Annotated in this window: 52 protein-coding genes and 1 pseudogene; 23 read left to right on the forward strand and 30 right to left on the reverse strand. The window is 67.3% G+C overall.

All coding sequences use genetic code 11. The features are described 5' to 3' along the window. Nucleotides 1–429: hypothetical protein (locus N5C25_RS09680; protein ID WP_279936866.1), on the forward strand; the 429-nt coding region annotated here is incomplete at its 5' end. A gap of 155 nt (nucleotides 430–584) precedes the next feature. On the opposite strand, the gene ccsA is transcribed toward N5C25_RS09680, so the two are convergent. Further along, nucleotides 585–1,379: a cytochrome c biogenesis protein CcsA gene (gene ccsA / locus N5C25_RS09685; protein ID WP_019659268.1), complete on the reverse strand. Its 795-nt coding sequence runs from the start codon at nucleotides 1,377–1,379 to the stop codon at nucleotides 585–587. Nucleotides 1,380–1,501: 122 nt separating this feature from the next. On the opposite strand from ccsA, the gene ffh reads away from it, so the two are divergent. From ffh to N5C25_RS09740, 11 genes are all read left to right on the forward strand, one after another. After that, nucleotides 1,502–2,878, forward strand: coding sequence for a signal recognition particle protein (gene ffh, locus N5C25_RS09690; protein WP_010483267.1), 1,377 nt, complete (start codon nucleotides 1,502–1,504; stop codon nucleotides 2,876–2,878). A 148-nt stretch (nucleotides 2,879–3,026) separates the two neighbouring features. Continuing rightward, a complete protein-coding gene (locus tag N5C25_RS09695; RefSeq protein ID WP_206621924.1) occupies nucleotides 3,027–4,103 on the forward strand; it encodes a nitronate monooxygenase in 1,077 nt (358 codons plus the stop codon). Continuing rightward, nucleotides 4,100–4,882: an aminotransferase class IV family protein gene (locus N5C25_RS09700; protein WP_279936867.1), complete on the forward strand. Its 783-nt coding sequence runs from the start codon at nucleotides 4,100–4,102 to the stop codon at nucleotides 4,880–4,882. The genes N5C25_RS09695 and N5C25_RS09700 overlap by 4 nt, the downstream gene beginning before the upstream one ends. A gap of 128 nt (nucleotides 4,883–5,010) precedes the next feature. After that, entirely contained in the window at nucleotides 5,011–5,613 is a 603-nt protein-coding gene (locus tag N5C25_RS09705; RefSeq protein WP_279936868.1) for a suppressor of fused domain protein, read from the forward strand. Nucleotides 5,614–5,801: 188 nt separating this feature from the next. After that, the gene (rpsP, locus tag N5C25_RS09710; RefSeq protein WP_005415733.1) at nucleotides 5,802–6,062 is read left to right on the forward strand and encodes a 30S ribosomal protein S16; all 261 of its coding nucleotides are present in this window, start codon (nucleotides 5,802–5,804) and stop codon (nucleotides 6,060–6,062) included. A gap of 44 nt (nucleotides 6,063–6,106) precedes the next feature. Further along, nucleotides 6,107–6,619, forward strand: coding sequence for a ribosome maturation factor RimM (rimM, locus tag N5C25_RS09715; RefSeq protein ID WP_019659264.1), 513 nt, complete (start codon nucleotides 6,107–6,109; stop codon nucleotides 6,617–6,619). Nucleotides 6,620–6,627: 8 nt separating this feature from the next. Next, the gene (trmD, locus tag N5C25_RS09720) at nucleotides 6,628–7,386 is read left to right on the forward strand and encodes a tRNA (guanosine(37)-N1)-methyltransferase TrmD (RefSeq protein ID WP_019659263.1); all 759 of its coding nucleotides are present in this window, start codon (nucleotides 6,628–6,630) and stop codon (nucleotides 7,384–7,386) included. A gap of 154 nt (nucleotides 7,387–7,540) precedes the next feature. Continuing rightward, on the forward strand, nucleotides 7,541–7,942 hold the full coding sequence (gene rplS, locus N5C25_RS09725) for a 50S ribosomal protein L19 (protein ID WP_005408597.1): 402 nt from the start codon (nucleotides 7,541–7,543) through the stop codon (nucleotides 7,940–7,942). Nucleotides 7,943–8,024: 82 nt separating this feature from the next. Further along, on the forward strand, nucleotides 8,025–8,405 hold the full coding sequence (locus tag N5C25_RS09730) for a DUF6404 family protein (protein ID WP_279936869.1): 381 nt from the start codon (nucleotides 8,025–8,027) through the stop codon (nucleotides 8,403–8,405). Between the two features lie 78 nt (nucleotides 8,406–8,483). Next, nucleotides 8,484–8,918, forward strand: coding sequence for a DUF1801 domain-containing protein (locus N5C25_RS09735; protein WP_058983284.1), 435 nt, complete (start codon nucleotides 8,484–8,486; stop codon nucleotides 8,916–8,918). A gap of 38 nt (nucleotides 8,919–8,956) precedes the next feature. Next, complete coding sequence (locus N5C25_RS09740) at nucleotides 8,957–9,367, forward strand: DUF1801 domain-containing protein (protein WP_058983286.1); 411 nt, start codon at nucleotides 8,957–8,959, stop codon at nucleotides 9,365–9,367. 69 nt (nucleotides 9,368–9,436) lie between these two features. On the opposite strand, the gene N5C25_RS09745 is transcribed toward N5C25_RS09740, so the two are convergent. After that, nucleotides 9,437–10,897, reverse strand: a complete 1,461-nt coding sequence (locus N5C25_RS09745) for an MATE family efflux transporter (RefSeq protein ID WP_279936870.1) — start codon at nucleotides 10,895–10,897, stop codon at nucleotides 9,437–9,439. 62 nt (nucleotides 10,898–10,959) lie between these two features. Between N5C25_RS09745 and N5C25_RS09750 the strand changes: the two genes are divergently transcribed. Both N5C25_RS09750 and N5C25_RS09755 read left to right on the forward strand, forming a co-directional pair. Further along, complete coding sequence (locus tag N5C25_RS09750; RefSeq protein ID WP_279936871.1) at nucleotides 10,960–11,199, forward strand: hypothetical protein; 240 nt, start codon at nucleotides 10,960–10,962, stop codon at nucleotides 11,197–11,199. Between the two features lie 9 nt (nucleotides 11,200–11,208). Then, the gene (locus N5C25_RS09755) at nucleotides 11,209–11,616 is read left to right on the forward strand and encodes an RNA-binding S4 domain-containing protein (RefSeq protein WP_021202477.1); all 408 of its coding nucleotides are present in this window, start codon (nucleotides 11,209–11,211) and stop codon (nucleotides 11,614–11,616) included. Between the two features lie 35 nt (nucleotides 11,617–11,651). Here N5C25_RS09755 and N5C25_RS09760 read toward each other — a convergent pair whose 3' ends face one another. From N5C25_RS09760 to N5C25_RS09775, 4 genes are all read right to left on the reverse strand, one after another. Next, complete coding sequence (locus tag N5C25_RS09760; protein ID WP_279936872.1) at nucleotides 11,652–12,254, reverse strand: DUF937 domain-containing protein; 603 nt, start codon at nucleotides 12,252–12,254, stop codon at nucleotides 11,652–11,654. A gap of 107 nt (nucleotides 12,255–12,361) precedes the next feature. Then, nucleotides 12,362–13,873, reverse strand: a complete 1,512-nt coding sequence (locus N5C25_RS09765) for a catalase (protein ID WP_186008993.1) — start codon at nucleotides 13,871–13,873, stop codon at nucleotides 12,362–12,364. Between the two features lie 323 nt (nucleotides 13,874–14,196). After that, on the reverse strand, nucleotides 14,197–16,788 hold the full coding sequence (gene mutS, locus N5C25_RS09770) for a DNA mismatch repair protein MutS (protein WP_134730317.1): 2,592 nt from the start codon (nucleotides 16,786–16,788) through the stop codon (nucleotides 14,197–14,199). A 134-nt stretch (nucleotides 16,789–16,922) separates the two neighbouring features. Next, the gene (locus tag N5C25_RS09775) at nucleotides 16,923–17,315 is read right to left on the reverse strand and encodes a barstar family protein (protein WP_111099002.1); all 393 of its coding nucleotides are present in this window, start codon (nucleotides 17,313–17,315) and stop codon (nucleotides 16,923–16,925) included. Nucleotides 17,316–17,942: 627 nt separating this feature from the next. Between N5C25_RS09775 and N5C25_RS09780 the strand changes: the two genes are divergently transcribed. From N5C25_RS09780 to N5C25_RS09790, 3 genes are all read left to right on the forward strand, one after another. Then, nucleotides 17,943–20,165, forward strand: a complete 2,223-nt coding sequence (locus N5C25_RS09780) for a methyl-accepting chemotaxis protein (protein WP_345781918.1) — start codon at nucleotides 17,943–17,945, stop codon at nucleotides 20,163–20,165. A 166-nt stretch (nucleotides 20,166–20,331) separates the two neighbouring features. Continuing rightward, the gene (locus tag N5C25_RS09785) at nucleotides 20,332–20,700 is read left to right on the forward strand and encodes a glycine zipper 2TM domain-containing protein (protein ID WP_014646414.1); all 369 of its coding nucleotides are present in this window, start codon (nucleotides 20,332–20,334) and stop codon (nucleotides 20,698–20,700) included. 225 nt (nucleotides 20,701–20,925) lie between these two features. Continuing rightward, complete coding sequence (locus N5C25_RS09790) at nucleotides 20,926–22,218, forward strand: hypothetical protein (protein WP_279936874.1); 1,293 nt, start codon at nucleotides 20,926–20,928, stop codon at nucleotides 22,216–22,218. A 47-nt stretch (nucleotides 22,219–22,265) separates the two neighbouring features. Here the strand turns inward: N5C25_RS09790 and N5C25_RS09795 are convergent. The 5 genes and pseudogenes from N5C25_RS09795 to N5C25_RS09815 form a co-directional block, all read right to left on the reverse strand. Then, nucleotides 22,266–23,391, reverse strand: a pseudogene (locus tag N5C25_RS09795) (ABC transporter permease); the annotation flags it as partial. Beyond that, a complete protein-coding gene (locus N5C25_RS09800) occupies nucleotides 23,388–24,575 on the reverse strand; it encodes an ABC transporter permease (RefSeq protein ID WP_279936876.1) in 1,188 nt (395 codons plus the stop codon). The gene N5C25_RS09800 and the pseudogene N5C25_RS09795, both read right to left, overlap by 4 nt. Then, on the reverse strand, nucleotides 24,560–25,573 hold the full coding sequence (locus tag N5C25_RS09805) for an efflux RND transporter periplasmic adaptor subunit (RefSeq protein WP_005415763.1): 1,014 nt from the start codon (nucleotides 25,571–25,573) through the stop codon (nucleotides 24,560–24,562). The genes N5C25_RS09800 and N5C25_RS09805 overlap by 16 nt, the downstream gene beginning before the upstream one ends. Beyond that, nucleotides 25,566–26,972, reverse strand: coding sequence for a TolC family protein (locus N5C25_RS09810; RefSeq protein WP_180876044.1), 1,407 nt, complete (start codon nucleotides 26,970–26,972; stop codon nucleotides 25,566–25,568). Before N5C25_RS09810 ends, N5C25_RS09805 begins: the two co-directional genes overlap by 8 nt. Before the next feature lie 78 nt (nucleotides 26,973–27,050). Further along, nucleotides 27,051–27,944: a LysR family transcriptional regulator ArgP gene (locus tag N5C25_RS09815; protein ID WP_279936877.1), complete on the reverse strand. Its 894-nt coding sequence runs from the start codon at nucleotides 27,942–27,944 to the stop codon at nucleotides 27,051–27,053. 106 nt (nucleotides 27,945–28,050) lie between these two features. On the opposite strand from N5C25_RS09815, the gene N5C25_RS09820 reads away from it, so the two are divergent. After that, a complete protein-coding gene (locus N5C25_RS09820; RefSeq protein WP_279936878.1) occupies nucleotides 28,051–28,665 on the forward strand; it encodes a LysE/ArgO family amino acid transporter in 615 nt (204 codons plus the stop codon). Here the strand turns inward: N5C25_RS09820 and map are convergent. From map to N5C25_RS09895, 15 genes are all read right to left on the reverse strand, one after another. Continuing rightward, on the reverse strand, nucleotides 28,662–29,444 hold the full coding sequence (map, locus tag N5C25_RS09825; RefSeq protein WP_279936888.1) for a type I methionyl aminopeptidase: 783 nt from the start codon (nucleotides 29,442–29,444) through the stop codon (nucleotides 28,662–28,664). The two genes, N5C25_RS09820 and map, sit on opposite strands and share 4 nt — an antisense overlap. 10 nt (nucleotides 29,445–29,454) lie before the next feature. Beyond that, entirely contained in the window at nucleotides 29,455–29,667 is a 213-nt protein-coding gene (locus tag N5C25_RS09830; protein WP_106467454.1) for a ParD-like family protein, read from the reverse strand. A gap of 68 nt (nucleotides 29,668–29,735) precedes the next feature. Next, nucleotides 29,736–30,095 carry a VOC family protein gene (locus N5C25_RS09835; protein WP_279936879.1) on the reverse strand — a complete coding sequence of 120 codons (360 nt, stop codon included), beginning with the start codon at nucleotides 30,093–30,095 and terminating at the stop codon, nucleotides 29,736–29,738. Nucleotides 30,096–30,237: 142 nt separating this feature from the next. Beyond that, nucleotides 30,238–31,122 carry a hypothetical protein gene (locus N5C25_RS09840; RefSeq protein ID WP_279936880.1) on the reverse strand — a complete coding sequence of 295 codons (885 nt, stop codon included), beginning with the start codon at nucleotides 31,120–31,122 and terminating at the stop codon, nucleotides 30,238–30,240. A gap of 3 nt (nucleotides 31,123–31,125) precedes the next feature. After that, nucleotides 31,126–32,190, reverse strand: a complete 1,065-nt coding sequence (locus N5C25_RS09845) for a GNAT family N-acetyltransferase (RefSeq protein ID WP_279936881.1) — start codon at nucleotides 32,188–32,190, stop codon at nucleotides 31,126–31,128. A gap of 29 nt (nucleotides 32,191–32,219) precedes the next feature. Next, nucleotides 32,220–33,620, reverse strand: coding sequence for an aminotransferase class III-fold pyridoxal phosphate-dependent enzyme (locus tag N5C25_RS09850; protein WP_279936882.1), 1,401 nt, complete (start codon nucleotides 33,618–33,620; stop codon nucleotides 32,220–32,222). Nucleotides 33,621–33,684: 64 nt separating this feature from the next. Beyond that, complete coding sequence (locus tag N5C25_RS09855) at nucleotides 33,685–34,398, reverse strand: MtnX-like HAD-IB family phosphatase (protein ID WP_251102826.1); 714 nt, start codon at nucleotides 34,396–34,398, stop codon at nucleotides 33,685–33,687. Between the two features lie 168 nt (nucleotides 34,399–34,566). Continuing rightward, on the reverse strand, nucleotides 34,567–35,775 hold the full coding sequence (locus N5C25_RS09860) for a DegT/DnrJ/EryC1/StrS family aminotransferase (protein WP_279936883.1): 1,209 nt from the start codon (nucleotides 35,773–35,775) through the stop codon (nucleotides 34,567–34,569). A gap of 10 nt (nucleotides 35,776–35,785) precedes the next feature. Next, nucleotides 35,786–36,184, reverse strand: coding sequence for a DMT family transporter (locus N5C25_RS09865; RefSeq protein ID WP_053462503.1), 399 nt, complete (start codon nucleotides 36,182–36,184; stop codon nucleotides 35,786–35,788). After that, a complete protein-coding gene (locus N5C25_RS09870; protein ID WP_058983328.1) occupies nucleotides 36,181–36,540 on the reverse strand; it encodes an EamA family transporter in 360 nt (119 codons plus the stop codon). Before N5C25_RS09870 ends, N5C25_RS09865 begins: the two co-directional genes overlap by 4 nt. Nucleotide 36,541: 1 nt before the next feature. Continuing rightward, complete coding sequence (locus N5C25_RS09875) at nucleotides 36,542–37,378, reverse strand: alpha/beta fold hydrolase (protein WP_019659191.1); 837 nt, start codon at nucleotides 37,376–37,378, stop codon at nucleotides 36,542–36,544. A gap of 79 nt (nucleotides 37,379–37,457) precedes the next feature. Further along, the gene (locus N5C25_RS09880) at nucleotides 37,458–38,837 is read right to left on the reverse strand and encodes a sensor histidine kinase (RefSeq protein WP_279936884.1); all 1,380 of its coding nucleotides are present in this window, start codon (nucleotides 38,835–38,837) and stop codon (nucleotides 37,458–37,460) included. Then, nucleotides 38,834–39,517 carry a response regulator gene (locus tag N5C25_RS09885; RefSeq protein WP_019659189.1) on the reverse strand — a complete coding sequence of 228 codons (684 nt, stop codon included), beginning with the start codon at nucleotides 39,515–39,517 and terminating at the stop codon, nucleotides 38,834–38,836. Before N5C25_RS09885 ends, N5C25_RS09880 begins: the two co-directional genes overlap by 4 nt. 131 nt (nucleotides 39,518–39,648) lie before the next feature. Next, nucleotides 39,649–40,776, reverse strand: coding sequence for a metallophosphoesterase (locus N5C25_RS09890; protein WP_279936885.1), 1,128 nt, complete (start codon nucleotides 40,774–40,776; stop codon nucleotides 39,649–39,651). A gap of 73 nt (nucleotides 40,777–40,849) precedes the next feature. After that, entirely contained in the window at nucleotides 40,850–41,299 is a 450-nt protein-coding gene (locus N5C25_RS09895; RefSeq protein WP_005408672.1) for a helix-turn-helix domain-containing protein, read from the reverse strand. Nucleotides 41,300–41,314: 15 nt separating this feature from the next. On the opposite strand from N5C25_RS09895, the gene N5C25_RS09900 reads away from it, so the two are divergent. Beyond that, nucleotides 41,315–42,592, forward strand: coding sequence for an MFS transporter (locus N5C25_RS09900; protein ID WP_058983331.1), 1,278 nt, complete (start codon nucleotides 41,315–41,317; stop codon nucleotides 42,590–42,592). A gap of 95 nt (nucleotides 42,593–42,687) precedes the next feature. Here N5C25_RS09900 and N5C25_RS09905 read toward each other — a convergent pair whose 3' ends face one another. Continuing rightward, nucleotides 42,688–44,103 (reverse strand): GGDEF domain-containing protein, encoded by a 1,416-nt coding sequence (locus tag N5C25_RS09905; protein ID WP_251102819.1) that lies wholly within the window; start codon nucleotides 44,101–44,103, stop codon nucleotides 42,688–42,690. A 286-nt stretch (nucleotides 44,104–44,389) separates the two neighbouring features. Here N5C25_RS09905 and N5C25_RS09910 point away from each other — a divergent pair, with 286 nt between their 5' ends. Beyond that, nucleotides 44,390–46,639, forward strand: coding sequence for a TonB-dependent siderophore receptor (locus tag N5C25_RS09910; RefSeq protein WP_058983336.1), 2,250 nt, complete (start codon nucleotides 44,390–44,392; stop codon nucleotides 46,637–46,639). 138 nt (nucleotides 46,640–46,777) lie between these two features. Then, on the forward strand, nucleotides 46,778–47,758 hold the full coding sequence (locus tag N5C25_RS09915; RefSeq protein WP_251102817.1) for a cation diffusion facilitator family transporter: 981 nt from the start codon (nucleotides 46,778–46,780) through the stop codon (nucleotides 47,756–47,758). Between the two features lie 220 nt (nucleotides 47,759–47,978). Here N5C25_RS09915 and nfi read toward each other — a convergent pair whose 3' ends face one another. Further along, nucleotides 47,979–48,653, reverse strand: coding sequence for a deoxyribonuclease V (gene nfi, locus N5C25_RS09920; protein ID WP_058983340.1), 675 nt, complete (start codon nucleotides 48,651–48,653; stop codon nucleotides 47,979–47,981). A 93-nt stretch (nucleotides 48,654–48,746) separates the two neighbouring features. On the opposite strand from nfi, the gene gpmA reads away from it, so the two are divergent. Continuing rightward, on the forward strand, nucleotides 48,747–49,496 hold the full coding sequence (gpmA, locus tag N5C25_RS09925) for a 2,3-diphosphoglycerate-dependent phosphoglycerate mutase (protein WP_019659181.1): 750 nt from the start codon (nucleotides 48,747–48,749) through the stop codon (nucleotides 49,494–49,496). Between the two features lie 210 nt (nucleotides 49,497–49,706). After that, on the forward strand, nucleotides 49,707–51,800 hold the full coding sequence (locus tag N5C25_RS09930) for a M13 family metallopeptidase (protein ID WP_279936886.1): 2,094 nt from the start codon (nucleotides 49,707–49,709) through the stop codon (nucleotides 51,798–51,800). A 211-nt stretch (nucleotides 51,801–52,011) separates the two neighbouring features. On the opposite strand, the gene N5C25_RS09935 is transcribed toward N5C25_RS09930, so the two are convergent. Then, a complete protein-coding gene (locus N5C25_RS09935; protein ID WP_058983344.1) occupies nucleotides 52,012–52,629 on the reverse strand; it encodes an HD domain-containing phosphohydrolase in 618 nt (205 codons plus the stop codon). A 47-nt stretch (nucleotides 52,630–52,676) separates the two neighbouring features. Continuing rightward, nucleotides 52,677–56,135: transcription-repair coupling factor (gene mfd / locus N5C25_RS09940; protein WP_279936887.1), on the reverse strand; the 3,459-nt coding region annotated here is incomplete at its 5' end.

Raw genomic sequence — 56,135 nt, forward strand, 5'->3', positions numbered from 1 at the left:
CTGCTGGCCCCTACCGCACAGGCTGCACCCGCCTGTCAGGAGCCTGCGGCTGTCGCCCGCGCTTTCTACGAGGCGACGACCGGCAACGGTGACCTGCTGGAGCCGCCGGCCGCGCTGGTCAGCGTGGCCTTCGGCAAGGCGCTGCGTGATGAGCGCGCCTGCCAACAGCGCGAGGAGGGCATCTGCACGATCGATTCCGATCCGTGGCTGGATGCGCAGGACGGCGACATCGAAACGCCGGTGCGCTATAGCTGGGAAGAGGCGTCGGCCACCGCCGGCCAGGTTGAGATGCGCTACTCGGTGTGGAAGAAGGCTTACCTGACCCGCCTGCCGATGGTGCGCCAGGGGCAGGGGTGCTGGCAGGTTGATGACATCCTCACCAACAGCGGTCGTTCGGTCCGGAAAATCCTGGCGCAGCCGATTCCCTGACCGGCGGCAGCGTCCGCGCATTGCGTGCTGCCGGCCAGCGGCCGGCACTACCAGGGTGGGTGGGGGCGGCCGGTGGCCTGCAGTACCGGGGTGGGTGGGAACGGCCGGTGGCCTGCAGTACCGGGGTGGGTGCCGACCGTTGGTCGGCACACGGCCTATCGCGTATGCCCGAACACCAGCTCGATCACGAACTGGCTGCCGAAGAACGCCAGCAGCAGCAACAGCATCGCCGCCAGCGTCCAGTGCACCGCCTTCATGCCGCGCCAGCCGTAGCGGCGGCGGCCGATCAGCAGCACGCCGAACACGATCCACGACAGCACGCTCAGCACGGTCTTGTGCACCAGCTTCTGCGCCAGCAGGTCATCGACGAACAGTACGCCGGTGACCAGGGTCAGGGTCAGCAGCGCGAAGCCGACGGTGATCACCCGGAACAGCAGCGACTCCAGGTCAGCCAGCGGTGGCAGCGCGCGCAGCCATGGCCGGAACTCGCGGCGGCGCAGCGCGCGCTCCTGCAGCCACAGCATGATCGCCAGCAGGGCGGCGATGCTCAGCGTGGCATAGGCCAGCAGGGCCAGCCAGGCGTGGCTGGCCAGGCGCCAGCCCAGCACCTTGCTCGGCTCGTGGCCGTAGCCGTGGTAGGCCAGCAGCAGCACGGCAGCCAGTGGGAACACCACCACGCCCAGCGCCGACATCCGCCCGCGCGCGCCGACCAGCGAGGTCAGCCAGGCCATGCCCAGGCCGACCAGCGACAGCGCGGCGAAGAAGTGCATGTCCGGCCCGCCGGTGGTACGCATCGCCACCATCACGTGGTAACCGCCATGCAGCAGCATCGCCGGCAGGGCGGGCCACAGCCAGGTGGGCGAGCCGGTGGTTTCATCGCGGCCGAGCGCGCGCACCAGCAGGGCACTGGCAGCCAGGTAGAGCAGGACGGCGATGAGAACGATTGTCATCGTTGCAGTTTCGCATACCCCTGTGATGCTGGCGACGGCCCTGTGGTCGCAGTCCGGGGCGACGGCCGGACCCGTTATACTGTCTGCCTTATTGTCCCCCGCTTTCAGACAGGTTGCGCCGCATGTTCGAGTCCCTGACCCAGCGCCTTTCCGGCACCATCGAGCGCCTGCGTGGCCGTGGCCGCCTGACCGAGGAGAACATCCGCGAGGCGACCCGTGAAGTGCGCATCGCACTGCTCGAAGCCGACGTTGCGCTGCCGGTGGTGCAGGCGCTGATCGAGCGCATCAAGGTACGCGCAGTCGGCCAGGAAGTGCTGAAGTCGCTGACCCCGGGCCAGGCCCTGATCAAGGTCGTGCGCGACGAGCTGACCGCCGTGATGGGCGCCGAAGCCAGCGACCTGAACCTCAACGTTCCCGCTCCGGCCATCATCCTGATGGCAGGCCTGCAGGGTGCCGGCAAGACCACCACGGTTGGCAAGCTGGCCAAGCACCTGAAGGAAAAGCGCAAGAAGAAGGTGATGGTGGTGTCGGCCGACGTCTACCGCCCGGCCGCGATCGAGCAGCTCAAGACCCTGGCCGAGCAGGTGGGCGTGCTGTTCTTCCCGTCCAGCGCCGACCAGAAGCCGGAAGCCATCGTGCGCGCGGCCATCGACGATGCGCGCAAGTCGTTCGTGGACGTGCTGCTGGTCGATACCGCCGGCCGCCTGGCCATCGACGAAGCGATGATGGCCGAGATCAAGGCCCTGCACGCGGCGGTGAATCCGGCTGAAACGCTGTTCGTGGTCGACGCCATGACCGGCCAGGACGCGGCCAACACCGCCAAGGCCTTCGGCGATGCGCTGCCGCTGACCGGCGTGGTGCTGACCAAGACTGACGGTGATGCCCGCGGCGGCGCCGCGCTGAGCGTGCGCTACATCACCGGCAAGCCGATCAAGTTCGTCGGTGTGAGCGAGAAGCCGGAAGGCCTGGACGTGTTCCATCCCGACCGTATCGCCAGCCGCATCCTCGACATGGGCGACGTGCTGTCGCTGGTCGAGCAGGTCGAGCAGCAGGTCGACAAGGACAAGGCGGCCAAGCTGGCCGAGAAGGTCGCCAAGGGCAAGAAGTTCGACCTGAACGACATGCGCGACCAGCTGGAGCAGATGCAGAACATGGGTGGCATCGGTGGCCTGATGGACAAGCTGCCGGGCCTGGGCAACATCCCCGATCATCTGAAGCAGCAGGTCAGCCAGGGCAAGGAAGTGCCGCGCATGATCGCCATCATCAACTCGATGACCAAGAAGGAACGGCGCAACCCGAACCTGCTCAACGGCTCGCGTCGCGCGCGCATTGCCAAGGGCTCGGGCGTGACACCGGCCGACGTCAACAAGCTGATGAAGCAGTACATGCAGATGGAAAAGATGATGAGCAAGATGGCCGGCGGTGGCATGAAGGGCATGTTGCGCAGCATGAAGGGCATGATGGGCGCCATGGGTGGCCGCGGCATGCCGTTCCGTTGATGACGGCCCCGGTCGCAGTCTGATGTAGCGCTCGAGCCCACGCTCGGGCGGCGGCGCACAGTCGCCGCAGCAGGCCGTCAGGCAGCAGGCTCGACTCTTCCCCTGTCCTGCGCGCACCATGAGGGCCTGTCCAAAATGATGGGCCGTCATGCAGAGTTCCGCTGTAGCTTCCCGCGCCGAGGCGTTCTGCCGGCGCTTTGGCGTTTCCGTTCCAATCCTGCTGGCACCGATGGCCGGCGCCTGCCCGGTGCCGTTGTCGGCCGCGCTGGCCAACGCCGGCAGCATGGGCGCGATGGGCGCGGTGTTGTCCTCTTCGGCCGATATCGGTCGCTGGATGGACGAATTCCGCACCGCTTCGACCGGCCCGGCCCAGGTGAACCTGTGGGTGCCCGATCCCGCACCGACCCGTGATGTTGCCGCCGAAGCCGCCAGCCGCGCCTTCCTCGCGCAGTGGGGCCCGGACGTGCCCGCCAGTGCCGCCGACGCCACGCCCGCCGACTTCGAAGAACAGTTCGCCGCACTGCTGGCCGCGCGCCCGGCGGTCGCCTCGACCATCATGGGCGTGCTGTTGCCGCATCACGTGCAGCAGCTGAAGGACGCCGGCATCGCCTGGATCGCCTGTGCCACCACCTTGTCCGAAGCGCGCGCGGCACAGGACGCCGGTGCCGATGCGGTGGTGGCGCAGGGCGCGGAGGCCGGCGGCCATCGTGGCGCGTTCGATCCGGCGATGGCCGAGCGCCAGTTGGTCGGGTTGTTCGCACTGCTGCCGCGCCTGGCCGATCACCTGCAGATTCCGGTGATTGCCGCAGGCGGCATCGCCGACGGCCGTGGCATCGCTGCCGCACTCACGCTGGGGGCCAGCGCCGTGCAGATCGGCACCGCCTTCCTGCGCACGCCCGAAGCGGCGATCGCTTCGGCGTGGGCTGATGGGCTGGCCGCCAGCGAACCGGAAGACACTTGGCCGACCCGTGCCTTCAGCGGTCGCCTGGGTCGTGGCCTGGCGACACCCTATGTGCGCGCCGCTGCCGCAGAAGGAGCCCCCGCCCCGCGTCCATACCCGGTGCAGCGTGGGCTGACCGCGCCGATGCGCAAGCAGGCCGCGCAGGAAAACCGCCTGGCGGCGATGCAGGCCTGGGCCGGGCAGTCGGCGTGGATGGCGCCGGCGCAGCCGGCCGCCGACGTGCTGCGCGGCATGTGGGAGCAGGCGCAGGCATTGTTGCCATGATGGTGAGCTGCAACGGCCGGGCGGCGCAGGTGGAGGATCTGCTGCCGGCGCTGGTGAACTACGGCCACTTCACTTCGCTGCAAGTGCGCGACAGCGCAGCGCAGGGCTTGGACCTGCATCTGGCGCGGCTGTCGCAGGCCACGCGCGAACTGTTCGGCAGCAAACTGGATACGGCGCAGGTGCGGGGCTGGATGGCGCAGGCGCTGCGGCAGGCCGGCCTGGCCGATGCCTCGCTGCGGGTGACGGTGTACTCGCGCCGCTTCGATTTCCGCAATCCGCTGGCGGCGGTGCCGGTGGACGTGCTGGTGGCGGTTTCAGCGCCGGTGACGCTGGCCGCCTCCAAGCGTGTGCGCAGCGTGACCTGGCAGCGCGAGCTGCCGCAGCTCAAGCATGTGGGCACCTTCGGCCTGTTCGCCGAGCGGCGCGCGGCGATGGCGCAAGGATTCGACGACGTGCTGTTCGTGACCGCCGATGGCGAAGTGAGTGAAGGCAGTACCTGGAACCTGGCCGTGCACGATGGTGAACGGCTGCTCTGGCCGCAGGCGCCGGCGCTGCGCGGGACCGCCGAGGCGCTGCTGAAGCAGCATTGGCCGCGGGCGCAGGCCACGCAGCCATTGCGGCTGGCGGATATGGCTGGCGTGAAAGCCGCTTTTGCCTGCAACGCCAGTGGTCTGTGGGCGCTGGAGGCCATTGATGGGCATGTCCTGCCCGGCTCGCAGGCGCTGGCTGAACAGGGCAGGGCGGTGCTGGCGGCGGTGGCCTGGCAGCCGCTCTCCTGAACGAGGCGCGCGGGCTGCCGGTCGCCAAGCATGGCCGCACGCTACCTTGAAGCGTTGCAGCTGGTAGCGCCGGGCCATGCCTGTCGGATGCCGCCGCAGCGAACAACGCACCGGGGGTCCAATCCGATATGAGTACGGTCACCGAGCAGCATCGCGCGGTAGCGATGTACGCAATCAAGATCATGGGCGGTGAGGGGCGGCCCAAGGTCCAGGCCTTTCACGATGATCATCGCCTGCGTTCGGTCGATATCCTTACGACGTCCAACTCGCCTGAAGCAGGGCTGAAGTCCATCTCGTCCATCGGACTATCGGATTTTGCTTTACGTCATTCAGAGGGGCACGAGCTGGAAACCCGCGTCGAGCTGTGCGCGTGTGCGGAAGATGACACGCAGCACTGGGACAACGTGGTCGCCTCGACCGCCTTTGCAATCATGCGTGATCGTGCGGCGGTGTGGCCGGGTTGCGTGATTCCCGACATCCTGCAGGACTACTTCCCATCGACCCGGATGCCGCACGTCTATCTGGTGCTGCCCTTCTTCTGGAATGACGCAAGTTTTCCAGGGTTGGAGGTTCCGCCCGTGGCGATCAATTGGCTGCAGTGCATCGCCATCCACGAATCCGAGCGGCAACTTGTCGAGCGGATTGGCGGCGATGCATTTGACGACCTGCTGCAGCGGCATGAGGTAGATGTGCTGGACATGCATCGGGCGCCTGTCGCCGGAGCACGTTGACGTTATCGCCATGGGGACGTCGGCGGGGTAAGTCAGAAGTCGATCACATTGCTGAACAAAAGCCGCCGGGCATGGCCCGGCGCTACCGTGAGGGCGCGGCGTCATATGGGGTTGGCTAGGCCGGGCTCTGCCGCTATAATCGCCCGCTTACCTCGCCATCCTGGCGACTGGGCAATAGGAAAAACACCATGGTCAAGATCCGACTGACCCGCGGCGGCGCCAAGAAGCGTCCGTTCTACCACATCATCGTCACCGACGTGCGCAGCGCGCGCGACGGCCGCAACATCGAGCGCGTTGGCTTCTACAACCCGGTCGCCCAGGGCGCCGAGAAGCGCATCGAACTGGACCTGGCCCGTGTTGACCATTGGGTCAAGAACGGCGCCCAGCCGACCGACAAGGTCCGCAACCTGATCAAGGAAGCGACCAAGTCCCAGGCCGCTGCGGCCTGATCCTGACGGGCCACGCTTCGGCGTGGCCCTCTTGGTTGAAGCAGATGAAAGATATCGAGCGCCGCATCCTGCTGGGCAGGGTTGTCGGCGCTTTTGGTGTGCGCGGCGAGATCAAGCTCGAGTCCTGGACCGAGCCACGTTCCGCCATTTTCCGTTACCAGCCGTGGATCGTGCGCAGCCCGTCCGGCGTGGAAACCACGATAGAAGGTGTGCGTGGCCGTGACAGCGGCAAGCACCTGGTCGCCCGTTTCCCGGGCGTCGAGGACCGCGACGTGGTCGAAGCGATGCGCGGCACCGAAATCTACGTGGCCCGCAGTGCATTGCCGCCACCGAAGCCCGATGAGTACTACTGGGTGGACCTGGAAGGCCTGGACGTGACGACCACCGAGGGCGTCGCTCTGGGCCAAGTCTCGCACCTGTTCAGCACCGGCGCCAATGATGTGGTGGTGGTCCGTGGTGACCGCGAGCGGATGATCCCGTTCGTGCTGCCGGACTTCGTCAAATCGGTCGATTTCGAGGCCAATCTGGTCGTGGTCGACTGGGATCCCGAGTTCTGAGCAGACGCATGCGTTTCGACGTCATCACCCTGTTCCCCGAGTTCCTCGCCCAGTCCGCTGGATTGGGCGTGGTCGGGCGCGCGCGGGAGAAGGGGCTGTTCAGCCTGCATGGCTGGAACCCCCGTGATTACGCCGAAGGCAACTATCGCCGGGTGGACGACCGTCCGTTCGGCGGTGGCCCGGGCATGGTGATGCTGATCGAGCCGCTGCAGGCCTGCCTGCAGGCGATCCGCGATGCCGATCCAACCCCGGCGCGGGTGATCTACCTCAGCCCGCAGGGCGCGCGGTTGACCCAGGCCAAGGTGCGGGAGCTGGCGGCGCTGCCGCGCATGGTCCTGCTCTGTGGCCGCTACGAGGGCATCGACGAGCGTTTCCTGGAGGCGAATGTCGACGAGGAAATCTCCCTCGGCGACTACGTGCTGTCCGGGGGCGAGCTGGGCGCGGCGGTGATCATCGACGCCGTGGCCCGCCTGCAGGAGGGGGCCCTCAACGATGCGGAGTCGGCGGCGCAGGACAGCTTCGAGGGCGACCTCGGCCTACTCGACTGCCCGCATTACAGCCAGCCGGCCCAGCACCCGCTGGGAGACGTGCCGGAGGTGCTGCGCTCGGGCAACCACGCGGCCATCGCCGCCTGGCGCCGCCAGCAGTCGCTGCTCCGGACTGCCCAGCGACGCCCGGACCTGCTGGATGAACAGGCGCTGGGCAAGGCCGACCGCAAACTGCTGGACCAGGCCCGCCAGGCGCAGAAACCCAAGGCCAGCCCCTAGCGCAGGGCTGGCTTTATCGGCTATCATGGCCAATTCCCGCCAGCCCCGGTTGGCGCGCGCAGTACCCAAAACAAACGTGCAGCACAGTCCGGTGACTGCATGAGCCCACGTTGTCGATACGACACGCCCACCCGAACAAGAATCGGTGTAACCCATGAGCAAGCTGAACAAGTCCATCGTCGCGGAATTCGAATCCGCCCAGATCACCCGTGAACTGCCGAAGTTCAGCCAGGGCGACACCGTTGTCGTCAACGTGAAGGTGAAGGAAGGCAGCCGCGAGCGCGTGCAGGCCTACGAAGGCGTCGTCATCGCCACCAAGAACGCCGGCCTGAACTCCTCGTTCACCGTGCGCAAGATCTCGCACGGCTACGGCGTCGAGCGCGTTTTCCAGACCCACAGCGCCATCATCGACTCGGTCGAAGTGAAGCGTCGTGGTAAGGTCCGCGCCGGCAAGCTGTACTACCTGCGTGGCCTGGAAGGCAAGGCTGCCCGCATCAAGGAAGACCTGGCTGCCGCTGCTGCCGCCAAGGCTGCCCGTCTGGCCGAAAAGGCCTGATAAACAACTTCGGTTGTTGCCGCGACGGCCACCTTCGGGTGGCCGTTTGCGTTTCCGGCATTGCATCGGCCACGATCGGGTGATGAATGACGTCAATCCGCACTATCCCGTCGTGATCCAATCGGCGCTGCGCTTTCTTGATGACAAGGGGCTGGCACGCGCGCAGTCGGCGCCGCTGTTGCATCGGCTGCTGTGGCGCGCAGGCATCGCACTGCCGCCGCCGATCCTGGCTGGTTTCGGTACCAATGCGCTGGTGCAGGGCCTGCTGTTCGGGCTGTTCTGGACCGCGCTGATGTGGCTGATGCTCTGGCAGGGCAGCGAGCGCCCGCTGGTGCTGTTGCTGGTGGCAGGCCTGTCGGCCGGAGCGCTGTTCGGCCTTGTGATGGCGGCGCTGATGCGCTCGCTGCGCCGCCTCCGCCAGCTGCCGGAGTGGCGCCGGTTCCGCGCGCGGCAGGCGGACTGAGCCGATGGCGCACTGCGCCGTGACGCCCGGCACAGGCCGCGCTAGGCTGCAGCGTCATTCCGATGGTCGTACCGTGCGATGCCTGCCAAGCGAACCGCACCCACCGCTGTGCCCACGCTGCTCACCGGTGGCAACCCGCAGATCGCCAAGGGCGAGGGCGATGCTCCGGTGCAGGCGTACATCGCCGCAATGCCGGATTGGAAACATCCGATCGGCGCACGGCTGGATGCCCTGATCGAACGGGCCGTACCCGGGGTGCACAAGGCGGTGAAGTGGAACTCGCCGATGTATGCGGTGGCTGCGGGCGCAGGCTGGTTTCTCAGCTTCCATTGCTTCACGCGCTACATCAAGGTGGCCTTTTTCCGCGGCGCTGCCTTGACGCCGGTGCCACCGGAGCCCTCCAGGAGCGCCGACACGCGCTACCTGCACATCCACGAATCCGGCCTGTTGGATGAAGCGCAGTTCCTGGACTGGGTGCGCCAGGCCGCTGCGCTGCCCGGCGAGCGCATGTAAGCCCGGCATTCCGTTTCCCTTCCCGACGAGAGTCCCTGATGGCCACGCATGCTCCCAACCCTGACGATGCCGGAACCCCGGCGGCCGAACTGATCGATGCACGCATCGCCGCGCTGGGGGACTGGCGCGGCGAAACGCTGGCACGCGTGCGTGCGTTGATCCATGAAGCGCTGCCGGACGTACAGGAAACCTGGAAGTGGCGCGGCACGCCGGTGTGGGAGCACAACGGCATTCTGTGCACCGGCGAGACCTACAAGCAGGCAGTGAAGCTGACCTTCGCCAACGGTGCGGCGCTGGCGGACCCGAAGGGCCTGTTCAACGCCAGCCTGGAGGGCAACACGCGGCGTGCGATCGACATCCATGAAGGTGCGATGCCCGATTCCGCGGCGTTGAAGGCACTGCTGCGCGCGGCGGCGGCGTTCAATGCGGCGAAGAAGAAGAAGCGGTAGAGCCGGCCGCTGGCCGGCTGTTGCACGATGCTTCCGGAGAGGTTTGAAGGTGCCGGCCAGCGGCCGGCACTACCGCAACGGCGCGGCATCCGGGTCGGCCACCGGCGACGGCGGACAGGCCGGAATCTCCGACGGCGTGGCCAGCGCTTCGGCGTGTGACGGCTTGCCCAGCATCCTTGCCTTGCGCCAGCCGCCCCAGCGGTAATACGTCAGCGACAGCAGCATCGAGACCAGCGAGCTGACCGGGAAGCTCCACCAGATCGCATCGGCGCCCCAGTACGGCTGCAGCAGCTCGGCGAACGGCACGCGCACGCCCCACAGCGAGCCGGCCAGGATCAGCAGCGGCGGAATCACCGCGCCGGTGGAGCGCACCACGCCGAAGATCACGAAGCTGACGCCGAAGAACAGGAACGAGCCGATCACCACATGGTTGAGGTGACGGGCGATGTCCAGCGCCTGGCTGGCCGGCGGCAGGAACAGGGCCAGCAGCTGGCGATCGAACAGCACCAGCGGCAGGATCAGCGCACCGGTCAACAGGAAATTGAACAGCACGCCCTGGCGTGCAGTGCCGCGCACGCGGTCCCAGCGCTGCGCACCGACGTTCTGTGCGGCCATCGAAGAGCACGCCGCACCGATCGCCATCGCCGGCATCTGCAGGTAGTTCCACAGTTGCAGGGAAGCGCCGTAGCCGGCGGCGGTGTCGGTGCCGTACTGGTTGACCATGGTCATCAGCAGGATCACCGACAGCGAGATCAGCACCATCTGCAGGCCCATCGGCACGCCCTTGACCACCAGCGCCTTGAGGATGGCCATGTCGAGCTTGAACAGGCGCATGTCGGCGCGGCCGAGCCACAGGGTGTGGCGCTTGTGCCGCATGTACAGCAGCAGGCCGGCCAGCGACAGCGTCTGCGCGACCAGCGTGGCCCAGGCCGAGCCGGCGATGCCCAGCGCGGGGAGCGGCCCCATGCCGAAGATCAGCACCGGGTTCAGCACGATGTCCAGCACCACCGACACCAGCAGGAAACGGAACGGCGTGCGCGAATCACCGGCACCGCGCAGCGCAGCGGTGAGGAAGGCGAACGCGTACAGCGTCGGCATCGCCAGGAAGATGATCTGCAGGTAGGCCTCGGCCAGCGGCAGCGAGGCGGCGGGCGTGCCCATCGCCGCCAGCAGCGGGTGGGCCATGAACCAGCCGGCGATGGCGATGATCACCGACAGGCCGATGAAGAACGTGGCGCTGGTGCCGACCACGCGGCGTGCCTGCGCGATGTCGCGCGCGCCGATCGCCTGGCCGATCAGGATGGTCGAGGCCATGCCGAAGCCGAACACCGAGCCGATCAGGAAAAACATGATGTTGTTGGCGTTCGCGGTGGCCGTCAGCGCCGCCTCGCCGAGGAAGCGCCCGACCCAGACCGCGTTCACCGAACCGTTCAGCGACTGCGCGATGTTGCCCGCCAGGATCGGCAGCGAAAACAACAGGAGATTGCGCCCGATCGGGCCGGAGGTCAGGTCAAGCGGCGCTTTGGCCATGGAGTGGTGATCGAATCCCGGGAGGCGCACACTAGCACCAAGCCGGTTTGCGGGATGTGGCAATGCATCAACGACTGCAGGTGAAGCGGAGGCTGGCGCTGGCCTTGATCGGCGCCACGCTGGCCGCATGTTCGACAGGTGACCGGCTGGGCGATACCCAGGTGCGGCCGACCGACCGCCCCGAGTGCCTGGTCGGCAGCCAGCGCCAGGATCTGTCTGCCGGCGTACCCACGTTGATCGGCGGCAGCGGCTGCCGCAGCGACCCCGACAACCCGCGTCCCCTCAACAAGCGAACGGAGTAGTCCCTGCCGATGACCGAGCTTTCCCCGCTGTCGCCCAGTGTCCGCCTGGACATCTGGCTGTGGGCGGCCCGTTTCTTCAAGACCCGCAGCCTGGCCAAGCAGGCGATCGAAACCGGCAAGGTCAGCGTGGCCGGGCAGCGCCCGAAATCCTCACGCGCGGTGCGCGTCGGCGAGCACTTGCAGGTCAACCGTGGTGAGGAGCATTTCGAGATTCAGGTGCTGGGCCTGAGCGACCAGCGCGGGCCGGCGCCGGCGGCGCAGCAGCTGTATGCCGAGAGCGAGGCCTCCAAGGCGCGCCGTGCCGAACAGCGTGCGCTGCGCATCGCCGCACGCGATGGTTTCCAGCCGCCGGAGCACAAGCCGGACAAGCGCGCACGCCGGTTGATCCGCGCGCTGGGTGATATCGACGCGTTGTAGGCGTGCGCCGGGTCATTGCCCGGCGCACACAAGCCTCAGCGTTTGCCGCCCAGCAGGCTGCCGCCGATCTTCAGCAGGTCGCCGACACCGAGCTGGCCGTCACCGTCCTGGTCCAGCACGCTGCCGAGCAGGCCGCCGGCGATGCCACCCTGCTGCTGCACCTGCTGTTTTTCCTGGCCGAGGGCCTGGCTGAGCGCGCCTGCATCGGCTTGTCCGCCGCTGAGGCGCTGGGCGAGGAACGCCATCACGATCGGTGCCAGGATCTGCAGCAGCTGGCTGGTGCGGCCGCTGTCGAGCTGGGTGGCCTGGGCCAGGCCGGTTTCCACCTTCTGCTGGCTGCCGCCGAAGATGTGGCCGAGGATGCCGGCGCCGTCGCTGGCGGCACCACCGCCACCGCCGCCCAGCACCGAACCGAGCACACTGCCCAGGTCCAGCCCACTGTGGTTGTTCTGCAGTGCGCCGAGCAGCGCCTGCGCGCCCTGCGGCTGCGAGGCGTTGTTGCCCAGCGCGCCCATCAGCACCGGCAGTGCGGCACTGATCGCACCGGAGGCCTGGGTGTCGCTGATGCCGAGCTGCTGCGACACCTGCTGCAGCGGGGCGCCCTGCAGTTTGGCGAGAAGTTCATCGGTCAGGCTCATCTGCGGAATCCTTGATTGGGGTTGGGCGTGCAGAAGGTACGACGCGGACCGTTAAAACGGCGACGCCGCCCACACGGAGGCGGCGTGCCGTACACGGGGCAGGGCGATCAGAGCTCGATGTCTTCGGCGCCCGGGGTGGCAGTGGGGAAGTCCGCTTCCGGCTGCGCCGGCTTGAACGGATCCGACGGCTGGCTGGCCAGCGCCTTCAGCGCCGCAGCGACGCCGGCACCGTAGGCCGGGTCGGCCTTGCTGCAGTTGTCGATGTGGCGCTGCTTGATGAAGTCCGGCGCATCGCCCAGGGCGCGGGCGGTGTTGGCGAACAAGCGGTCCTTCTGTGCCTGGTTGTAGCTGCGGAACAGCGCACCGGGCTGGCTGAAGTAGTCGGCGTCGTCCTCACGGAAGTTCCAGAAGTCGGCGTCGCCCCGGATCTTCATCGGCGGCTCGCGGTACTGCGGCTGTTCCTGCCACTGGCCGTAGCTGTTCGGTTCATAGTGCGGCAGGCCCCCGTAGTTGCCGTCTACGCGCATCGCACCATCGCGGTGGTTGCTGTGCACCGGGCAGCGTGCGGCGTTGACCGGAATCTGGTGATGGTTCACGCCCAGGCGATAACGCTGCGCATCGGAATAGGCGAACAGGCGTGCCTGCAGCATCTTGTCCGGCGACGGGCCGATGCCCGGCACCAGGTTGCTGGGTGCGAACGCCGACTGCTCCACGTCCTGGTACCAGTTGACCGGGTTGCGGTTCAGTTCGAACTGGCCGACTTCGATCAGCGGGTAATCGCTCTTCGGCCATACCTTGGTCAGGTCGAACGGATGGATGCGGTAGGTTTCCGCCTCCAGCTCCGGCATGACCTGGATGAACAGCTTCCACTTCGGGAAGTCGCCCTTCTCGATCGCGGCGAACAGGTCGCGGCCGTGGCTTTCGCGGTCATGGCCGACCAGGATCTGCGCCTGTGCGTCGGTCAGCGATTCGATGCCCTGCTGGCTGACGAAGTGGAACTTGACCCAGAAGCGTTCGCTGTCGGCGTTGGTGAAGCTGTAGGTATGCGAGCCGAAACCGTGCATGTGGCGGAAGCTGCGCGGGATGCCGCGGTCGCTCATCACCACGGTCACCTGCAGCAGGGCCTCGGGCAGCAGCGTCCAGAAATCCCAGTTGTTGCGCGCGCTGCGCAGGTTGGTATGCGGGTCGCGCTTCACGGCCTTGTTGAGGTCGGCGAACTTGCGCGGGTCGCGCAGGAAGAACACCGGCGTGTTGTTGCCGACCAGGTCCCAGTTGCCTTCCTCGGTGTAGAACTTCAGTGCGAAGCCGCGGATGTCACGCTCGGCGTCGGCGGCACCACGCTCGCCGGCCACCGTGGTGAAGCGCGCGAACATCTCGGTCTGCTTGCCCACCTTCTCGAACAGCTTGGCGCGCGTGTACCGGGTGATGTCGTGGGTGACGGTGAAGGTACCGAACGCGCCCGAGCCCTTGGCGTGCATGCGGCGCTCGGGAATGATCTCGCGGTTGAGGTTGGCCAGCTTTTCCAGCAGCCACACGTCTTCCATCAGCAGCGGGCCGCGCGGGCCAGCGGTCCTGCTGTTCTGGTTGTCCACCACCGGTGCGCCGAAGGCCGTGGTCATCGGCGTGACCGGATCGTCGCCGTGCTTCTGCTTCGGCGTGGTGCTCAGTTCACGCTGCTGCTGGGCGCCTTCTGCCGGCGACGGAGCGGTGTGATACGGGCACTTGGGACTGGTGTTATCGGACTGGCTCATGGCTGGCTCCTGCGGGTGAAGACGGGGGTGGAACATCTTCACTCGACTTTAGCTAGGGCCAGATGAAATGAATAATCGAATGATCCGTTCAGGCCGATAGTTTCTGTCAATTGAAACGTGAAGTAGGATTTGCAGAGCCTTTCGGACGGCCGCCCGCGCCGTGGCGGGAGCCGGGGCCGGGCGCGGCAGTCCTAGAGCAGCGCCTTCAGGCGGTACAACGCTTCCAGTGCCTGCTTCGGGGTCAGCTCATCGGGGTCGATGGCCGCCAGCGCTTCCTGTGCCTTGTTCGATGGCGCGGCGAACAGCCCGAACTGCTGCGGGGCATCCAGCGCCTGCGGCGCCAGTTCGGCGGCATGGCTCTCCCCGCCGCGCTGCTCCAGTTCGGCCAGGCGACGCCGTGCCTGGGCCACGGTGGCGCGCGGCAGGCCGGCCAGTGCCGCCACCTGCAGGCCGAAACTGCGGTTGGCCGGGCCATCCTTGACCGCGTGCATGAACACCAGCGCCTCGCCGTGCTCGACCGCATCCAGGTGCACGTTGGCGATGCCGCTGCGGCCGCCTTCGTACTGTTCGTCGGCCAGCGCGGTCAGCTCGAAATAGTGGGTGGCGAACAGCGTGTAGCAGCGGTTCTGATAGGCCAGGTGACGGGCCACCGCATCGGCCAGCGCCAGGCCGTCGTAGGTGGACGTGCCGCGGCCGATCTCGTCCATCAGCACCAGCGAATGGGCGGTGGCGTGATGCAGGATGTAGCTGGTCTCGGCCATCTCGACCATGAAGGTCGACTGTCCGCGGGCGAGGTCGTCACCGGCGCCGATGCGGGTCAGGATGCGGTCGATCGGGCCGATCACCGCACGGCTGGCCGGCACGAAGCTGCCGATGTGGGCCAGCAGCACGATCAGCGCGTTCTGCCGCATGTAGGTCGATTTACCGCCCATGTTCGGGCCGGTGATGACCAGCATGCGACGGTCCGGATGCAGGTCCAGGTCGTTCGGTTCGAACGGCTGCTCGCGCACCGCTTCGACCACCGGGTGGCGGCCACGCTCGATCTTCAGGCACGGTGCCGTTTCCAGTTCCGGCCGCGACCAGTCCAGTGCCTGCGCGCGCTCGGCGAAGGCGGCCAGCACGTCCAGTTCGCTCAGCGCAGCGGCACACTGCTTCAACGGTTCCAGCTGTTCGCCGAGGGTATCCAGCAGCTGCTCGTACAGGTACTTCTCGCGAGACAGCGAACGGTCGCGCGCGGACAGCACCTTGTCTTCGAACGCCTTCAGCTCTTCGGTGATGTAGCGCTCGGCATTGGTCAGTGTCTGGCGGCGGGTGTAGTGCACCGGCGCGCGGTCGGACTGGCCCTTGCTGATCTCGATGTAGTAGCCGTGCACGCGGTTGTAGCCCACCTTCAGGGTGGGAATGCCGCTGCTTTCGCGTTCGCGCTGTTCCAGGTCCACCAGGAACTGGTCGGCGTGGGTGGACAGGCGGCGCAGCTCGTCCAGCTCCTCATCGAAGCCGTCAGCCAGCACGCCGCCGTCGCTCAGTTTCAGCGGCGGCATTTCGGCGATGGCACTGGCCAGCAGCTGCGCGCACGCATCGTGTTCACCAAGTGCGGCATGCAGGGCCTGCAGGCGCGGTGAGTCCAGCGGTGCCAGCACCTCGCGCACGGCCGGCAGCAGCCCCAGGCCGTCGCGCAGCGTGGAGAAGTCGCGCGGGCGCGCCGAGCGCAGCGCAACGCGGGTGAGGATGCGTTCCAGGTCGCCCAGGCGGCGGAACTGCTCGCGGATGTCGGCGTCCGCGCCGCGATCGATCAGGGTTTCCACCGCATGGTGGCGCTGCACCAGCACCTCGCGCAGGCGCAGCGGACGATGCAGCCAGCGGCGCAGCAGGCGCCCGCCCATCGGCGTGACCGTACTGTCGAGCACGCCCAGCAGGGTGTTGCGGGTATCCCCGTCCACGCGCGTATCCAGCTCCAGGTGGCGGCGGGTGGCGGCGTTCATCGCGATCGCCTCGCCGGCGGTTTCCATCGCGATCGAGGTCAGGTGCGGCAGGCGCTGCTTCTGGGTCTCCTCGACATAGCCGAGCAGAGCGCCCGCGGCTGCGGTCGCGCGCGGCTTGTCATCGATGCCGAAGCCGCTCAGGTCGTGCAGCTTGAAAAACGCCAGCAGCTGGCGGCGGCCGCTGTCGGCGTCGAACAGCCACGGTGCGCGGCGGCGCACCCCGGTGCGCTGGCGCAGGAACTCCGGCCAGTTCTCCTCGTCCGGCACCAGCAGCTCGGCCGGTTCCAGGCGGGCCAGTTCGGCTTCCAGAGCGTCGTCGGTTTCCACTTCATTGACCAGGAAGCGCCCGCCGGCCAGGTCGGCCCAGGCCAGGCCGTAGCCCTGCTTGCTGCGCGAGAGCGCCATCAGCAGGGTATCGCGGCGCTCATCCAGCAACGCCTCGTCGGTGACCGTGCCGGGCGTGACGATACGCACCACCTTGCGTTCCACCAGGCCCTTGGCCAGCGCGGGATCGCCGATCTGCTCGCAGATCGCCACCGACTCGCCCAGCGCCACCAGCCGTGCCAGGTAGCCTTCGTACGCGTGCACCGGCACGCCGGCCATCGGGATCGGTGCGCCACCGGAACTGCCACGCTGGGTCAGGGTGATGTCGAGCAGGCGCGCGGCCTTGCGCGCGTCGTCGTAGAACAGCTCGTAGAAATCGCCCATGCGGAAGAACAGCAGCAGGTCCGGATACTCGGACTTGGCTGCGAAGAACTGCTTCATCAACGGGGTATGTTCGGCGGACTTGTCTTTGGACATGGGACTCGTGAATCAGGGCGTCCGGTCGCGCCGGAGGGCGGCGGCAGCGGAGCCGGTACAGGGCCGTCCATGGTAACTGCTGGGGCGCAGGGCTGCCGCCACTGGTGGCAGGCCGGTGCGGCACGAAAAAGGGTTCAGGCCGGGACCAGGGTGATCTGCCGATGGCTGTCGAAGATCTGCATGACGATCTCGAAGTAGGTCGGGCCCTCGCCCTGTCGCACCGCCTGCAGCCGGCGGGCGATCGCCCGCGCGTTGAAGCTGCCTGGTGCGTCCAGCTTGGCCTGCAGCCACTGGCAGGTCGCCTCCACGCCCAGCGCCGCACGGCTGTGGGCGATATCGCGCCAGATCAGCGTGGCCTGCGCGTGGCCAGCCAGTGCGCCATAGCCGCCATGCAGCAGGTCGTCCAGTGCGTCCAGGCTCGGCCCGAGCTGCCATGCCTCGCCGGCCATGAACACGCGGTTGATCTCCGTGTAAAGGCTGGCGATGTCATCAATGGCGGCGCCTTCAATCTGCAGCACGAGGGTCATGCGCCGACTGTAGCGTGGTCCGCGCTGTTGTTGATGGCCCAGCACGAGAGAGCTTTGCGCGGTCGCTCCGGGCTGAATGCCATATGGCATCGCGGTGCGCCTTTGCCACAGGTCACGACGGACGTCGAAGGATGCGTAGAGGGCCAGCGACGATGCGAATCATTGCACTGGCTACGTGGTGGCTTGCTCTGCAGTGGGCGGACGCCACGCCGCCATGCATCTTCTGCATCGGTCATGGATGCCAGGGACTACTCCGGAGAAACACCGATACTGAGCGCGAGTTCATGAGGCTCTCTCGAGAAAGTATCGAACGTTCTTTCCCAGGCCAGAGGCGGAAGGAAGCGTGGCACATGCCTCTGGTGGCTTCTTCGCAGCCCAAGTTAATGCTGGCTACTCGTTCTCCATGCGCCGTCACCGGCTCGCAAAATGAATAACCCGCATTCAGGTCGAATATTGGGTGGTCCGATGCACGTTTGCAATGCGCGGCTGCAGGAATTTGCCGGTGCGCGGTTTTCACAACAGCCCGCACATTTCAGGATATCTGGATCGATACAATAATATCGGCCCATAAAGTTTCCCCTGCCTGCGCCGCCATCGACCGTACGGCCATTGATCAAGGGAATTGAGATGCTCGCCTTACGCAACCTCCGAGTGGGATCCCGGCTGGGCGCCGGGTTTGGTTTGCTGCTGCTGTTCATCGTCGCCATCGTCGGCCTGGCGTTGTACGGAAATCACCTGAAGTCCACCCAGTTCGAGAAAGTGGTGGACGTCAACATGGTGAAAATGCGGTTGTTGAACGAGATGCTGGATACCAACAATGCGGCGCTGATGCAGCGCCGGCTGATGGTGATCAAGCGCGGTGAGGATTTCGACAGGGATTATCGGAAGGCGCAGGAGCTGTCGCAGGCTTACGACGCCATATGGGCCAAGTACATCAAGATTCCGCGTGATGCCACCGGCGATACGCTGGTCGCGCGGATCGACGCGGCACGCAGGGCCACCGACGCGTCCACCCAGCAACTGCATGAGCGCATGAAGGCCGGCGATTTCGACGGTGCAGCCAAGGAGCTGCTTGCCGAGCAGGGCCTGGCGACGGCCTGGAACGAGGCGATCTCCACCCTGCTGCGGCACCAGGAGGTGCTGACGGCGCGCAGCCGCGAGGACTACCGCGCGACCGAGGCGTGGACCGGCACCTTGTCGATCGTGTTCGGCGTGCTGAGCCTGATACTCGGCTCGCTGGCCGCATGGGCCATCACCCGCAGCCTGACCCGGCCGCTGGAGGGAGCCGTGAAGCTCGCCGATGGCATCGCCAACGGGCGGCTGGACAGCAGCATCGACGCCTCCGGCAACGATGAGGTGACGCAGCTGCTCAGGTCGATGCAGCGCATGCAGGCGCAATTGCAGTCTGTGATGGCGGCGCAGGGGGAACTGGCTCGCCAGCACGATGCGGGCAGCCTCAGCTATCGCATGGATGAGAGCGCCTTCCCCGGTGACTACGGGCGCATGGTGCACGAGACCAATGCGCTCGTCGGCTCGCATGTGCAGGTGCAGAACCGGTTGATCGAAGTAATGAAGCACTACGCCCGGGGCGATCTATCGGTAGACATGGATCCTCTGCCGGGCGAGAAGGCTGCGATCACCCAGGCGATGGACGAGACCAAGGCCAGCCTGTCAGCGATCAACGGTGAGATCCGCAGGCTGGCGACGGCAGCAGCGGCGGGGGACTTCAGCCTGCGCGGTGACGAGCAGCGCTTCGCTCACGATTTCCACGACATGGTGGCCGGGCTCAACCGGCTGATGCAGACCACCGACGAGAACCTGGTGCAGGTATCGAGCCTGTTGCAGTCCATCTCGCGCGGTGACCTGACCGTGCGCATGCAGGGGGACTTCCACGGGGTGTTCGCCCGGATGCGCGATGACTGCAACGCCACCGTCGACCAGCTCACGCAGATCGTCGGCCGCATCCAGGCCAGCGCGTCCAGCATCAACCTGGCGGCAGGCGAGATCGCCGCGGGCAACACCGACCTGTCGCGGCGCACCGAGCAGCAGGCGGCGAACCTGGAAGAGACTGCGGCGTCGATGGAGGAACTGACCTCCACCGTGAAGCAGAATGCCGAGCACGCACGCCAGGCCAATCAACTCGCGATCGGCGCGCACGGTGTCGCTTCGCAGGGCGGCGAGGTGGTCGGCCAGGTAGTCACCACGATGTCGGCGATCGAGGCCTCGTCGAAGAAGATCGCCGAGATCATCTCGGTCATTGATGGCATTGCGTTCCAGACCAACATCCTGGCGTTGAACGCGGCGGTGGAAGCCGCGCGAGCCGGTGAACAGGGCAGGGGCTTTGCGGTGGTGGCCAGTGAGGTGCGCACACTGGCACAGCGCTCGGCGGGTGCGGCCAAGGAAATCAAGGGCCTGATCGAGGATTCGGTTGGCAAGGTCGCCGACGGCTCGGCGCTGGTCCGCCAGGCTGGCACCACCATGTGCGAGGTGGTGGCCTCGGTGCAGCGGGTGACCGACATCATGGCCGAGATATCTGCCGCATCGCAGGAGCAGAGCTCGGGCATTGAACAGGTCAACCAGGCGGTGGTGCAGATGGACGAGACCACGCAGCAGAACGCGGCGCTGGTGGAAGAGGCCAGCGCCGCGGCTCGTTCCATGGAGGAGCAGGCCAATCTGCTGGCCGAAGCGGTTTCGGTGTTCCGCATCAGTGCGGCAACCACGGCCGCAGCCGTGCGCCCGGTCCTGGCCGCGGTCGCGGCGAAAGTGACTCCGGTACGCCGGCCGGGGGTACTGGTACCACGCATCGAGCCGACGCTGGCTGCGAACGCGGGCGGCTGGGAAGAGTTCTAGCAACAGCGCATGCCGGCAGGGAGACGGCGCCCATCACGATCGTTGACCGTGATGGGCGCGGATTTTTTCCCTGAACGCGCGATGGCCGGCGAGATTGGGGACACGCCCATTTCACTTCCGGTTGCCAACCGCTGGGGGACACTGGCCCCGTACCGGAATTCAGGAGATGGCCATGAAGACCTCGACCCGATTGCTTGTGCTGGGTACCCTGCTGGCGGCCTCGTCGGTGGCCGGCGCGCAGACTTACGGCCCGCGTGATGAGGGGCGCAGGTTCAACGACGGTAGCCGCGTGGTCTGCAAGAACGTGGAAGTGCAGCGCAACTCGCGCGATCCGAACCGCATTGCCGGTACGGCAACCGGCGCGGTAATCGGTGGCCTGCTGGGCAACCAGGTGGGCGGCGGCAACGGCAAGAAGCTCGCTACCGTGGCGGGCGCCGTGGCCGGTGGTGCGGCTGGTCGCCAGATCCAGGGCAACAGCCAGCAGAAGAACGGCGACCGCGTCGTCGAGCGCCGCTGCGAACGCGTCTATCGTTGATCGGTCGCTGCCACACCTGTTCGGCCCTTCCACATCGCAGTATTCGAACGCCGGCCCCGCGCCGGCGTTCGTCGTTCCGGACCCGTATCGCTGAATCTGGCGTCATGCCTATACTGCGCCGACTCAACGGATGAACGTCCAGTGAACGAATCGGCTCCAGCTCCCCAACCGGCACCGCTCGCCGGGCATGACCCGATAGCGGAAGCGACCGCCCATCCCCAACGGGTGCGTGATCGCACCGATGAACTCGAGCTGTTCATTTCGGGCCTGCTGGCGTTCGCGCTGCTGGCCGTGCCGGGCTATCTGTTCGACGCCTGGGCGCGCAGCAGCCTGCACACCGAAGGCATGTACTTCCAGATGCTCTGGTTCGGTTTCAGCATCAGTGTCGGCATGTGCTATGTGCTGGCAGTCGCCTTGATCATCCACCTCACGCTGCGCGGCTACTGGATCGGGCTGATCGGCCTCCGGTCGCATTTCCCCGATGGCATTGACTGGGCGCGCCTGCCAAGAATGGGGGCGGTCACGCGCGCTTTCCTGCAGGCCCGGGACGGAGGCCTCGATGGCAGCATCGAACGGGCCGACCGGCTGGCGACGATGCTGTTCTCGACCACCCTGCTTGCCGTACAGACATTGGCGGGCACGCTGGTGTTGGCCGTCCTGACGCTCGGTGTGTCGATGGTGATCGGCGCGCTGTCCGGTGGCGCCGATCATGTCGCCATGCTCGCCCTGTGCAGCGTGCTGGCCGCACTGTTGACGCTGGCTGTTACCCCCGGGATCCTGGAAAAGATCGTGGCGCGGCGGCAGGCGCGCGGGCAGCCCCATGAGCGACCGCAGCGACTCCTGCAGGCCATGCTGGCGGCCCTGCAACGGGTTCCGCTGTTGCGCCTGATGCAGACCATGCAGCTGACCATGCAGAGCAACCTGCGCTCGCGCTCGTTCATGGCGGCCTACCTGTTCGCGGTGCTGGTAGCGATGCTGCTGGCCGCCGTGCAGGTGATGGCGTCGTTGAAGTTCTCGCTGTTCAACCGGTACCAGATCGTCACGGAAGCGGCGGTTGAGCACGGCATGCTGAGTGCGCATTACGAATCGATGCGTTCGGCGCATGACCAGCTGCTGCCGTACCCGATGATCCCGTCGGACACGATCAGCGGTGGGCAGCTTCGCGTGTTCATTCCGCATCGCCCGCAACGCGACAATCCGCTGGCGCGCCAGCATTGCACCGCACTTCCGGACGCGCACAATGAAGCCTCCGGGCAACAGGCCGCCAACGCCGCAGTGGAGTGCCTTTCCCGGCTCTGGCAGGTCAAGCTGGACGGCACCCCGGTCGACCTGCATGGCTTCGTGCCCATGGAGCGGCGCGACCTGGATATGCGCGGCCTAGTGGGGTACCTGCCTACCCGCGGCCTCGCGCCCGGACGCCATGACCTGGAACTGGTGTGGAATGCCACAGGCGGCGAGCGCGGGGGCGGACGGCGTCGCGCGTTCCGCATCCCGTTCTGGTACGCCCCGGATCCCTGAGCGTCGGCTCGAAGCGGCCATGCCGCGGCCCTTGAACAGGTTGCCTGCGACTTAATCCCCTCCGTCCCCGTTTCGGGCCAGGAGGCGCCAGGCGGCGAGGCTGCCGTAAAGCAGCAGCAGAAGGGTGAGGGTGATCAGTTCGTGGCTGACGTCGGTCAGGCGGGCGTCCATCTGGTTCAGGCGCACCATCAGGTTGATGCCCGAGGTGGTGGGCAGCAGCTGTGCCAGCCAGACCAGCGGTTGCGGCGTCATCACCGCCGGCCACGACAGGTTGGCCAGGAAAAACAGCGGGATCGAGGTGGCGACGATGTACTGGAAGGCGCGCTCGCGGGTGCGGAAGAAGCTGCCGACCAACAGGCCGAAGGCCACGGTGACGGCGATGAACAAGGTGCCGCCCAGCAGCTGGCCTATCGGGTTGCCGCCGCGCGGGTAGTCCTGCGCCCAGGCAGTGAAACCGGCGTACCAGAACAGGCCGAACAGTCCGATCAGGCCGAAGCCCAACGCCATGCCGGCCAGCGTCGGCAGGTCGAAGCGCAGGCGCCGGCCCAGTGCGAGGCGGCGGCCGCCGAGCAGAACGCCGATGCCCATCAACAGCGTCTGGTGCACGATCAGCTCGGCCACCCCGGGCACGATCGCGCTGCCATAGCCTTCCTGGGTGTTGTACAGCGGACGCTGCACAAGCGTAACCGGCGGGGCCTGCGGTGCACCCATGAAGGCGGCCTGGCCGACCACGGCATCACGCCCGAACGCACCCAGCGCGTCAGCTACGCTGCCCAGCACCCAGCTGGCGCGGCCCAGGTAGGCGCCGTTGCCAAGCAGTACCAGCTTGGCTGGATGGCCGCGCAGGATGTCGCGCTCCAGATTGGCCGGGATCACGACGATCCCCTCGGCCTGGCCGGCTTCCAGCTGCCGGCGTGCGCTGTCGACGTCCGCCGGTTGCCCGACCACGCGCGCAACACGCAGTGCGTCGAGCTTGCGCAGCAGCTCGCGGCTGGTCGCGCTGTGGTCTTCGTCCACCACCAGCACCGGCAGGTTGCTGGCCACCTGGTGCCGGTAGGCGGCCGGATAGAAGAACGAGTACAGGATCACTGCGCCGACCATCACCACGATCGCGTAGCGGTCGCACAGGACCGCCATCAGGGTCTGCCGGAGGCTGCGCCAGAGTGCGCTCATGCGTCGCCCCCCGCCGGCTGTGCGGCTTCTGGGGTACGCGCAAAGGCGATCAGGCGCAGGCTGCCGATGCCACCGGCCACCACCGTCATCAATAGCAGCGTAGCCAGCGGCCATGCCGAAACCTGCAGCGGCGAGCCGATGAACTGCTGTTGGGTCTGCAGCTTGATGTAGGCGCTCAATGGCAGCAGCTGGTGCCAGACGCGGGTAAACAACGGCCCGTCCAGCACAGGGAAGGTGGCGCTGGAGAACGCCAGTGCGGTGCCGATGCTGAGGCCCACCGCGGACAACGCGGTGCCCATGTCGCGGGTGACGCCGACGAAGAACAGCGCGTAGGCGGCGGTGGCCAGGTAGAACAACGGCTGCGCGAGCAGCAGCAGAAGTACGCTGCCGGCCACGCCGTCGCCACGCAGCCATGCCAGGTAACCGATGCCGAGCGCGCCATACAGCGAGAACAGCAGGAGGTACGGCGCGACCTTGCCGGCAATCGCCGACCACGGCGTGCGGCCCAGCCAGGCGGGCAGGGTGCCATCGCGGACCTCGCGGCCGAGGCTGCCGGCCACCGCAAGTGCCAGTACCAGTGACAGCACCGCCGGGAAGATCAGCGGCAGCAGGAACAGCTCGTAGCTGCGTGCCGGGTTGTAGAGGATGTCCGACTGCACAGCGATCGGCGCCGCACGCAGCTTGCCCGGGCCGACCTGCAGGCCAATGCGCTCGCGCAGCAGGCGTGCATTCCATGCGGAAACCGCCTCGCCGACGTCGCGCGCCGCCGACTGGCCGGTGGTCATGTACGTGGCGTTGTAATAGGCGAACACCGTGCCCTGGCGGCCGCGCAGCGCTTGGCGGGTGACGTCGCGCGGCACCAGCACGATGGCGAATACATCCAGGCGGCGCAGCTGCGAACGTGCGTCTTCCATGTCCGCTGGCTGGCTGGCGACGCGTACGCCGGGACTGGCGTCGAGCATGCGCAGCAGCAGGCGGCTGTCACTGCTGTGGTCAAGGTCAACCACAGCAATCGGGATGTCGCGCATCACCGACGGCGTGAACATCCATGCCATCACTACCAGCATCAGTAGTGGCAGCAAGGTGACCAGCAGCAGGTCGGCACGGTTGCCGCGCAGCGACTGCAGCTCGCGTCGCCACGAAGCGGCGAAGCCGTTGCGGTCCGGGCTCAGTGCTGGGGCCATGCGAACAGCACGCTCATGCCGGGGCGGAAGCCCTCGATGCGGCGTACCGGGCGCACCCGCACCTCGAAGCTGCGGACGTCATAGCCGGAGGACTGGCGGGTGGTACGCCAGGTTGCATAGTCACCGGCCGGATTGATGAAGTAGACCTCGAATTCGCCGTCCAGGCCGAGCGCCGGCACGCTGCCCTGCAGCTTGCTGCCGACCTTCAGGCCCTGCATCTGCGATTCGCGCAGGTTCATGGCGACCCACATGCGGTCGATGTCGACCAGGGTGAACACCGGATAGCCGGCCGGCACCAGCTCGCCCGGGTCGGCCATGCGCTTGTTGATCTCGCCCGCCACCGGCGCACGTCCTTCCACTTCTGCTCGCGCGGCGTTGACCTCGGCCACCGCGCCCTGCGCCTGCTGTACCTGGCCCTGCGCGGCGCGCTTGTCCTGCTCGCGGGCGCCGGCCAATGCCATGTCGTACTGCGCGCGGGCGGCGCGGGCCAGTTCGCGCGAACTGGTGGCCTGGGCGTGCGCTTCATCGCGCTTCTGCCGGGTCATCACCCCTTCGTTGAACAGGTTCTGCACGCGCTGGTAGGTCGCTTCGGCCAGCGTCGCGCCGGCTTCGGCCCGCTTCCAGTTCGCTTCGGCGGCACGGATGTCTTCGCTGCGCGCGCCTTCATCGGCCTTGTCGGCCACCGCCTGCGCAGCGGCCAATGCGCCGTGCGCCTGCTGTTCCTTGGCGGCCACTTCGGGACTGTCGAGCAGGAACAGCACCTGCCCGGGCTGCACGCGATCGCCCTCGCGCACCTTCAGCTCGGCCACGCGCGCGGTGATCTTGGCGGCCACGTTGATCGTGTCCGCATCGGCCATGCCTTGGATCTGGTCGGCCGGGCTGCGCCAGGCCAGCCACAGGCCGAGCACCACCGCGACCAGCAGGACCACCAGCAGGATCGGTCCCAGCCGTCGCTTGCCGGGGGGCGTCGTCGCATCGTCGTGCAGCACGTCACTCATGGTCGATCACCTCGTCCGCACGCCGCCGGAATTCTTCGAAACGGTCCATCTGTCCACTGATCTCCAGCAACTGTGCCAGCGCAATGTCGTATTGGTAGGCGGCCTGTGCGCGCTCGACACGGGCGCCGCCCAGGCCGAGCCGCGCATCGATCACATCCAGCGAGGTGGCCTGGCCTTCGCGGAATGCCAGCTCCTGCAGGCGCAGGTTTTCCTGTGCCTGGGCGATGCTGCTGTCGAGCAGCACGAACTGCTGGCGCGCGGTTTCCAGTTCGTTCCAGGCCTTGCGCACACCCAGTGCGACCTGGTTCTCGGCCTCGCGCAGGCCGGCTTCGGCCTGGTCCTGTTGTGCACGCGCGGCGCTGATCTGCGCCGGCCGCGAGTTCGGTGACAGGAAGGTGTACTTCAGCCCGATGCCGAACGCCCAGTCCGGGTCGGTCAGCATCTCGTCGCGGCGACGGAAGTCGTATTGGCCGAAGGCGAAGATCTGCGGCTTCAGCTTGGCCTGCTGCACGCGCACGCCCTGTTCGGCCTGCGCCACCATCGCGCGCAAGCGCGCGATCTGCGGCTGGCGCGCCTGCGCCGTGCGCTCGAAGCTGGTCACCGGTTCCAGCGGCACGCGCTGCACGAACAGCGGCGACACCGGCTGCACCTCGCCACCACTGCGCAGCAGCGTGGACAGCGCGGCCTTCAGCGTGGCCAGGTCATTCACTGTCTTCTGATACTCGCGCTCGGCCTTGTCGCGGGCCACGGTTGCCTGCAGGCGTTGGGCGCGGGTGGCGAAGCCCTCGCGTTCGAGCTTTTCGGCATCGGACAGGTGGCGGTTGAGGCCGTCGCGCACGTCGCGGCGCACGTCCACCGCCTGCTCGGCCAGGCGCTGGCCGAAGTAGGCCTGGGCCAGCTGCACGGTCAATGATTGGCGCTGTGCCTCGCGCTCGGCGTTGGCCTGCTCATGGGCGGCGCTGGCCGCACGTTGCGCGGCCGGGATCACGCCGCCGGTGTACAGCGGCAGCACCGCGGTCACTACTGGGCGTGTACGCCAGTCGCGCTCGGTGAACGACAGCGGCGAATCGATTCCGAAGGCTTCAGCCACCGGCGCCAGCGAACCCAGTGGCAGGGTCAGGGTCTTCTGGAACTGCAGGCGGCGCACTTCGCCGGTGATCTCCGGCAGGCGCAGCAGGCGCGTGGCGTCCTGCAGGTCCTGCTTGTTGCGTACCGCTGCATCAGCGGCTGCCAGCGCATCGGAGACCTGCTCCAGGCGTTGGCGTGCCTGTTCCCAGTCCAATGCGGGGGCGTCGTTGCTGTTCTGCGCGGACGCAGCGGTTGGCAGGCAGGTCGCCAGCACCAGCGCCAGCGCGGCCTTCGCGCGGTGCATCCTTGTACGTCGGCCGATCACGCCCATGCCGTCCCAGTGGTAAAGAAGTGCGCAAACGGTAGTGCGCGCGGCGTGAAGCCCGAGTCTGCGGTCATCGGATTGTCCTCAACGAAGGGTGCCGCTGGCTGCCGTGCGCAGCGCCTGGGTGATGTGCTGCAGCGTGCTTGAGCGCACGGCGGCATGTTGCCAGTACAGCGGCACATCCAGCCAGCGGCGGGGTTCCAGTACCACCACGCGGCCGGCGCGCACGGCGGGCGCGACCAGGGTTTCCGGGGCCATGCCCCAACCGAGTCCGCACGCGGCGGCTTCGACGAAACCGGTGGAAGAGGGCAGGTAGTGTAGCGGCGGCTGCAGGCGCGCGCGGGTCAGGCGCCGCACGAAGCGCCATTGCAGTTCATCCTTGCGGTTGAACACCAGCATCGGTGCGCGCGCCAGGGCCGCGGCCTGCATGCCATCGTTGAAGTACTGGCGGGCGAAGCCGGGCGAAGCGATCGCGTGGTAGCGCATGGCGCCTAGCGGGTGCACGTTGCAGCCCTTCACCGGCTGGCTTTCGGCGGTCACTGCGCCGAGCACGCTGCCATCGCGCAGCAGCTGCAGGGTGTGGTCCTGGTCGTCCATGCGCAGGTCGAACAGGTAGCCATGGCGCTGGTGCAGGTCGGCGACGGCCGGCACGAACCAGGTATCAAGCGAGTCGTCGTTGACCGCCAGGGGGATCGGCGTGCGCGCGGTGTCACTGCCACGCTCGGGCAGCAGCTCGGCCAGCGCCTCGGCCTCGAGCGCCTGCATCGGCCGTACCCGGCGCAGCAGTGCTTCCCCCGCGGCGGTCGGTCGGCAGGGTGCCTGGCGCACCACCAGTACCTGGCCGAGGCGGTCTTCCAGCGCCTTGACCCGCTGCGACAGTGCCGACGGGCTGATCGACAGGCGGCGTGCCGCGGCCTCGAAGCTGCCTTCTTCCAGCACCGCAGCGAATGCGGCCAGCTGCGGATGTACCAGGTCCATGCCGTCGCCTCTTCAGTTTTCCTGCACAGGATAAAGAAAAATCAGATTGTCTAAACAGGGCAATTGGCCGCACCCTGCGCGTCCCCTCGCTGCCTGGGCCTTCCTGATGTGGATCGCCGCCATTGCCGCCGGCCTGTTCGCGGGTGCCGGCCTGATCATCGCCATCGGCGCACAGAATGCCTTCGTGCTGCGACAAGGGTTGCAGCGTCGGCATGTCGGAACGGTGGTGGCTGCCTGTGCCGGCGCGGACATCGCGCTGATACTGGCTGGCGTCGGCGGCATGGGCGCGCTGGTGCTGCAGTGGCCGCTGCTGCTGCAGGTGCTGCGCTTCGGTGGCGCCGCGTTCCTGCTGTGGTATGGCCTGCGGGCAGGGCTGCGCGCGTGGCGCGGAGGCAGTGCACTGGCCGCGGCCGAGGCGCAGGGCGGCAGCGCGCGCCAGGTGCTGCTGACCTGCCTGGCCTTCACCCTGCTCAATCCGCACGTCTACCTGGATACCGTGGTGCTGCTGGGCAGTCTGTCCACGCGCTACCCGGGTGACCTGCGCTGGGCCTTCGCCGCCGGGGCGTGCCTGGCCAGCGTGGCCTGGTTCTGTTCTCTGGGCTATGGCGCGCGCCTGTTGCAGCCGGTGTTCCGCAAGCCAGGTGCCTGGCGGGTGCTGGATGCCGCCGTGGCGGTCTTCATGTTCTGCCTGGCGACACTGTTGCTGTTGCGTCCGCTCTAGGCCGCGTCCACCGCGCACAGTGGCGCTTCGCCGGGGCGCAGGGTCAGTACGCACACACCGGTGCGGGTTACCGCCACCGTGTGCTCGAACTGCGCCGACAGTTTGCCGTCGCGGGTGTAGACCGGCCATTCGTCCGGCTGTTGGCGGATGGCCGGCTTGCCCTGGTTGAGCATCGGCTCGATGGTGAACACCATGCCTTCTTCCAGCACCCTGCCGGTGTTGGGATGGCCGTAGTGCAGGATCTGCGGTTCCTCGTGCATTTCCTGGCCGATGCCGTGGCCGCAGTATTCCTTCACCACGCTGTAGCCGTGGCTGCGCGCGTGGCGGGCGATGGCGTGGCCGATATCGCCCAGGTGCGCGCCGGGGCGCACCGCAGCGATGCCTTTCCACATCGCCTGGTAGGCGGTCTGCACCAGCCGGCGCGCGGCGTAGTCGACCTCACCGACCAGGTAGGTAGTGCTGGAGTCGGCGATGTAGCCGTTCTTCTCCAGAGTGATGTCGAGGTTGACGATCTGGCCGTTGCGCAGCATGTCGGTGGTGCTGGGTACGCCGTGGCAGATCACGTTGTCGATCGAGGTATTGAGCACGTAGGGAAAGCCGTACTGGCCCTTGCTGGCCGGCCTCGCCTGCAGTTCATCGACGATCATGCGTTCGACGAAATCGTTGATCTCCATCGTGCTGCGGCCCTGCAGCGGCAACTGGTCGAGTGCGGCGAACACCTGGGCCAGCAGGCGACCCGATTCGGCCATCAGCGCGATCTCGTCGGGGCGCTTGATGATGCCCATCGGCTCAGACTTGGCCCGGGGCCAGCAGGGGCGGCTGCACACCGGCCGCGCGCAGCTCGCTGGCGACGATGTCCTGGAAGCTCAGCGTGGGGTTCAGCTCGCAGAGCATGCCGACCCGGATCCAGAAGTTGGCCTGGGCGTTGATCGAGCGGCTGGAGACGGTGCAGGCACGGCGCAGCTGGTCGTGCAGGGTGTCATCGATGTTGACGATGCCCATGGGTGGCCCTCGAAGTATTAATATACGAATCGTATATGTTTCGTATATCCATCTCAAGCCGACGTCATTCAGTCCGTGTGGGTGGCGAAGCGCAGCCGGTTGCCATCCGGGTCGCGCAGCAGCATTTCCCGGCTGCCCCATTCGGTGTCATGCGGGGGCTGCTCGATTGGGACGTTGGCGGCACTGAAGGCGCGGTGCAGGCTGTCGACGTCGTCAACGATGAAGTACACCGCGCCGCCGATCTCGCAGTCACCGCTGTGCTCGGTGAGGAAGATCGTCTGGCCATCGCGGGTGAGCTGGGCGAACAACGGCAAACCGGCTTCGAAGCGGTGTTCCCAGTCGACCACGAAACCCAGCCCCTGCACGTAGAACGGCAGGGTGGTATCGGCGTGGCGCATGCGCAGTTGCGGGATGACGGTCTGGGGCATGGCGGCGGCTCTTGGGGGCAGGAGCCCAGTGTAGTGCCGGCCGCTGGCCGGCATTCCTGTGAGCCCGGGAACAACGAGGTTGCCGGCCAGCGGCCGGCACTACCGAAGCCACGCCGGCCAACGGCCGGCATTACCGACGCGGTCAGCAGGCCGTCGGTACGGCGGCCATCGCCGCCAGCAGTTCGCGATTCACCTGCTGGTGACGCGCCTGCCAGGCAGGAAGATCTTCGGCGCTGATGTCTGGTTGGCCATCCAGCGAAGACAGCCAGCGCTTGAAGCGACTCTGGTAGTTGGCCAGCGACACTTCCCCGGTGATGTCACTGCCGAACAGGCCGCCTGCACGCAGCGCCTCGATCACCACCAGTGCGTCCTCCAGCTGGAATTGGCCCTGGTCCCAGTTGCTGCGCGCGACGTCCTCGGCGAACACGTCCTTGTCGATCGACAGGTAGGTCGGCTGGGGCGACTTGGCCTGTTCGGCAGCGAACGCGGCCACCAGCGCTTCAGGGTGCTCGAAGCGGCGGAACGCGTGGCCCATGCCGAGGCGATGGCCCCAGCTGACATCCACATCCATGCACCAGTACGTCAAGCGACCGCCCAGCAGCGGGCGCCAGTGGTTCTCCCAGGCATGGCCGAGGCCGATGTCGCTGGAGGTAATGCCGAGCACGTGGATGTGCGAGATCTGCGGCAGCTTGCTGGCGGCATTCACCCATGAGCCGCAATGCATGCCGAACGGAAAACGCATGTTGTCCGGATGGTTGTCCAGCACTACCAATTGGAACGGCGCCTGTGTGCGCATGCGGCTCAACAGCGGCAGGCTGAGATGATGGAAGTCGCCACTGCCCAGCATCACGGTGCCGAGCTGCGCGGGCAGCGGCGCCAGCACTTCGGCGGCGAAACGGTGCAGTGTGGCATTGCTGCAGGCGAAGCGCAGCGGGTCGTGCCACTGCGGCAGGGCCAGAGTCTGTGCCTGGGGCAGTGGCAGCACGCCACCGTCCAGGTCGAGGATCAACGGAGAACGCAACGGCATCGTTCAACCGCCTCCATCGGGTTCGCCCTGCAGGTACGGGGCCAGGCGGCGCAGGGCGGCGCGCAGCAGCGGGGAACGGGCGTGGATCGCATGCCGGGTGGAGGTGAAGCTTGCCCCCAGCTCGGCCTTGATCCGCGAGTCGGTCCAGCCGGCCACGTAGTGACTCAGGCCGTGCTGCAGGGCATACTCGAGGTTGTGCATCCAGCTCACCGCGTACAGGTTGTGCTCGCGTGACTGCGGGTAGGCCAGGCCGATGTACTTGTCCACCAGCTTTCCGGCATGCACGTAGCACAGGTTCCAGCCGATCAGCTGCCCTTGGTGGCGATACAGGAACATCCGTCCCTGGCCCTGGCTGTCGGACAGCAGATGCTGGAAGTAGGGCAGGTCGAGCTGGTCGAAATGCACCGCGCTCTGCGCATACACGCCCAGGTACAGCGCATACAGTTCGGCCTGCAGCTGCGGGTCGGCGAGGACCGGATCGCCGGTGGCGATGCAGTCGATCTGCAGGTCATCACGCGAACGGAGCTTGCGCCGGATGTTCTTGCGGCGCGAGGACGACAGGCGGCCGAGATAGCCATCGAGCGAATCGAAATCGATCGCCACCCAGGCCAGTGGCATGCCTTCCAGTTCAACGAAGCCGCGTGCCAGCAAGGCCTGCAGGAAGGCGCCGCTGTGCGCGTTGGCGGCATCATCCAGCAGCGGTGAATCGATGGCCAGGTCCTTGACCACCAGCAGCCGGGTATCGCCGATCGCGTGACGCGTCACGTCCTCGGCCAGCGCCTCCGGCGCCACGTGCGCCGGCAGCGGGGTGTACTCGGTGCTGGTGGCACCGACGAAACGGGTCTTCCAGGTGATCCATGGCCGCCACAGGCGCGACAGCGGCAGGCCGAGCAGCCTGCCGCGCAGCGCGTCGTCCATCGTGGTGGTCAGGTCCAGCGACGCACGGAAGGTCGGCAGACCACTGGGAAGGCGGCCTGCCTCGAATCCGAGCGGCGGGTGGGCCAGGAAACCCTCCAGCAGCGCGGCCGGTTCCAGCGCGGTGCTGGATGCGCGTGACGTCATCTCCATCGGCACAGGAATCGGCGGCGCATCCAGCCTCAGCCCTTGGCCTTGGTCAGCGCCTGGTCGAGCAGGGTGATCGCCAGGTCGATCTCTTCGTAGCTGATGTCCAGCGACGGTGCGAAGGTGATCACGTTCTTGTACCAGCCACCCACGTCGAGCACGAGGCCCATGCGCTTGCCGTCGTGCAGGAGGTCACCGGCCAGGCCGATGTCGACCATGCGGTCCAGCAGTTCCTTGTTCGGGGTGTAGCCGTCGGCCTGGCAGATTTCGGCGCGCAGGGCCAGGCCCAGGCCGTCGACGTCGCCGATTTCCGGGTGGCACTTCTGCAGGCCACGCAGGCCGTCGAGGAAGTACGCGCCCTTTTCCGGCACGGTGCGCTCGTAGTCCATTTCCTTGCCCAGCTTCAACACTTCCAGGCCCAGGCGGGTGCCCAGCGGGTTGGAGTTGAAGGTGGAGTGGGTGGAACCCGGCGGGAACACGGTCGGGTTGATCAGCTCTTCGCGTGCCCACAGGCCGGACAGCGGGTTCAGGCCGTTGGTCAGCGCCTTGCCGAACACCAGCACGTCCGGGGTCACGCCGAAGTGCTCGATCGACCACAGCTTGCCGGTACGCCAGAAGCCCATCTGGATCTCATCGACCACCATCAGGATGTCGTACTTGTCCAGCACGCGCTTGAGGCCGGTGAAGAAGTTGCGCGGCGGGATGACGTAGCCGCCGGTGCCCTGGATCGGCTCGACGTAGAACGCGGCGTACTCGGCCTGGCCGACCTTGGGATCCCACACGCCGTTGTACTCGCTTTCGAACAGGCGCTCGAACTGCCACACGCAGTGGTCGGAATACTCGTCCGGAGTCATGCCCTTCGGGCGACGGAAGGGGTACGGGAACGGGATGAACATCGCGCGCTCGCCGAAGTGGCCGTAGCGGCGGCGGTAGCGGTAGCTGGAGGTGATCGACGAGGCACCCAGGGTGCGGCCGTGGTAGCCGCCTTCGAAGGCGAACATCAGGCTCTTGCCGCCGCGCGCGTTGCGCACGATCTTCAGCGAGTCTTCAATGGCCTGCGCGCCGCCGACATTGAAATGCACGCGACCGTCGAGGCCGAACTTTTCGTGCATGTCCACGGCAATGGTCTTGGCCAGCTGCACGCGGGTCGGATGCAGGTATTGGCTGGCGACCTGCGGCAGGGTGTCGATCTGGTCCTTCAGCGCGTCATTCAGGCGCTTGTTGCTGTAGCCGAAGTTGCAGGCCGAGTACCACATCTGCAGATCGAGGTAGGGCACGCCCGCACCGTCGAACATGTAGCTGCCTTCGCCGCGCTGGAAGATCTTCGGCGGGTCGACGTAATGGACGGTATCGCCGAAGGAGCTGTAGCGGGCTTCGTCGGCCAGCAGCTGCGCATCGGAGGCAGCGGCGTCGGCGTTCTTGTCAAAAATGTTCATGCAGTTCGGTTCCGTGAAGGACGTTCGAAAGGGGGCAACGGGGAGCGTGTCTGGAAGGGAGTGCTCAGGCGGTGGCCAGCAGGGGCAGTACGATGGGCTGCGGGCTGGCGTCGAAATGACGTGGCTGCAGCAGGCTGCCATCGAACAGGCGCGGCAGCAGCGCGACTGCATCGTGGAAGGTGTCGATGGCGGCATGCGCGATGCCGGCCTTCGTGCAATGAGTGATCAGGCGGCGCTTGGCGAACACGAAGTCGGCGTCTTCAGAGACGCAGAAGTCCGAGCTGCCATCGCCGATCATCAGCACGCGCGGTGCTTCGTTGGCGCGCGCCTGCGCACCGCAGGTGCACTTGCAGGTGCCACTGCGGCAACCTTCGGCCTGGTAGGGCGATTCCAGTTCCCAGTGGTCCCCGCACCAGCGCAGGTGGTTGGCCACCACCGGCAGTCGCGACAGACCGTGGTTGGCGAGGATGCGGTGGATCGCATAGTCCAGGCCATCACTGACGATGCGCAGCGGCACGCCCAGTTGTTCGGCGCGGCTGACAAAGGCGGCGAAGCCCGGATCGATCTGTACCTGGTCCAGGTGGGCGTCGAGCGTGGCCGGGTCCAGCTTCAGCAGCCTGACCTGGCCCTGCATGCATTCACGCGAGCCGATCTTTCCCGACTTCCACTGCTCTTCCAGTTCCTGCCAGCCCGGCTGGCCGTACTTTTCCAGCAGCGAGTCGATGACATCTTCCAGGCTGATGGTGCCGTCGAAGTCACACAGGATGCTCCAGCGCATGGGCAGGTCCGTCGATGAAAGAAGCGTCCGGCACGATGCCGGGGCAGGCTCAATGTAGGCAGGCCGCCTTTCGTGTTCCTTTCCTGTTGAAAGCCTGCACCGCAGGCTGGGGAAAGTGTTCAGGAATCGCGCTTGCTGAACGGGCGTAATGCCTTGGAAACCGCGGTTTCAGCGCTGCGCAGCGGCCAGCGCCCGCAGGATCTCCGCGGTTTCCTCACGGGTCTGCCAGGCGCTGTTGCCGAGGGTCAGCATGCGTGCGGCGAAGTCGCGCGCGTTCGGCATGTCGTCCTGCGGCACGATGCCGCGCAGGTAGGCGTAGTCGGGCAGGGCATGGATGAACATGCGGCTGGCACCAAGGCCGCGCGGCCACAATGCGTCCAGTGCGGCATCACGGGCGCGTTGGCTGGGCATCAACAGCATCAGCATCGGCCAGGTGCCGCCGGTACCGGCCAGGCCGTCAACCACCTCCACCGCCGGCAGTTGTGCCAACTGCACGCGCAGCTGCAATGCGCGCAGTCGTCCAGCCTGCAGGAACGCAGGCAGCCGCCGCGCCGCGTTGGCACCGATGTTCTGCCGCCAGTGGCTGACCCGGTGCTGCGGTATGTCCAGCGGGAAAATATCACCGACCGCTTCTTCCAGGTCGCCGCGCTGCAGCGCGTTGCGCAGGGGATTGCCGTACACCAGCGACAGCAGCGAGGGCCGGTAGCAGGCGGCAAGGCCGAGCAGCTGCACGCTGCGAAGCAGCTCCCAGCGCAGGCTGGAACGCACCTGTTCGGCGGCATGTTCGGCCAGCGCGGCGCGCAGCTCGTCATCGCGGCTGACCAGCAGGCCGCCTTCGTGCAGGCTCAGCCCCTTGCCGGCAGCGAGGCTGAAGAATCCAATGTCGCCACGCAGGCCGACGCTGCTGTTGCCGATCCGGGCGCCCAGCGCCTGCGCGGCATCTTCGATGACCCAGGCCCCGGCGCGGCGGGCGATGTCGCAGGCCCGTTCGACATCGGCGATGCGACCGCCGAGGTGCGTGGGCAGGATCGCCAACGTCCGTGCGTCGGCCAGGCGCGAGAGCTGTGCCGGATCAAAGTCGAAATGGCCACGCCGGGTATCGCACAGCTGCACGCGCAGGCCGAGGCTGTGCACCGCGATCGGCACCAGCGGGCAGGTGTAGGCCGGCATGATCACTGTGTCGCGCTTTGGCGCGCGCTTGCGCAGCGTGCGCAGCGCGATCAGCAGCGCGTGCGTACCGGAGCAGGTCAACTGCAGCGGCGGTGTACCCAGCTGGCCCGCCAGTACTTCGCGCAGGTCACCGCCACCGGGAAGGAAGTCGCGAGCCCGGATCGGCAGGCCGGCGGTGGGCGGCAGTTCGCGCGCGAACAGGTTCATCGCAACGCGCTCATGGCGTGCTTGCGGCGGGGCTGTGTGGATCGTCTGCTTCGGCGCGACCGAGGCAGACGATGCCGGCCACGATCAGGACCGCACCGACCAGGTGGTGCAGGGTCAGTGGCTCGTTCAACAGCCACGCCGACAGCAGCAGCACGCTGATCACTTCCAGGTGCGAAGCCGCGAACGCCGGACCGATCGGCGCATGCCGCAGCAGGCTCATCCAGGTGAAGAACGCCCCCACGTAGCCGAGGATGGCGCCGTACACCCACGGCTGCGACAGCACGCGCAGCAGCCACGCCGTGTTGGCCTCGACCGGCAGCGCGGCGTCGCCGGCATATTTGAAGCACAGCTGGGCCAGTGTGTCGAAGGCCATCAGCAGCGGGAAGCCGATTACATACAGGCGCCTCATGAGCCGGCCCCCACCACCGCCACGCCTGCGGTGACCAGCAGCATGCCGGTTACCCGCAGCGGGGTGAGCTTTTCGCGGAACAGGACGCGGCCGGCGATCATCAGCGCGACGATGTTGATCGAGCCAAGCAGCACGCCCTTGGACAATGGAACCAGCGACAGGAACGCAATCCAGGCGACGAACTCAAGCACGTAGCAGGCGATGCCGATCCACAACCAGGGGCGGCTGAGCATGTGTTTCCAGCGTTGCAGTCCCTCACCCTCCTGCGGATCGCTGGCGGCGGCCTTGAAGGCGAGCTGGCCACCGGTATCGAGTACCACATTGGCCAGCCACAACAGCGTGGCAAGTGCCCCCATCTCAGGCCACCGCCTTGAGCGCGCCGCTGCGTTCGCCGATCCCGGCGAAGAAGCGCGCGCTGCGGCGGATCACCTCTCGACGTTCGCGGTCGATGGTGATCATGTGGTAACTGTCCTCCAGCACCACCAGTTCCTTCGGGCCGCTGACCCGCGACATCACCAGTTCGGCATTTCCCATGCTGGCCACGTCGTCCTCGCGGGCGTGCATCACCAGGCATGGTGCGGTGACTTGGTGCAGGTGGCGGCGGGTCCAGTTGCTCAGCGCACGCATCTCGGCCAGCGCGTGCCAGGGATTGCCCGGCAGGCCGGCGGCGGCGCTGTCGCCGGACAGCATGGCGGCGCTGACCTGCGCACGGAGGCGCTCGTCGCGAAGGCCGTACGGCGGTTCTTCCATGAACATGCGGTCGCGGCCGATGTTGAAGCGTTTGAACCAAGGCAACAGGAACGAAAGGCGGGCGACGGCGGGAATGTTCCAGCCGTCGTAGCGGAACGTGGCGCCATATACGCCGACGCCGGACACCCAGTCCGGTCGTCGGGCAGCAAGTGCCAGCGACAGCACCGCGCCCATCGACAGGCCGCCCACGAACAGCTGGTCGACCTTGCCGCGCAGGGTGGCCGCCGCATCCTCCACGCCCTGGTACCACTGTTCCCAGGTGGTCGCCAGCAGGTCATCCACGCTGCCGCAATGGCCGGGCAGCTGCACGCCGTGTACGGTGAAGCCGGCGTTGTTCAGGCCCTTGCCCAGCATGCGCATTTCCGCCGGGGTACCGGTCAGGCCATGGACCAGCAGCACGCCCTGGCGGCCACCGGGGAGGAAGAAGTCGTGCGATTCGGTCACCTGGCGGCTCCGGGACGGCAGTGGGGAGGGTCAGGATCGCAAGCGCGATTTTCGCCAGCCTTTCAGCGTCCCGGCCGGGTCAGGATGCCTTCAGCAGCGGCAGCGAGATGGCGACCTTCAGTCCACCACCGGGCCGGTTGAGGAAGCTCAGGCGGCCGCCGAAGTGTTCCACCGCTTCGTGGGCGATGGCCAGGCCCAGGCCGGTCCCGCTGGCAGTGGTGCCGGGGGCGCGGAAGAAGCGCTCGCCCAATCGTGGCATCAGCTCCTCGGATACGCCGGGTCCGTTGTCCTCCACGTACAGTTCGACGTCATTGTCATCCAGCGCATGCACGCCGACGGTGACGGTCGCACCGCGGCCGGCATAGCGCAGCGCATTGTCGATCAGGTTGTCCAGTGCCTCCTGCAGCTGGGCACCGTTGCCGAGCACGCGCAGAGGGTGGGGACTGCCGAGGTAGCCCAGGTCGATGCCGTCGCGGATCGCTTCGGGCACGCGCATGCCGACCCACTGTGGCACCCGTTCGCACAGGTCCAGTGCCTCCACGGTATCGGGCACGGTCTGCGCCCGGCTCAGCGCCAGCAGCTGGGTGCTGACCCGCGCGGTGCGCTGGTTGAGCCGGCGGATGTGCTGCAGTGCCTCGCGCACCGTGTCCGGGTCGCCATGCGCCAGTGCCTGGTCCACGTGCAGGGCCATGCCGGCCAACGGCGAGCGCAGCTGGTGCGCGGCGTCGGCGATGAAACGGTTCTGCAGGGTGATCATTTCCGCCTGGCGGGCAAACAGATCGTCGATGGTGCTGATCAGCGGCTGGATCTCCTCCGGCACGTCGGCGTCGGAGATCGGCGCCAGTTCGCCGCGGCGCTGTGCCAGGCGGGTCCTCAGCGGGGTCAGGATGCGCAGGCCATGGGTCACGCCGAACCAGACCAGCGCGGCAGTGCCCAGCGCCAGCATGGTCATCAGCGGGATGATGATCATCAGGATCTCGCGCGCGCGCTGGCGTCGTTCGGCCATGCTTTCGGCCACCGTCACCGCCAGCTGGTCCTGCGGATCGTTCATCGCACGCGTGCAGACGGTGGCCATGCGCACCGGCTGGCCGTTGAGAGTGCCGTCGTACAGGGTGGGGTCCACGCCGGTGCATTCCTGCGAAGGCGCGTAGGCACTGAAATCCGCATTGCCGCTGAGTGTCCCCTGGCGGCTGCTGTCGACGTTGAAATAGCGATGGCCGTCGGGCTCGTACTCGATCAGGAAGCGCGCCTGCGGAGACAGCTCGCTGGTCACCGGCATGCCGCTCAGCATCTGCGCGAAGGAGTGCGTGTCGTCGATGAGGTTGCGGTCGTGGATGCGGTTGGAGTAGTCCAGCGCAACGTAGTAGGCCAGGATCGTATTGAAAGTGAGCAGGGCCAGCATCGGCAGCGCCAGGAAGGCAAGCAGGCGCCGGCGCAGGCTGGGCGGTCCACTGATCACGGGGCGCTGTCGTCCTGCGCGTCTTCCAGCATGTAGCCCAGCCCGCGCACGGTGCGGATGCCCATGCCGCCGGGCTGCAGCTTGCGGCGCAGGCGGTGCAGGGCGATGTCCAGGCCGTTGTCGGTCAGGTCCTGGCCCCAGTCGCACAGCGCTTCCACCAACTGCGCGCGCGATACGATGCGCTCGGCGCGAACGGCCAGCGCCGACAGCAGGCCGAACTCGCGTGCGGTCAGTTCAAGTGATTGGTCGTCGATCCAGACGCGGTGCCCGGCCAGGTCCAGGCGCAAGCGGCCGACGCGCAGGTCCGGATTGCCATTGCTGGTGACCCGGCGCAGCTGTGCTCGCACGCGGGCTTCGAATTCGTCCAGTGCGAACGGCTTGACCAGGTAGTCATCGGCGCCGAGGTCGAGCACGCGCACGCGCTCGGCCAGGCCGTCACGCGCGGTCACCACCAGCACCGCCAGGCCATCGCCGCGCTGGCGCAGTCGTTGCAGCACGTCGCGGCCATCCAGTTGCGGCAGCCCCAGGTCCAGCACCAGCAGTGCGTACTGGGTCGAGCCCAGTGCTGCATCGGCGTGCGCACCGTTGTCGACGTGGTCGACCACGTGCCCCTGCCGACGCAGCGAGGCGCACAGGCCCGAGGCGATATCCGGGTCGTCTTCAGCAATCAGAACGCGCATGCGCGGGGCTCCTGTAACGGTCAGGCCCACCGGATGGACGGGGTGGGCCTCTCGGCTGCCGAGGGTAGCCGCAAACCGGCTGCAGGTGGAGCGCGTCGGCACCTCCCGGCACCGTCGCGCTGTCCCTCCATTCAGTCCTGCAGCCCCGGCTCACCCGGCGCCAGCGGTACCCGGGAGCCATCCAGCAGGCCACGGCTGAGCTTGCCATCCTCGATGAACAGCAGTTCGCCGTTCTCGCCGTTCTTGATGCTGCTGTCGATGGCGATCACGCGGTCGCCGTGGAAGCTGCTGACGTGCGGCATCGAGGTGTGGCCGACCACGATGCGGGTGAGCTGCAGGCGGTCGAGCACGGCCTGTACCCCCGCGGTGTCGAGGCGGCCATCGAAATAGCCGCGGTACCAGATCGGGCTGGTCTTGCCGTCATACAGCGGTGCCGTGGCCGGGTCGGCCTTCACTTCGGCCTTGGGCAGGCCCAGCGAGGCCTGATAGGCCGCGTTGGTGCGTGCCGGGTCCAGCGCCAGCTGCACCGCCTCGGGCGAGATGCCGCCGTGCAGGAACAGGGTATCGCCGATCTTCAGCAGCACCGGGCGGGTGCGCAGCCACTGCCCGATCACCGAGTCGACGCCATACAGCTGCGGGTAGCTGCGACCGAGCAGCTGGGCGCTGCGCAGGTATTTCGGGTTGACGTAGCGCAGGTCGTCGTACAGCACCATGGTTTCGTGGTTGCCGAGCACGAAGTGCACGGCGCCACCGGCGGCGGCCGCCTGCTGCTGCACGCCGTACAGCAGCCAGAACGCCTCGGTCACCTGCGGGCCGCGGTCGAACACATCGCCGGCGATGATCAGGGTGTCGGTGCCCAGCGCCCAGCGGTCCTGCGCATCGATCACCTTGTTGGCGCGCAGCAGGCGCACCAGCAGGCCGTACTGCCCGTGGATATCGGACAGGGCAACGATGCGCGGTACCGCCGGCAGCACGGAGACCGACGGTGCGTTGGGTGCGGCGACGTGCACGGTGTGTTCGTAGCCGCAGCGCGGCGGGATATCGGTGCCCGCCGCGTTGATCGGCAGCGCGCGCGACTCGACCTTGTCGTCGCAGATCCACTTGGCCTCCAGCTGGTCGCCCTGGCGGAACACATAGGGGCCATCGGCCTGTACGTGGTCGGCGGGCGCGGCAACCTCACGGGCCTGCGTGCCTGCTGTGGCGCAGGCCAGCAGCGGCAACAGCAGGGCGGTCAGCAGGGAAGGGCGACAGCGCGGCATCGGCGGCGTCCGGCGGCGGAAACCTCCGATGCTAACCGGCGCGGCCGGATCGTGGTGTGCGCGAATGGGCGGATCAGGTGTCGCGCCCGTCGTCCTTGAGCTTGCGCACGCGGGTGGCAGTGGGCTGAAGCGGCTGGCCATCGCGCCCGCGCGGCTGCATGTAGGGCAGCGGCCGCCGCGTCGCCAATTCGATCAGCTGCGAATGGGCTTCGCCTGCACCGAAGCGATGGCGCTCCCCCCACTGGCGCAGTGCGACCAGCAGCGGGAACAGTTCCAGGCCTGCGGCGGTGAGCACGTACTCCTGGTAGGCCGATCCATCGGAGGCTGGCTGCAGCTGCAGGATGCCGGCCTCGACCAGCCGGCGCAGGCGGTCGCTGAGGATGTTGCGCGCCGCGCCGAGGCTGCGCTGGAAATCACCGAAGCGGGTGATGCCGTCGAAGGCGTCGCGGATCACCAGCAATGCCCAGCGGTCACCGAGCAGGTCGGCACTGCGGGCTACAGGGCAGGGGCTGTCGGCGTGCATGCTGGGTATCTCCGAATGTGGTTGCAGTTTAAAACCAATGGCGATAGCCTGCATCAAGTTTCAAATTGCAACTACATCATGAGCGCATCGATGTCCCGCCCATTGCTGACCCTGCTCGCGGTCGCGGCCGGCGCCAGCGTGGCCAACGTCTATTACGCGCAACCGCTGCTGGATCGGCTGGCACAGGCCTTTGCACTGGACCGTGCCGTGGCGGGCGCAGTGTTGGCGGCAACCCAGGCCGGCAGCGTGCTTGCATTGCTCGGGTTGCTGCCGCTGGCCGATCGCGGTGACCGGCGGCGCCTGCTGCGGCTGCAGTTGGCTGCACTGGTGGCGGCCCTGCTGTGGCTGGCAGCGGCACGCACGGCCGGTTGGCTGTTGTCTGGCATGCTGCTGGCAGGCTTGCTGGGCACCGCGCTGACCCAGGGCCTGATTGCCTATACCGCCATGCTGGCACCGCCCGAGCAGCGCGGTCGCGTGGTCGGTGTGGTGCAGGGCGGCGTGTTCATCGGCCTGCTGCTGGCGCGCGTGGTGTCCGGTACGGTGGCGGCGGCCTTTGGCTGGCAGAGGGTCTACCTGCTGTCAGCGGTGGTGATGGCAGCGTTGGCGGCGCTGCTGTGGCGGCGCCTGCCCGCAGCACCGGTGCCGGCGGTCCCTCCACGCTGGCGCGAGCTGCTGGGCTCGATGCTGGGCATGCTGCGCCGCGATCGAACGCTGCGCGAGCGCGGGCCGCTGGCATTGCTGCTGTTTGCCGGCCTCAATGTGTTCTGGGCGGCGGCACCCTTGCCGCTGTCGGCACCGCCACTGCACTGGTCGACCGCAGCCATCGGCGCGCTCGGCCTGGCCGGCGTGGTCGGTGCGCTGATGGCGGCGCGGGTCGGACACTGGATGGACCGTGGTTTCGCGCATCGGGTCAGCCTCGGCGCGCTGTTGTTGATGCTGGTCGCGTGGTGGCCGCTGCTGGGCCTGCCGCGTTCGCTGTCCTTGCTTTTGCTGGGTGTGGTCGTGCTCGACCTCGGCGGCCAGGCACTCCATGTCTCGAACCAGGCATTGTTGCTGCGTGCACCGGCAGAACAGCATGGGCGCCTGGTGGCGTTGTACATGCTGTTCTATGCGGTGGGCAGCGGTGCGGGAGCGGCGGCGGGGCCCTGGATGCAGGTGCGGCATGGCTGGCCCGCAGTGTGCCTGCTGGGGGCGGGCATCGCGTTGCTGACGCTGCTGTGGTGGGCAGCATGGTGGGTGGTGGCGTTCAACGCATCGGCTGGCGCGCGAACCGGTAGAGTCGACTGTCGGTAGAGTCGACTGTCAGTCGACTGCTCTTCGCCCCGCGTGCGAAAAATCCCGCGCTGCGCGCGATAGTCGACCAGCGGTCGACTCTACCTGTCCTGTCGTCATCGCTGCAGTGCACGCCGCCCCGGGGCTTCCTGCAGGTCCGCGCTGGCCACCACCACGCGGTTGCGGCCGCTGCGCTTGGCCTCGTACATCGCCGCGTCGGCACGTGCCATCAACCGTTCGTAGTCCGGGTGGCCATCATGGCCGGCCACGCCGATGCTGGCAGTCAGCGACAGAACCTGGCCGTTGGCCAATGCCACTGGCGACTGCGCGATCTGCCGGCGCAGGCTCTCGGCGATCACCGAGGCCTGTGACTCGCTGGCGGCCACCAGCACCACCACGAATTCTTCGCCGCCATAGCGGAACAGGTAGTCGCTGCCCCGCGTGAGTTGGCCGAGCAGGCCGGCCACGTGCTGCAACGCGCGGTCGCCGGCATCGTGGCCGTGGCCGTCGTTGATCGCCTTGAAGTGATCCAGGTCGAGCAGCAGCAGCGAGAACGGCGTGCCGTTGCGCGTGGCCAGCTCGATTTCCCGGCGCAGCACGGTCGGCAGGAACCGGCGGTTGAGCAGGTTGGTCAGCGCATCGCTGCCGGCATCCAGTTCGCCGATGCGCTCGAACAGCAGGGTCATCAGGGTGCGGATGGCGGCCAGATCCTCGCGGATGACCGGCAGCACCGCCAGCCGCTGCGCCGGGACATCGTTGCTTGCCTGTCGCAGGTTCCCGTCGATGCGGGCCATCAGCTGGCCGACCTGCTGGGTTTCGCTGCTCTCGCCGAAGCTGGGGATGCCCTTGTGGGTGAACCACAGGCCGAATTCCGAGGTCGCCAGGCTGGCGCTTTCGCCGGCCTGCACGTGGCCGGCCAGTGCGTACAGCAGTGCGTTTTCCCAGTCCAGCAGCAGGGCGCGCTGGCGCTCGCGCTCGGTGCTGACGTTCTGCACCAGCGAGAACAACCGGTAGGCCGCATCGGCACGGGTGGATCGTTCGCGCGCATGGGTGTAGGCCAGGGTCATGCCTTCCATGGCGATGTCCATGATCGCGCTGAGGCAGTCGATGGCGGCGAACGCGGTGGCACTGTCGGGTGCGTCGTCGCGCAGGCGCACGAACAGCTCGTGCTTGAGCACACGCGCGCCGCGGGTGACCAGGTCGACCGGAATGCCGACCCGGGCATGCACATCGCCGATCACCCGTTGCGAGGCCACGGCACTGGCGATCCTGTCGCGATCAGTGGTCAGCAGTTGCACCAGCCAGCGCTGCATGGCCGGCTGCAGGCGCTGCTTGACCTGGTCGTGGGACAGGAAGCGGCGTGCACGCCCATCCTGCAGCAGCACTTCGTAAAAGCGCTGTGCCAGCACGGCTGGGGCATCGGTGGCAGCGGCCTTGAGCAGCGCGGTGGCGGCAGGGCCTGCCTGTTGCAGGCAGTGCTGCCAGGCTTCGGCCAGCGGCTGGCTGGCATCGTCCAGTTGCGGTGTTTCCACGTCGATCTCTGACTGCGTACGACAAACCACGGGTATCGGCCGTGGCGGCGTGCGGTTGATGGCGGGTTAGCCGGCCAGTTTACGCGTGGTGCAGCGTTGCACGGTGCGCAAAGCAGATCCGTGCCCCTGCGGCAATGAGTGAACGCATTTGAGAATCACTCGCATTGATGGGAGAATGTACGCACGGATCGGGCCGCAGGCGACTGCAGCGACGCTCCGCCTCCCCCTTGTCGTTGCCTCAAGCCCTTTGCCAGAGGCCCCGTAGCCCTGCCAGAAGGTCCAGATCATGTCTCCTGCCGTTGTCCTCTCGCCGCGCCCGCTGGCGCTTGCCGTTGCCGCCCTGCTGGCGGGCAACGCCCTGGCCGCCCGGGCCGAGACCGACGCCACCGATATCGACACGGTGCACGTCACCGCCTCGCAGATCGCGCGCCAGGCATTGGGTACCTCGACCATCACCGCCGAGGACATCGCCAGGCGCCCACCGGCCAACGACATCGCCGAACTGCTGCGCACCATGCCGGGCGTCAACCTCACCGGCAACAGCGCCTCGGGCCAGTACGGCAACAACCGCCAGATTGACCTGCGTGGCATGGGCCCGGAAAACACCCTTATCCTGGTCGACGGCAAGCGCGTCGGTGCGCGTGATGCCGTGCGCATGGGGCGCAGCGGCGAGCGCAATACCCGCGGCGACACCAACTGGGTGCCGGCGGAAATGATCGAGCGCATCGAAGTGCTGCGCGGCCCGGCGGCGGCACGCTATGGCTCCGGTGCGTCCGGCGGCGTGGTCAACATCATCACCAAGCGCCCGACCGGCGACCTGACCGGTGCGGTCGACCTGTACGGGCTGGTGCCCGAACACAGCGCCGAAGGTGGCAGCGAGCGCGTCGGCCTGCAGCTCAGCGGGCCGATGACCGATACCCTGTCGTTCCGCCTGTACGGCAATCTCAACAGGACCGACGCCGATTCGCTGGACCTCAATCGCCGGTACGCGACGAATCCGAACGCGGTGCCGCCAGCCGGCCGCGAGGGTGTCAAGAACCGCGACGTCAACGCGCTGCTGCGCTGGGACGTGACCGCCAACCAGGTGGTGGAGTTCGAAGCCGGCACCAGCCGCCAGGGCAACATCTACGCCGGCGACCGCGCCGTCAGCACCACCGGTACCTCGACCGGCGTCGATCTGGCGGCACTGGCCGAGGGCGAAGCGGAGACCAACCGCATGTACCGCAACACCGGTGCGGTCACCCACCGCGGCCGTTGGGGTGATGTCACTTCGCGGGTGACGGCCGCAGTCGAGGCGGTCAACAACTCGCGCATCAATGAAGGCCTGGCCGGTGGCCCGGAAGGCAGCTTCAACGGCACCGACTGGTCTACCTCGCGCCTGCGCAACTACCAGCTGGATGGCGAAGTGAGCTTCCCGACCGCGCTGGGCGGCGCAGAGAACATCTGGACGCTCGGCTTTGAATACCTGGACAGCCGCCTGACCGATCCGTATTCGATGAGCCAGTCCAGCAGCAGCGGCGGCGGTATTCCAGGGTTGTCGGCCGACCGTGCGCGGGGCAAGGCCGACGCGCAGACCACGGCGGCGTTCGTGGAAGATAACATCTACCTGGGCGAGCGCTGGATCGTTACCCCGGGCCTGCGCTTCGACCACCACAGCCAGTTCGGCAACAACACCAGCCCCAGCCTCAATGCGCAGTTCCGCATCAACAGCGACTGGGTGGTGAAGGGCGGCATTGCCCGCGCGTTCAAGGCGCCGAACCTGTACCAGTCGAATCCGGACTATCTCTACTACACCCGCGGCAACGGCTGCCCCAATGCGCTGCCGAGCCTGGGCGCTGGTTGCTACATGCGCGGCAACGCGGACCTGAAGGCGGAAACCAGCCTGAACAAGGAACTGGGCATCGAGTGGGCACCGCAGAGCGGCTGGCAGGCGTCGTTGACCTACTTCCACAACGATTACAAGGACAAGATCCAGGCCGGATACACCCAGATCGGGTTGACCGCCGACACCAAGGGCCGCATCTTCCGCTGGGAGAACGCGCCGAAGGCGATCGTGCAGGGGCTGGAAGGCAACCTGGTCATTCCGCTGCTGGGCGAGCAGGGCAACCGCCTGAAGTGGAGCAACAACTTCACCTACATGGTGGAAAACGAGAACAAAACCACGCATCAGCCGCTGTCGGTGATTCCGAAGTACACGATCAACACCATGCTGGACTGGCAGGCCACCGACAGGCTGTCCGTGTTGCTGACCGGCACCTTCTACGGCAGGCAGGAACCGGCCACGACCAACATCAACAACGACCCGCGCTGCACTGGCAGCTGTGATGCATCGATCGCGCTGCAGGATCGTGGCGCGTACAACATCTGGGGCGTGAGCGCGCGCTACAAGGTGACCGAGACGGTCAGCTTCGGTTTCGGAGTGAACAATCTGGCCGACAAGCGCTTGTTCCGCGAGGCCAACAGCAGCGATGCCGGGGCGGCGACCTACAACGAGCCGGGCCGCGCATACTGGGCCAGCCTGCGCTTCGGCTTCTGACCGCAGGCGGTCGTCGGTCTGCAGCCCTCGCCGGGCCATGCCCGGAGGGCTCGTGTGGCCTGCAATGTTATAAACATCGTAATAGTCTCCCCCGCCGGCACCGCGTAGCCTGCACCGCATCGCAAAGGAGCTGTTGCCATGGGCCACGACCACGACCACCTGCCATCCCAGATCCGCCACGAGAAACCCCTGTGGTGGGCACTCGGCCTGACCACCACCTTCCTCGTCGTCGAAGTGGTGGGCGCGTTCTGGACCAACAGCCTGGCGCTGCTGTCCGATGCCGCGCACATGGCTACCGACGCATTGGCGCTGATGATCGCGCTGGTGGCGGTGCGGCTGAGCCGGCGCCCGCCCGACGCGCGCCGCACCTACGGCTATGCACGGCTGGAAGCGCTGGGCGCGATGATCAACGGTGCCATGCTGTTCGTGGTGGCCGCCTATATCCTGTGGGAGGCGATCGGCCGCTTCCGCCAGCCGCAGGAGATCGCCTCCTCCGGCATGCTGGTGATTGCTGCGGCGGGCCTGGTCATCAACCTGATCTCGATGCGCCTGCTGCAGGCCGGCAGCGGCGAGAGCCTCAACGTGAAGGGCGCCTACCTGGAAGTGTGGGCCGACATGCTCGGCTCGGTGGCAGTGATTGCTGGCGCATTGTTGATCAAGTGGACCGGATGGAAGCCGATCGACCCGATTCTGGCGGTGCTGCTCGGCCTGTGGGTGCTGCCGCGTACCTACGTGTTGATGCGTGAGGCGATCAACGTGCTGCTGGAAGGCGTGCCCAAGGGCACGGACGTTGCGAAGGTGCGCGACAGCCTGTCCGGCCATGCTGCAGTGCTGGATGTGCATGACCTGCACGTGTGGGCGCTGGCCTCGAGCACGCCGGCGCTGACCGCACACATCGTGATGCGCGACGGCACCGATGCCGATGCGCTGCGCCGCGAGCTGGGCGGGCGGCTGCATGATGACTTCGGTATCGAGCACGTCACACTGCAGATTGAAGCGGACCATTGTGGCGAAGCCTGTGGCGAGCCGACGCCGGCCAAAGGCGGCGGACACGAGGGCCATGAAGGCCACGACCACGGTGAGGATGCGCAGGGCCATCGCGGCCACGTGCATCGTTGAACGGGGTATGCCGTCACGCGGATCGGGTGAATCCGGCCGGGTGAAAACGGTCGGACAAAACCGATTGGACGAATCCGCCTTGGTAGAGCCGACTGTTGGTCGACTGCTCTCTCGAGGCTGCGACAAAGCCCGCGCTGTGCGCGAGAGTCGACCGACAGTCGACTCTGCCCAATCGTCCCAACGCGACCGCGCAGGCTGCATCTGTCCAGAGCAGCGAAGGTCATTCGTCCCGTCGGGACGCCAGCCGATCGGCCAGCCGGGTCGGCTCCGGCAGCCGGTAACCACGCAGCGTGCGCTGCACCCAGGCCAGCGCGGTATCCGCACTGACCCGATGGCCGCCGGCCACGAACAGCGGCTTGCAGCGCAGCTTGCTGCGCAATACCCAGCCCAGTTGTTCAGCGCCATCCAGCAGCGGCGTATGTGCTCCGGCTTCGGCGCCCGGTTCGACGAACCGGCCTACCAGTTTCGACTTGGCCACGCCGATGCTCGGCAGGCCGGTTACCACACCGAGGTGAGCGGCCACGCCCAGCCGGCGCGGATGGCTGATGCCGTGGCCATCGACGAACATCAGGTCCGGCGCGCGCGGCAGCAGCGCCAGTGCGGCCAGCAGTGCCGGCAGTTCGCGGAAGCTGAGCAGGCCGGGGATGTAGGGCATCACCGTGGGGATGCGCGCTATCTCCTGCGCCATGGGCTTCAGCGTTTCCGCGTCCAGCAGTACCGCCGCGGCGCGGGTGATGGCGCCGTTGTCTTCGAAGCCGACATCCATCCCGGCCAGCCAGCGCACGTTGCGTGGCAGGCGGTCCTGGCGCTCCACGCGGCCCGCCAGTTGCAGCTGCTGCGCACGGGCGGCAGCGACGCTGCCTTCCCAGCGCCCGGGATCGATCACCGTATTCATGGGTCACAGCATCGCACGGGCGGCGCCACGGCCCGGTGAGCGGCGGCCGGGCTACAATGGCGGCCTGCCTATCCTCGCGTTGGAGACCCTGCAGTGACCCGTAGACTCGTACTGTTGCGCCATGGCCAGAGCCAGTGGAACCTGGACAACCGCTTCACCGGTTGGGTCGATGTTGACCTGACCGAGCAGGGGCGTCGCGAAGCGGCCGCCGCCGGTCGCCTGATGCGCGAGGAAGGCCTGCAGTTCGACGTTGCCCATACCTCCGTACTGAAGCGCGCCATCCACACCCTGCAGGGTGCGCTGGCCGAGCTGGAGCAGGACTGGCTGCCGGTGAACAAGTCCTGGCGCCTCAATGAGCGCCACTACGGCGGCCTGCAGGGCCTGGACAAGGCCGAGACCGCGGCCAAGCACGGCGAGGAGCAGGTCAAGGTGTGGCGTCGTTCGTACGACATCCCGCCGCCGCCGATGGAACTGGAAGATCCGGGCCACCCGATCCATGACCGCCGTTACGCCGGTCTGGACCGCAACGCGCTGCCGGGCACCGAGTCGCTGGCCACCACCCTGGATCGCGTGCTGCCGTACTGGCACGACGCCATCGCCCCGCAGCTGAAGGACGGCAAGACCGTGCTGGTCACCGCCCACGGCAACTCGCTGCGCGCGCTGTACAAGTACCTCAACAATGTCTCGCGCGAGGAAATCCTCGAGCTGAACATCCCGACCGGCATCCCGCTGCTGTTCGAACTGAACGATGACCTGACCGTGCAGTCGTTCCGCTACCTGGGCGACCCGGAAGCGGCGCGCAAGGCCGCCGAAGCCGTGGCCAACCAGGGCAAGGCGAAATAAGAAGCAGAAGGCCGGCGCAAGCCGGCCTTCGCTTTTGTAGAGCCGAGCCCACGCTCGGCTGCTTTGGGCTTTTGCCGCACGAAGCATGAACCCGGAACGGAGAGCAGTCGAGCATGGCTCGACTCTACAGAAGGACGCTCTGTGACCTTTGGCCGGTCCGTATTGCGGGCCGCCCCGGCTACCCTGTGAAATTACCCGCAGGAGAGCCTCATGAACGTCCGCAACCTGGTCCCGCTGGGCCTGACCATCGCCATCGCTGCTTCGCTGGCGGCCTGTGGCAAGAATGACGCCGCACCGGCGGCCAGCGCCGACGCCAAGCCAGCCTTCGACCTGTCGCAGATCAAGACGCCGCTGATCTCGCTCAACAGCGCTGATCTCGATCCGTCCATCTCCGCCTGTACCGACCTCAATGGCTTCGTCAACAGCAAGTGGCTGAAGGCCAACCCGGTGCCGGGCGACCAGACCACCTGGGGCAGCTTCGAGATCCTGCGCGAGCGCTCGCTGGAAGTGCAGCACGCGCTGGTGCAGCAGGCCGCCGCCAGCCAGGCCAAGGCCGGCTCGGTGGAAGCCAAGATCGGTGACATCTGGAAGACCGGCAACGACGAAGCGAAGATCGAAGCCGCCGGCCTGGCGCCGCTGCAGCCGCAGCTGGACAAGATCACCGCGCTTAACGACACCGCCGCCATCACCCGGTACCTGCGCGACAGCCAGGCCGAAGGCAAGGGCGTGTTGTTCTCGCTGTTCGCCAATGCCGACTACAAGGATTCGGCCAACGTCATCGCCTACGTCGGCCAGGGTGGCCTGGGCCTGCCGGAGAAGGGCTACTACTTCGACGATGCGCAGGCCAAGATCCGCGACGCCTACGTGGCCTATATCGCACAGGTGCTGACCCTGTCCGGCGTGGACGCGGCGCAGGCCGCCGAGCAGGCCAAGGCCGTGATGGCCTTCGAAACCCGCCTGGCCAAGGCCTCGATGTCGCGCATCGAAATGCGTGACCCGGCCAAGCGCTACAACCCGCTCAGCGCGGCTGAGGCCGACAGGCTGACCCCGAACTTCAGCTGGACCGCGCTGTTCGAGACCCTCAAGGTGCCGGCCGCGCAGAAGTTCTCACTGGCCCAGCCGGGCTTCTTCGGTGAAATGGACAAGATGCTGGCCGACGTGCCGGCCAGTACCTGGCAGGCCTACCTGCGCTTCCACACCATCGACGATGCCGCGCCGTACCTGAGCAGCCAGTTCGAGAAGGCCAACTTCGAGTTCTATGGCACCACCCTGCGCGGCCAGCAGGAAATGCAGCCGCGCTGGAAGCGCGTGCTGGAGTCGGTCAACGGTGGCATGGGCGAAGCCCTGGGCCAGCTGTACGTCGACGCCGTGTTCCCGGCCGAGTCGAAGGTGGCCATGCAGCACCTGGTGGAGAACCTGTCGCAGGCATTGAAGGCGCGCCTGGAGCAGCTGCCGTGGATGGGCGAGGAAACGAAGAAGAAGGCACTGGAAAAGTGGGCCAGCTTCACCCCGAAGATCGGTTACCCGGACAAGTGGCGTGACTGGGCGGGCCTGCAGACCAACGGCGACAGCTACCTGGGCAACATGCAGGCGGCGCGTGCGTTCAACTACCGCTACATGCTGGACAAGATCGGCAAGCCGGTGGACAAGACCGAGTGGGGCATGACCCCGCAGACCGTCAACGCGTACTACAACGCCACCAAGAACGAGATCGTGTTCCCGGCGGCCATCCTGCAGGCGCCGTTCTTCGACGCCAAGGCCGATCCGGCGTTGAACTACGGCGGCATCGGCGCGGTCATCGGCCACGAGATGATGCACGGCTACGACGACTCGGGCAGCCAGTTCGCCGCCAATGGCAACTTCGACAACTGGTGGACCGACGCCGACCGCAAGGCCTTCACCGAGCGTACCGACCAGCTGGTCGCACAGTTCGATGGCTATGAGTCGGTGCCGGGCGTGTTCGTGAAGGGCAAGCTGACCCTGGGCGAGAACATCGGCGACCTGGGGGGCCTGACCGTGGCCTACGACGCGTTGCAGATGGCGCTGAAGGAAGATCCGAAGGCGAATGTCGAGGTCGATGGCCACAGCCAGGACCAGCGCTTCTTCATGAACTGGGCCACGGTGTGGCGCCGCAATTTCACCGATGGTGAGCTGCGTGTCCGCCTCAACACCGATCCGCATGCGCCGGCCAACTTCCGTGCCAACGGTGCACCGTCGAACATGCCGTCCTATGCCGCTGCATTCCAGTGCAAGGCCGGCGACGCGATGGTGCGTGCCGACGACAAGCGCGTGGTGATCTGGTAATCGATTACCCGTGACTGCGTGATGCGAAAGGCCCGGCGACTGCCGGGCCTTTTGTTTGCCGACCCGGTGGCGCCGGATCGGTAGAGTCGGCCGCTGGTCGACTATCGCGCGCAGCGCGGGATTTTCGCGGTCTGGACGAAGAGCAGTCGACCAACGGTCGACTCTACAGGTGCGTCGGCGGGCGCGTCAGTTCATGCCCGGCGGCGGGCGGCTACGCCAGCGCAGGTTCCCGCGCCAGCATGCGATGGAAGCGCTGCAGCACGTAGGGGTCCACCAGCCCGCCGGACTGCGCTTCGATGATCCGCAAGGCGGTTTCGTGCTCCATTGCGTCGCGATACGGGCGTACGCTGGTCATCGCATCGTAGGCATCGACGATGGTGACGATGCGCGCGCCCAGGGGAATGGTTTCACCGCGTAGCCCGTCGGGATAGCCGCTCCCATCGAACGCCTCGTGATGGGCACGGATCAGCTGCGCGACCGGCGCGGCGTCACTGCGACCGGTCGCCAGGAAGATGTGTTCGCCGCGCACCGGATGCTCACGCATGATCGCGCGTTCCTCGTCGGTATGGCGGCGCGGGGCCAGCAGCACCTCGTCGGGAATGCCGATCTTGCCGATGTCATGGAAGCGCGCGGCCAGGCCGACCTGTGCACAGGCCTCCTGACCCAGGTCGCAGTGCGCGGCCAGGCACTGCGCGAGCAGGCCGACGCGGTCGCAGTGGTGGCGGGTGTAGGCGTCGCGCATCTGCAGCGACATCGAGAGCGCATCGATCAGGCAGGACTGCGCGTGCAGCAGGTCGGGGGCGGGTACGGCGTCAGGGAGCATGGTCATCCGCCCGCACCGGGTGGGGACCGGTGCGGGGTGTTCGGGGGGGGCGATCAACCCGGGGCGAGGGTGGTCAGAAGGGCGCGGGCCGCATTGAAGCGGTCTTCCGGCAACGGCAGCGGGTGCTTGATGCGCAGCTTGTCGGGCCCTTCCATGGCGTAGAGGTTCGGTTGTTTCTGGATCAGCTGGATCACCGCCATCGGGTCGATGTTCGGCTTGGACTCGAACACGATGCGGCCACCGTTCTCGCCCAGGTCCAGCTTGCGGATGCCCAGCGTGTTGGCCTTGAGCTTCAGCTCGGCGATGGCGAACAGGTGCTTGGCCGCATCCGGCAGCAGGCCGAAGCGGTCGATCATCTCCACCTGCAGCTCGCGCAGCGCATCGGTGTCGCGCGCGCTGGAAATACGCTTGTACAGGGTCAGGCGCGTGTGCACGTCCGGCAGGTAGTCTTCCGGGATCAGCGCCGGCACATGCAGCTCGACCTCGGCCCCGCGCACTTCCTCACCGGCGTCCAGGTCGGGCAGCTTGCCCTGCTTGATGCTGCGTACCGCGCGTTCCAGCAGCTCGGTATAGAGGCTGAAGCCGACCTCGGCCATCTGCCCGCTCTGGTCCTCGCCAAGCAGTTCACCGGCGCCGCGGATTTCCAGATCGTGCGTGGCCAGGGTGAAGCCGGCGCCCAGCTCGTCCATCGAGGCGATCGCTTCCAGGCGTTTCTCGGCGTCGGGGGTGATCGCGCGACGGTCGGGGGCGATCAGGTAGGCGTAGGCACGGTGGTGCGAACGACCGACGCGGCCGCGCAGCTGGTGCAGCTGGGCCAGGCCGAAACGGTCGGCACGGTTGATGATGATGGTGTTGGCGTTGGGGATGTCGATGCCCGATTCGATGATCGTGGTCGACAGCAGCACGTTGAAACGCTGCTTCTGGAAATCCAGCATCACCTTTTCCAGTTCGCGCTCGGGCATCTGCCCGTGGGCGATGCCGATGCGTGCCTCCGGCACCAGCTCGGACAGCTCGCGCTGCATGCGGCCGATGCTCTCCACGTCGTTGTGCAGGAAGTACAGCTGGCCACCGCGCGCGAGCTCGCGCTGGAAGGCTTCGCGCAGCAGCGCGTTGTCCCACTGGGTGATGAAGGTCTGCACCGCCAGCCGGTTCGGCGGCGGCGTGGCGATGATCGACAGGTCGCGCAGGCCGGCCATGGCCATGTTGAGCGTGCGCGGGATCGGCGTGGCGGTCAGCGTCAGCAGGTGCACGTTGGCGCGCAGCGCCTTCAGCGCCTCCTTCTGGCGCACGCCGAATCGCTGCTCCTCGTCGACGATGACCATGCCCAGGTCCTTGAACTTCACGTCCGGTTGCAGCAGGCGATGGGTGCCGACGATGACGTCGATGGTGCCGGCAGCGACCTTTTCCAGTTCGGCCTTGATTTCCTTGCTGGTCTTGAAGCGCGACAGCACCTCGACCTTCAGCGGGTAATCGGCGAAGCGGTCGCGGAAGTTGCGGTAGTGCTGTTCGGCCAGCAGCGTGGTCGGCACCAGCACGGCCACCTGCTTGCCGGCACTGGCGGCGGCGAACGCGGCGCGCACCGCCACCTCGGTCTTGCCGAAGCCGACGTCGCCGCAGACCACGCGGTCCATCGGCTGGCTGCTGGCCAGGTCGCGCAGGGTCGCATCGATCGCGGCCAGCTGGTCCGGGGTCTCCTCGAACGGGAAACCGGCCGCGAACGGCTCGTACATCGCGCGGTCGACCTGCAGTGCCAGGCCGGCACGCGCTTGGCGGCGGGCCTGGATCTCCAGCAGCTCGGCAGCAACGTCGCGTACTTTCTCGGCGGCCTTGCGCTTGGCCTTGCTCCACTGCTCGCCACCGAGCGAATGCAGCGGCGCGGTTTCCGCCGACGCACCGGAATAGCGGCTGATCAGGTGCAGCTGGGCGACCGGCACATACAGGCGGTCGCCCTTGGCATATTCGATTTCGAGGAACTCGCCGGGCATGCCGCCGACGTCCATCGCGATCAGGCCACGATAGCGGCCGACGCCATGATCCTCGTGCACGATCGGCGCGCCCTCGGTCAGTTCACCGAGGTCGCGGATGATCGCTTCCGGCTCGCGGCCGGCACGGCGCGTGCGCCGGGTGCTGCCGGCGCGCTCGGGGAACAGCTGGCGCTCGGTCAGCACCGCGATGCGCGGATCGTCCAGCGCGAAGCCATCCTCCAGCGGTGCCACCGCGATCGCGAAGCGCGCGTCGTCGGCGAGGAAGCTGGGCAGGTCGGCCACCACCGGCGGCTTCAGCTCGGCGGCCTGCAGCACTTCCAGCAGCGCCTCGCGGCGGCCGGGTGAATCGGCGGCGATCAGTACCCGGCCCGGATAATGGCCGAGGAAGGATTTCAGCGCATCGCCGGCGGGGGCTTCGCGCGCGGCCACCGGCAGCGGGGGCAGCGGCTGGTCGCCCAGCGCGTGCGCGTCGGCGATGCGTGCGTGGTCGGCGGCCCATACCTCGATGCGCGGGGCATCGTTCAGGCGCTCGCGCAGCAGCTCCGGCGACAGGTACAGCGCCGACGGCGGCAGCAGCGGCCGTTCCACATCGTGGCGGCGCTGCTCATAACGCTCGCCGGTCTGCGCCCAGAACGCCTCGGCGGCTTCGCCGGCACCGGCACAGACCACCGGCAGGCTGCCGCTGGGCAGGTAGTCGAACAGGGTCGCGGTGCGCTCGAAGAACAGCGGCAGGTAGTACTCGACGCCGGCCGGGGCCAGCCCGGACTTCAGATCCTGGTACAGCGAACTGCGCCGGGTATCCACATCGAAACGCTCGCGCAGCGTGGCCAGCACGCGTGCGATGCTGGCCTCGTCCATCGGCACTTCGCGGCCGGGCAGCATGTGCACCGCCTCGACCTTGTCCAGCGAACGCTGGCTTTCCGGATCGAAGGCACGGATCGAGTCGATGTCCTCGTCCAGTAGTTCTACCCGCAGCGGCTCGTCGGCGCCCATCGGGAACACGTCCAGCAGGCCGCCGCGCACGGCGAAGTCGCCCGGGTCCATGACCTGCGGCACGTTGCGGTAGCCGGCGCTTCCCAAGCGGCGCTTCTCGGCCTCCAGGTCCAGGCGCTGGCCGACCTTCAGGTCGAAGCTGCCACCGATCACATAGCTGCGCGGGGCCAGCTGCTGCAGCAGGGTCTGCACCGGCACGATCACCAGGCCACGCTTCAGCGTGGGCAGGCGGTGCAGGGCAGCCAAGCGCTGCGAGATGATGTCCGGATGCGGGCTGAAGCGGTCGTAGGGCAGGGTTTCCCAGTCAGGGAAGGCGACCACCGGCAGGGCCGGGTCGCCGCCAAGCAGGGTCTGCAGGTCGGCTTCAAGCTGGTTGGCACCGTGGTTGTCACGGGCGATCACCAGCAGCGGGGCGTCGTGCGCGCGCGCGGCCTGGGCCAGGTACCAGGCCAGGGCGGTCGGCGAGGCGGGGGCGCGCCACCAGGCGCGGAGCTGGCCGGCGCGCGGCAGCGGCGGGGCGGGGTATGAGGTACG

The organism is Stenotrophomonas sp. GD03958, from assembly GCF_029839005.1.
In the GTDB taxonomy this organism is placed as follows: domain Bacteria; phylum Pseudomonadota; class Gammaproteobacteria; order Xanthomonadales; family Xanthomonadaceae; genus Stenotrophomonas; species Stenotrophomonas hibiscicola.

Coding starts and splice junctions, on each gene's coding strand:
- N5C25_RS09750 (WP_279936871.1), top strand. CDS start 10,960: ATGCATCAACGACTGCAGGTGAAGCGGAGGCTGGCGCTGGCCTTGATC.
- rplS (WP_005408597.1), top strand. CDS start 7,541: ATGAGCAAGCTGAACAAGTCCATCGTCGCGGAATTCGAATCCGCCCAG.
- N5C25_RS09785 (WP_014646414.1), top strand. CDS start 20,332: ATGGCCATGAAGACCTCGACCCGATTGCTTGTGCTGGGTACCCTGCTG.
- N5C25_RS09810 (WP_180876044.1), bottom strand. CDS start 26,972: ATGGGCGTGATCGGCCGACGTACAAGGATGCACCGCGCGAAGGCCGCG.
- N5C25_RS09765 (WP_186008993.1), bottom strand. CDS start 13,873: ATGACCACGGCCTTCGGCGCACCGGTGGTGGACAACCAGAACAGCAGG.
- rimM (WP_019659264.1), top strand. CDS start 6,107: ATGAAAGATATCGAGCGCCGCATCCTGCTGGGCAGGGTTGTCGGCGCT.
- mutS (WP_134730317.1), bottom strand. CDS start 16,788: ATGTCCAAAGACAAGTCCGCCGAACATACCCCGTTGATGAAGCAGTTC.
- rpsP (WP_005415733.1), top strand. CDS start 5,802: ATGGTCAAGATCCGACTGACCCGCGGCGGCGCCAAGAAGCGTCCGTTC.
- N5C25_RS09755 (WP_021202477.1), top strand. CDS start 11,209: ATGACCGAGCTTTCCCCGCTGTCGCCCAGTGTCCGCCTGGACATCTGG.
- N5C25_RS09900 (WP_058983331.1), top strand. CDS start 41,315: ATGTGGTTGCAGTTTAAAACCAATGGCGATAGCCTGCATCAAGTTTCA.
- N5C25_RS09845 (WP_279936881.1), bottom strand. CDS start 32,190: ATGGAGATGACGTCACGCGCATCCAGCACCGCGCTGGAACCGGCCGCG.
- N5C25_RS09730 (WP_279936869.1), top strand. CDS start 8,025: ATGAATGACGTCAATCCGCACTATCCCGTCGTGATCCAATCGGCGCTG.
- N5C25_RS09745 (WP_279936870.1), bottom strand. CDS start 10,897: ATGGCCAAAGCGCCGCTTGACCTGACCTCCGGCCCGATCGGGCGCAAT.
- N5C25_RS09760 (WP_279936872.1), bottom strand. CDS start 12,254: ATGAGCCTGACCGATGAACTTCTCGCCAAACTGCAGGGCGCCCCGCTG.
- N5C25_RS09840 (WP_279936880.1), bottom strand. CDS start 31,122: ATGCCGTTGCGTTCTCCGTTGATCCTCGACCTGGACGGTGGCGTGCTG.
- N5C25_RS09735 (WP_058983284.1), top strand. CDS start 8,484: ATGCCTGCCAAGCGAACCGCACCCACCGCTGTGCCCACGCTGCTCACC.
- ffh (WP_010483267.1), top strand. CDS start 1,502: ATGTTCGAGTCCCTGACCCAGCGCCTTTCCGGCACCATCGAGCGCCTG.
- trmD (WP_019659263.1), top strand. CDS start 6,628: ATGCGTTTCGACGTCATCACCCTGTTCCCCGAGTTCCTCGCCCAGTCC.
- N5C25_RS09740 (WP_058983286.1), top strand. CDS start 8,957: ATGGCCACGCATGCTCCCAACCCTGACGATGCCGGAACCCCGGCGGCC.
- N5C25_RS09775 (WP_111099002.1), bottom strand. CDS start 17,315: ATGACCCTCGTGCTGCAGATTGAAGGCGCCGCCATTGATGACATCGCC.
- N5C25_RS09815 (WP_279936877.1), bottom strand. CDS start 27,944: ATGGACCTGGTACATCCGCAGCTGGCCGCATTCGCTGCGGTGCTGGAA.
- N5C25_RS09855 (WP_251102826.1), bottom strand. CDS start 34,398: ATGCGCTGGAGCATCCTGTGTGACTTCGACGGCACCATCAGCCTGGAA.
- N5C25_RS09805 (WP_005415763.1), bottom strand. CDS start 25,573: ATGAGTGACGTGCTGCACGACGATGCGACGACGCCCCCCGGCAAGCGA.
- ccsA (WP_019659268.1), bottom strand. CDS start 1,379: ATGACAATCGTTCTCATCGCCGTCCTGCTCTACCTGGCTGCCAGTGCC.
- N5C25_RS09850 (WP_279936882.1), bottom strand. CDS start 33,620: ATGAACATTTTTGACAAGAACGCCGACGCCGCTGCCTCCGATGCGCAG.
- N5C25_RS09835 (WP_279936879.1), bottom strand. CDS start 30,095: ATGCCCCAGACCGTCATCCCGCAACTGCGCATGCGCCACGCCGATACC.
- N5C25_RS09820 (WP_279936878.1), top strand. CDS start 28,051: ATGTGGATCGCCGCCATTGCCGCCGGCCTGTTCGCGGGTGCCGGCCTG.
- N5C25_RS09860 (WP_279936883.1), bottom strand. CDS start 35,775: ATGAACCTGTTCGCGCGCGAACTGCCGCCCACCGCCGGCCTGCCGATC.
- N5C25_RS09705 (WP_279936868.1), top strand. CDS start 5,011: ATGAGTACGGTCACCGAGCAGCATCGCGCGGTAGCGATGTACGCAATC.
- nfi (WP_058983340.1), bottom strand. CDS start 48,653: ATGAATACGGTGATCGATCCCGGGCGCTGGGAAGGCAGCGTCGCTGCC.
- N5C25_RS09910 (WP_058983336.1), top strand. CDS start 44,390: ATGTCTCCTGCCGTTGTCCTCTCGCCGCGCCCGCTGGCGCTTGCCGTT.
- N5C25_RS09935 (WP_058983344.1), bottom strand. CDS start 52,629: ATGACCATGCTCCCTGACGCCGTACCCGCCCCCGACCTGCTGCACGCG.
- N5C25_RS09800 (WP_279936876.1), bottom strand. CDS start 24,575: ATGGCCCCAGCACTGAGCCCGGACCGCAACGGCTTCGCCGCTTCGTGG.
- N5C25_RS09895 (WP_005408672.1), bottom strand. CDS start 41,299: ATGCACGCCGACAGCCCCTGCCCTGTAGCCCGCAGTGCCGACCTGCTC.
- N5C25_RS09885 (WP_019659189.1), bottom strand. CDS start 39,517: ATGCGCGTTCTGATTGCTGAAGACGACCCGGATATCGCCTCGGGCCTG.
- N5C25_RS09915 (WP_251102817.1), top strand. CDS start 46,778: ATGGGCCACGACCACGACCACCTGCCATCCCAGATCCGCCACGAGAAA.
- N5C25_RS09830 (WP_106467454.1), bottom strand. CDS start 29,667: ATGGGCATCGTCAACATCGATGACACCCTGCACGACCAGCTGCGCCGT.
- N5C25_RS09700 (WP_279936867.1), top strand. CDS start 4,100: ATGATGGTGAGCTGCAACGGCCGGGCGGCGCAGGTGGAGGATCTGCTG.
- N5C25_RS09780 (WP_345781918.1), top strand. CDS start 17,943: ATGCTCGCCTTACGCAACCTCCGAGTGGGATCCCGGCTGGGCGCCGGG.
- N5C25_RS09890 (WP_279936885.1), bottom strand. CDS start 40,776: ATGCCGCGCTGTCGCCCTTCCCTGCTGACCGCCCTGCTGTTGCCGCTG.
- N5C25_RS09930 (WP_279936886.1), top strand. CDS start 49,707: ATGAACGTCCGCAACCTGGTCCCGCTGGGCCTGACCATCGCCATCGCT.
- N5C25_RS09695 (WP_206621924.1), top strand. CDS start 3,027: ATGCAGAGTTCCGCTGTAGCTTCCCGCGCCGAGGCGTTCTGCCGGCGC.
- N5C25_RS09870 (WP_058983328.1), bottom strand. CDS start 36,540: ATGGGGGCACTTGCCACGCTGTTGTGGCTGGCCAATGTGGTACTCGAT.
- N5C25_RS09865 (WP_053462503.1), bottom strand. CDS start 36,184: ATGAGGCGCCTGTATGTAATCGGCTTCCCGCTGCTGATGGCCTTCGAC.